The 44456-nt window shown below is 37.8% G+C and carries 48 protein-coding genes (1 of these 48 only partly in view); 16 read left to right on the top strand and 32 right to left on the bottom strand.

The features are described 5' to 3' along the window. Positions 1-471 precede the first annotated feature (471 nt). Both AC07YT_RS00795 and AC07YT_RS00790 read right to left on the bottom strand, forming a co-directional pair. Positions 472-723: a hypothetical protein gene (locus tag AC07YT_RS00795; protein WP_086546380.1), complete on the bottom strand. Its 252-nt coding sequence runs from the start codon at positions 721-723 to the stop codon at positions 472-474. A gap of 16 nt (positions 724-739) precedes the next feature. Continuing rightward, entirely contained in the window at positions 740-1429 is a 690-nt protein-coding gene (locus tag AC07YT_RS00790) for a DUF3291 domain-containing protein (protein ID WP_086546382.1), read from the bottom strand. 131 nt (positions 1430-1560) lie between these two features. On the opposite strand from AC07YT_RS00790, the gene AC07YT_RS00785 reads away from it, so the two are divergent. The 8 genes from AC07YT_RS00785 (at position 1561) to AC07YT_RS00750 (ending at position 7855) form a co-directional block, all read left to right on the top strand. After that, positions 1561-2040 carry a GAF domain-containing protein gene (locus AC07YT_RS00785; protein ID WP_086546383.1) on the top strand — a complete coding sequence of 160 codons (480 nt, stop codon included), beginning with the start codon at positions 1561-1563 and terminating at the stop codon, positions 2038-2040. Between the two features lie 13 nt (positions 2041-2053). After that, positions 2054-2659, top strand: coding sequence for a DNA-3-methyladenine glycosylase (locus AC07YT_RS00780; RefSeq protein WP_086546384.1), 606 nt, complete (start codon positions 2054-2056; stop codon positions 2657-2659). A 54-nt stretch (positions 2660-2713) separates the two neighbouring features. Further along, on the top strand, positions 2714-3202 hold the full coding sequence (locus AC07YT_RS00775) for a pyridoxamine 5'-phosphate oxidase family protein (protein WP_086546385.1): 489 nt from the start codon (positions 2714-2716) through the stop codon (positions 3200-3202). Between the two features lie 65 nt (positions 3203-3267). Then, a complete protein-coding gene (kynU, locus tag AC07YT_RS00770) occupies positions 3268-4557 on the top strand; it encodes a kynureninase (protein WP_086546386.1) in 1290 nt (429 codons plus the stop codon). A gap of 37 nt (positions 4558-4594) precedes the next feature. Then, positions 4595-5455: a bestrophin family protein gene (locus AC07YT_RS00765; RefSeq protein WP_086546387.1), complete on the top strand. Its 861-nt coding sequence runs from the start codon at positions 4595-4597 to the stop codon at positions 5453-5455. Further along, the gene (locus AC07YT_RS00760) at positions 5455-6357 is read left to right on the top strand and encodes a histone deacetylase family protein (RefSeq protein ID WP_086546389.1); all 903 of its coding nucleotides are present in this window, start codon (positions 5455-5457) and stop codon (positions 6355-6357) included. The genes AC07YT_RS00765 and AC07YT_RS00760 overlap by 1 nt, the downstream gene beginning before the upstream one ends. A gap of 41 nt (positions 6358-6398) precedes the next feature. Further along, complete coding sequence (locus AC07YT_RS00755; RefSeq protein WP_086546391.1) at positions 6399-7082, top strand: pseudouridine synthase; 684 nt, start codon at positions 6399-6401, stop codon at positions 7080-7082. A 38-nt stretch (positions 7083-7120) separates the two neighbouring features. Continuing rightward, positions 7121-7855 (top strand): hypothetical protein, encoded by a 735-nt coding sequence (locus tag AC07YT_RS00750; protein ID WP_086546393.1) that lies wholly within the window; start codon positions 7121-7123, stop codon positions 7853-7855. A gap of 232 nt (positions 7856-8087) precedes the next feature. On the opposite strand, the gene AC07YT_RS00745 is transcribed toward AC07YT_RS00750, so the two are convergent. The 3 genes from AC07YT_RS00745 to AC07YT_RS00735 form a co-directional block, all read right to left on the bottom strand. Continuing rightward, positions 8088-9449, bottom strand: a complete 1362-nt coding sequence (locus tag AC07YT_RS00745) for an MATE family efflux transporter (protein ID WP_086546397.1) — start codon at positions 9447-9449, stop codon at positions 8088-8090. A gap of 168 nt (positions 9450-9617) precedes the next feature. Further along, on the bottom strand, positions 9618-10247 hold the full coding sequence (locus AC07YT_RS00740) for an AlbA family DNA-binding domain-containing protein (protein WP_086546399.1): 630 nt from the start codon (positions 10245-10247) through the stop codon (positions 9618-9620). Between the two features lie 10 nt (positions 10248-10257). Continuing rightward, complete coding sequence (locus AC07YT_RS00735) at positions 10258-10743, bottom strand: DUF4442 domain-containing protein (protein ID WP_086546401.1); 486 nt, start codon at positions 10741-10743, stop codon at positions 10258-10260. Positions 10744-10823: 80 nt separating this feature from the next. Between AC07YT_RS00735 and AC07YT_RS00730 the strand changes: the two genes are divergently transcribed. The 5 genes from AC07YT_RS00730 (at position 10824) to hemF (ending at position 13830) form a co-directional block, all read left to right on the top strand. Then, complete coding sequence (locus AC07YT_RS00730; RefSeq protein WP_494945122.1) at positions 10824-10973, top strand: hypothetical protein; 150 nt, start codon at positions 10824-10826, stop codon at positions 10971-10973. A 12-nt stretch (positions 10974-10985) separates the two neighbouring features. Further along, positions 10986-11132, top strand: coding sequence for a hypothetical protein (locus AC07YT_RS00725; RefSeq protein WP_494945121.1), 147 nt, complete (start codon positions 10986-10988; stop codon positions 11130-11132). Positions 11133-11260: 128 nt separating this feature from the next. After that, complete coding sequence (locus AC07YT_RS00720; RefSeq protein ID WP_086546403.1) at positions 11261-11482, top strand: coproporphyrinogen III oxidase; 222 nt, start codon at positions 11261-11263, stop codon at positions 11480-11482. A 102-nt stretch (positions 11483-11584) separates the two neighbouring features. Continuing rightward, positions 11585-12817: an MFS transporter gene (locus tag AC07YT_RS00715; RefSeq protein ID WP_086546405.1), complete on the top strand. Its 1233-nt coding sequence runs from the start codon at positions 11585-11587 to the stop codon at positions 12815-12817. A 98-nt stretch (positions 12818-12915) separates the two neighbouring features. Further along, positions 12916-13830, top strand: a complete 915-nt coding sequence (gene hemF / locus AC07YT_RS00710) for an oxygen-dependent coproporphyrinogen oxidase (RefSeq protein ID WP_494945120.1) — start codon at positions 12916-12918, stop codon at positions 13828-13830. 107 nt (positions 13831-13937) lie between these two features. Here the strand turns inward: hemF and AC07YT_RS00705 are convergent, their stop codons facing one another. From AC07YT_RS00705 to gyrA, 19 genes are all read right to left on the bottom strand, one after another. Continuing rightward, positions 13938-14639 carry an endonuclease V gene (locus AC07YT_RS00705; protein ID WP_086546409.1) on the bottom strand — a complete coding sequence of 234 codons (702 nt, stop codon included), beginning with the start codon at positions 14637-14639 and terminating at the stop codon, positions 13938-13940. Between the two features lie 8 nt (positions 14640-14647). Next, positions 14648-15748 carry an alpha/beta hydrolase gene (locus AC07YT_RS00700; protein WP_494945119.1) on the bottom strand — a complete coding sequence of 367 codons (1101 nt, stop codon included), beginning with the start codon at positions 15746-15748 and terminating at the stop codon, positions 14648-14650. Positions 15749-16138: 390 nt separating this feature from the next. Further along, positions 16139-16522, bottom strand: coding sequence for a hypothetical protein (locus AC07YT_RS00695; RefSeq protein WP_086546413.1), 384 nt, complete (start codon positions 16520-16522; stop codon positions 16139-16141). A 174-nt stretch (positions 16523-16696) separates the two neighbouring features. Then, a complete protein-coding gene (locus tag AC07YT_RS00690) occupies positions 16697-18088 on the bottom strand; it encodes a phage/plasmid replication domain-containing protein (protein ID WP_086546415.1) in 1392 nt (463 codons plus the stop codon). Between the two features lie 378 nt (positions 18089-18466). Continuing rightward, positions 18467-19021 (bottom strand): transglycosylase SLT domain-containing protein, encoded by a 555-nt coding sequence (locus AC07YT_RS00685; protein WP_086546417.1) that lies wholly within the window; start codon positions 19019-19021, stop codon positions 18467-18469. Between the two features lie 2 nt (positions 19022-19023). Continuing rightward, positions 19024-20298 carry a PKD domain-containing protein gene (locus tag AC07YT_RS00680; protein ID WP_086546419.1) on the bottom strand — a complete coding sequence of 425 codons (1275 nt, stop codon included), beginning with the start codon at positions 20296-20298 and terminating at the stop codon, positions 19024-19026. A gap of 144 nt (positions 20299-20442) precedes the next feature. Beyond that, on the bottom strand, positions 20443-20892 hold the full coding sequence (locus AC07YT_RS00675; protein ID WP_086546421.1) for a hypothetical protein: 450 nt from the start codon (positions 20890-20892) through the stop codon (positions 20443-20445). Then, on the bottom strand, positions 20892-21422 hold the full coding sequence (locus AC07YT_RS00670) for a hypothetical protein (RefSeq protein WP_086546423.1): 531 nt from the start codon (positions 21420-21422) through the stop codon (positions 20892-20894). The genes AC07YT_RS00675 and AC07YT_RS00670 overlap by 1 nt, the downstream gene beginning before the upstream one ends. A gap of 57 nt (positions 21423-21479) precedes the next feature. Beyond that, complete coding sequence (locus AC07YT_RS00665; RefSeq protein ID WP_145954239.1) at positions 21480-22013, bottom strand: DNA repair protein RecN; 534 nt, start codon at positions 22011-22013, stop codon at positions 21480-21482. A 29-nt stretch (positions 22014-22042) separates the two neighbouring features. Continuing rightward, the gene (locus AC07YT_RS00660; RefSeq protein ID WP_145954240.1) at positions 22043-22489 is read right to left on the bottom strand and encodes a hypothetical protein; all 447 of its coding nucleotides are present in this window, start codon (positions 22487-22489) and stop codon (positions 22043-22045) included. Between the two features lie 36 nt (positions 22490-22525). After that, positions 22526-23485, bottom strand: a complete 960-nt coding sequence (locus AC07YT_RS00655; RefSeq protein WP_086546429.1) for a hypothetical protein — start codon at positions 23483-23485, stop codon at positions 22526-22528. Positions 23486-23499: 14 nt separating this feature from the next. Further along, the gene (locus AC07YT_RS00650; RefSeq protein WP_145954241.1) at positions 23500-23685 is read right to left on the bottom strand and encodes a hypothetical protein; all 186 of its coding nucleotides are present in this window, start codon (positions 23683-23685) and stop codon (positions 23500-23502) included. Positions 23686-24017: 332 nt separating this feature from the next. Next, positions 24018-24272, bottom strand: coding sequence for a hypothetical protein (locus AC07YT_RS00645; protein ID WP_086546430.1), 255 nt, complete (start codon positions 24270-24272; stop codon positions 24018-24020). Between the two features lies 1 nt (position 24273). Continuing rightward, positions 24274-24477 carry a hypothetical protein gene (locus tag AC07YT_RS00640; RefSeq protein WP_086546432.1) on the bottom strand — a complete coding sequence of 68 codons (204 nt, stop codon included), beginning with the start codon at positions 24475-24477 and terminating at the stop codon, positions 24274-24276. A 236-nt stretch (positions 24478-24713) separates the two neighbouring features. After that, complete coding sequence (locus AC07YT_RS00635) at positions 24714-24914, bottom strand: hypothetical protein (RefSeq protein ID WP_086546434.1); 201 nt, start codon at positions 24912-24914, stop codon at positions 24714-24716. A 4-nt stretch (positions 24915-24918) separates the two neighbouring features. Beyond that, positions 24919-25149, bottom strand: coding sequence for a hypothetical protein (locus AC07YT_RS00630; protein ID WP_086546436.1), 231 nt, complete (start codon positions 25147-25149; stop codon positions 24919-24921). Positions 25150-25369: 220 nt separating this feature from the next. Further along, positions 25370-26515 carry a tetratricopeptide repeat protein gene (locus AC07YT_RS00625; RefSeq protein ID WP_086546437.1) on the bottom strand — a complete coding sequence of 382 codons (1146 nt, stop codon included), beginning with the start codon at positions 26513-26515 and terminating at the stop codon, positions 25370-25372. A gap of 99 nt (positions 26516-26614) precedes the next feature. Further along, a complete protein-coding gene (locus AC07YT_RS00620) occupies positions 26615-27703 on the bottom strand; it encodes a tetratricopeptide repeat protein (RefSeq protein WP_086546438.1) in 1089 nt (362 codons plus the stop codon). A 26-nt stretch (positions 27704-27729) separates the two neighbouring features. Further along, complete coding sequence (gyrA, locus tag AC07YT_RS00615) at positions 27730-30321, bottom strand: DNA gyrase subunit A (RefSeq protein ID WP_086546439.1); 2592 nt, start codon at positions 30319-30321, stop codon at positions 27730-27732. Between the two features lie 574 nt (positions 30322-30895). Here gyrA and AC07YT_RS00610 point away from each other — a divergent pair. Next, positions 30896-32107, top strand: coding sequence for a TCR/Tet family MFS transporter (locus AC07YT_RS00610; RefSeq protein WP_086546440.1), 1212 nt, complete (start codon positions 30896-30898; stop codon positions 32105-32107). A gap of 272 nt (positions 32108-32379) precedes the next feature. Here AC07YT_RS00610 and AC07YT_RS00605 read toward each other — a convergent pair whose 3' ends face one another. Continuing rightward, entirely contained in the window at positions 32380-33732 is a 1353-nt protein-coding gene (locus tag AC07YT_RS00605; protein ID WP_086546441.1) for a PhoH family protein, read from the bottom strand. 753 nt (positions 33733-34485) lie between these two features. On the opposite strand from AC07YT_RS00605, the gene AC07YT_RS00600 reads away from it, so the two are divergent. Beyond that, positions 34486-36645: an FUSC family protein gene (locus tag AC07YT_RS00600; RefSeq protein ID WP_086546442.1), complete on the top strand. Its 2160-nt coding sequence runs from the start codon at positions 34486-34488 to the stop codon at positions 36643-36645. 22 nt (positions 36646-36667) lie between these two features. On the opposite strand, the gene AC07YT_RS00595 is transcribed toward AC07YT_RS00600, so the two are convergent. Continuing rightward, a complete protein-coding gene (locus tag AC07YT_RS00595) occupies positions 36668-37666 on the bottom strand; it encodes a PorP/SprF family type IX secretion system membrane protein (RefSeq protein WP_086546443.1) in 999 nt (332 codons plus the stop codon). Next, on the bottom strand, positions 37666-40083 hold the full coding sequence (locus AC07YT_RS00590) for a T9SS type B sorting domain-containing protein (RefSeq protein ID WP_145954242.1): 2418 nt from the start codon (positions 40081-40083) through the stop codon (positions 37666-37668). Before AC07YT_RS00590 ends, AC07YT_RS00595 begins: the two co-directional genes overlap by 1 nt. A gap of 402 nt (positions 40084-40485) precedes the next feature. Here AC07YT_RS00590 and AC07YT_RS00585 point away from each other — a divergent pair, with 402 nt between their 5' ends. Further along, positions 40486-40896: an organic hydroperoxide resistance protein gene (locus AC07YT_RS00585; RefSeq protein WP_086546445.1), complete on the top strand. Its 411-nt coding sequence runs from the start codon at positions 40486-40488 to the stop codon at positions 40894-40896. 139 nt (positions 40897-41035) lie between these two features. On the opposite strand, the gene bioB is transcribed toward AC07YT_RS00585, so the two are convergent. The 5 genes from bioB to corA form a co-directional block, all read right to left on the bottom strand. Further along, positions 41036-42037, bottom strand: a complete 1002-nt coding sequence (gene bioB, locus AC07YT_RS00580) for a biotin synthase BioB (protein ID WP_086546446.1) — start codon at positions 42035-42037, stop codon at positions 41036-41038. A 112-nt stretch (positions 42038-42149) separates the two neighbouring features. Beyond that, positions 42150-43499 (bottom strand): magnesium transporter, encoded by a 1350-nt coding sequence (gene mgtE, locus AC07YT_RS00575; protein ID WP_086546447.1) that lies wholly within the window; start codon positions 43497-43499, stop codon positions 42150-42152. 52 nt (positions 43500-43551) lie between these two features. Further along, complete coding sequence (locus AC07YT_RS00570) at positions 43552-43848, bottom strand: type II toxin-antitoxin system RelE/ParE family toxin (RefSeq protein ID WP_086546448.1); 297 nt, start codon at positions 43846-43848, stop codon at positions 43552-43554. Further along, complete coding sequence (locus AC07YT_RS00565) at positions 43848-44090, bottom strand: type II toxin-antitoxin system ParD family antitoxin (RefSeq protein WP_086546449.1); 243 nt, start codon at positions 44088-44090, stop codon at positions 43848-43850. The genes AC07YT_RS00570 and AC07YT_RS00565 overlap by 1 nt, the downstream gene beginning before the upstream one ends. A 51-nt stretch (positions 44091-44141) precedes the next feature. Then, positions 44142-44456, bottom strand: the 3' portion of a protein-coding gene (gene corA, locus AC07YT_RS00560; RefSeq protein ID WP_478356633.1) for a magnesium/cobalt transporter CorA. 807 nt of this gene lie beyond the right edge of the window; 315 of the gene's 1122 nt are visible here — the last part of the coding sequence; its start codon lies off the right edge, out of view — the gene reads right to left on this strand; the stop codon is at positions 44142-44144.

Genomic DNA, 44456 nt, shown 5'->3' with positions numbered 1-44456 from the left:
ATTTTGCAGCCCAGTCTTGCCAATTCAAGGCAGCAGTAGCAGACAAGCGAAACACTCTTCGATTAGTCATCCTGAACATGTTTCAGGATCTTTCAAGAAAGCTGATAAGCATGCGATAATTTTAAGCCAGACGTCGGAGATTCATATAAACTCAATAGCCTTATATTTTCTTAAATCTCTTATATGGTAAAGACGTTTAACATAAAACCTTGGCTAGATCTCCAAAGTAATTAAGATTAACTTTCCTGATAAAACCACCAAACTTCCCATTTATTTGGCAAAATAAGTACTAAGAATTATATTTTGTAAAGATATTTAAAAATCAATATATCAATTAGTTAAAACCACATACTTAAACAAAAAGTCATATTCAGCATCTCAATTTAATGCCAAAACGCCCTTAAATTCAGAATATAATTTCGAAACACAACAAAAAACACTAATAATCAATCAGTTACACCAACAACATAACTAATATTGATGCCTGTTATATGCAGTAGTAAAATCAGAACGCATGAGCTTAAACCGCGCGACAACGGTTTGAATAAATTCTTCATCGATAATTTCGAACACATCATTAACACCACCTCCACTCAGGTCAAGTTCTGCAAGTTTATAACTTTGCTCAAAGGTACCCTGCTCAAACTTTACGATGTATTTCTGGTTCATCGAAAAAATGGTAATCTTACATTCCGGATGTGGAAGTTCTGCTACTACTCTCATTTATTTATATTTTTATTTACAATTCAACAGCTACACCGTTAAGCGTACCCCAGCTATCTACAATTGAGAAGCGGGCAAACAGTTCTTCTTTATACCATTCGCGCTCCCTGGTGAGCTTAATCACATCAGCATGATCAACAGATTTGTACGCATAGTTTTTCATACTATCCGCATCCGTCCAGATCGAAAAGGTGGCCTGGTCGAAAAATGGATTTTCGCCAATGCCTGCTGACAAGATAAATCCCGGTGCAATACGCATGGCTTCAGCTGCCCTTTTAATATTCTGTCTAAATTCTTTTAACCTGTTTAATTTAATCGCCGCCCGGGTGATCACCGCAATTTTCCCAGCATGACTATTGTTTACTTTTTCAAATTTAAATGGCTGTACTGCTGACCATAAACCATGACTAGATAAAGGGCTTAGTAAGATCGTAAAACTTTCAATACCAAAGAAACTAAACCACCTCACTACAAAAGAATCACGATAAAAATGATCACAATCATTCCGGTTATCCCAAGTAGTCAGTACTGCCCAGTGCCTGTAATCAGGCGCTAAATCTACCTGAGCATTTTTTCCGCTGCCCATTAACTTCCAAAACCTACACCTTTTATTTAACCATAACGGCAACCTTAAAATCGCCATGCCCATAAAGGCAAAAGGTATAGTAAGGCCACGGAATCTGGTAATGGTTAAGGCTACGATCATAAACTCACGATTAATGATGCCAAAACTAAGGATTTTAAGAATAGGTTATCATTCAAATTTTCGTCATTAAAAACCACCTTTAGCCTACATCTCATAAATCATAATTAACTTTGATTATAGAAACACTCAAAATGGCAGAAGATTTAACCATCACCAGAAATACATCAAAAGAAGAACAATATCAATCCATCATCCCACAAATTGATGCGTTACTTCACGGAGAAACAGATTTCATTGCAAACCTTGCAAATGTTGCAGCAGCACTTAAAGAACAATTTAACTGGTTCTGGGTAGGTTTTTACCTGGTGAAAGACAACGAATTGGTGTTAGGTCCATTTCAAGGTCCGGTAGCCTGTACGCGGATAAAAAAAGGAAAAGGGGTGTGTGGCGCATCCTGGCAACAAGCAGAAACCATTATTGTTCCCGACGTGGAAGAATTCCCCGGCCACATTGCTTGTGCATCAGCATCCAGATCAGAAATTGTTTTACCCTTAATTGTTAAAGGTGAAGTGATAGGAGTTTTAGATGTAGACAGCGAGGTTTTAAATAAATTTGATGAAACAGATAAAACTTATTTAGAGCAAGTTATATCAATTTTATTAAACAGATAGTTAAGATAAAATATTGAAGTTAAAAGAAGAATACTACCAGAATGAAGATGTAGTTAGCTTAGCTAAAGACCTGTTAGGCAAGATACTGTACACTAAAATTGATAATGAAATCACTGCAGGCATCATCGTCGAAACCGAAGCTTATTTCGGCATAAAAGATAAAGCTTCGCATGCCTATGGCGGCCGCAGAACCAATCGAACAGAAACCATGTACGGTAGCGGAGGCATTGCTTACGTATACCTCTGTTACGGCATGCATAACCTCTTCAACATTGTCAGTTCGAAAGAAAACGATCCTCATGCGGTTTTAATTAGGGGTATCCAGCCTTTAGTAGGTATCGATATTATTGAACAAAGAAGAAATATGTCCCACTCTAAAGGCGCCATTTCAGCTGGTCCGGGCTCTGCAGCAAAAGCATTGGGGATAGACAAAACTTTTAATGCCAAAAACCTCACCGGAGATGAGATCTGGATTGAAGATCACTCCATTCAATATAAAGATGAAGATATCGCCGCTACACCGCGCGTAGGCATCGCATATGCCAAAGAACATGCGTTGTTACCCTGGCGGTTCTTCGTAAAAGGCAATAAATATGTCAGTAAACCAAATAAGGTTTAATTAACGTAAACCTTTTCGCGTACTTCCTGTTTTTCTTTATAAACAATTGAAAAGATGAAAAACGAGAAAAACATAGCCATCCTTAAAGAAATGGCAGAAAGCGTACGTACCTGTATGTTTACCACATTTTCGTCAGGAGACGAATTCGGAAGCAGACCGATGGGTACCGCAAAAATTGAAGATGACGGGAGTTTATGGTTTTACACCAATGAATATTCACCTAAATCAAAAGAAATTTCTAAAGAGAACAATGTCCTGTTAGCCTATAGTGACCCTTCTAAAAACACCTATCTTACTGTAAAAGGCAAAGCCGAACTGGTAGATGACAAAGTGCGTAAAGAAGCTTATTTTTCTCCATTCATTAAGGCATGGTTTCCGGATGGAATAGAAGACCCAAGATTAATCCTGATTAAAGTTACGCCAGAAGAAGCTGAATACTGGGATGCTTCAGCCTCTAAAATAGTCGTACTATTCAGCATATTAAAAGCAGTGGTAACCGGTGATACACCCGATTTAGGTAAACACGATACCATAAAATTTTAATTTCATTGCACAAATTGAAAAGCAGGTTTGGGAACAATACCTGCTTTTTTTGTAATATTGAGGCAATGAATTTTGAAAACAACTTATTATTCGCACAAACACAAGACGAAACTGATCAGCTTCGTGATTTCAGGTCGCAGTTCTTATTCCCAAACCACAATGGAAAAGATCTTATTTACCTGTGTGGCAATTCATTAGGACTTCAACCTAAAGTAGCTGGTGAAGTTTTAAAAAACCAGCTTAATAACTGGGCCAACTATGCTGTAGAGGGCTGGTTTGATGGAAATGAACCCTGGATATTCTACCATAAAGCACTTAAAAAGTTAATGGCCCCGATTGTAGGCGCACTACCATCAGAGGTGTGCCCAATGAATACCCTAACCGTAAACCTCCATTTGTTAATGGTGAGTTTCTATCAGCCCAAAGGCAAGCGCTTCAAAATCATTATGGAAGGTGGTGCGTTCCCATCTGACCAATACGCAATAGAAAGCCAGGTAAGATTTCATGGATTTGACCCAAAAGAAGCGATTATAGAGGTTTTCCCAAAAGAGGGAGAAGAAATACTACACACAGCAGATATTATAGCTCAGATCAAAGAAAACGCAGATGAAATTGCACTTGTATTATTTGGCGGAATCAATTATTACACCGGCCAATGGTACGATATGGAAACTATTACAAAGGCAGGGCACGAAATTGGGGCAATTGTGGGCTGGGATCTGGCACATGCTGCCGGTAATGTCCCGGTAAAACTTCACGATTGGGATGTAGATTTTGCCTGCTGGTGCTCATACAAATACCAAAACTCAGGTCCGGGAGGAATAAGCGGGATTTTTGTCCATGAAAAACATTTTAACAATACCGGATTAAATCGCTTTGCAGGATGGTGGGGCTACCAGGAGCACAAACGTTTTAAAATGGAAAAGGGCTTTATTCCAGAGACTGGCGCTGACGGCTGGCAGGTAAGTTGTACGCAGGTAATGCCTATGGCTTTATACCATGCATCGCTTCAGATTTTCGAACAGGCAGGCTTTATCGAACCATTAAGAAATAAAAGTATTACTTTAACTGCTTATCTGGAATATATTATAAATGAAATAAATAAAGAATTAGGCGTATTACAATATAAAATCATCACCCCTAAGGTGGCTAAAGATAGAGGGGCACAACTATCCATCATTGCGGAACGTAATGGCAAACAAATTTTCGACGGTTTAATGGCTAACCACGTACTTGGTGATTGGCGCGAACCTGATGTAATCCGCTTAAGCGCCGTCCCGCTTTACAATTCTTTCGAAGATGTTTATTTAGCCGGTCAGGCACTTTTAAAAGTAAGTAAAGAAGTTTTACGATAACAAAGAACAAAGGCTCATCAGATAAAAAATCAAGAAAATGATCAATTACAACCCTAAAGACTGGAGTACCTTCATTTTTCATATCCACAAAAGCGACACTTTCAGAAAGCTTTGGCCTTTAATGCTTGGCGTAGCTGTATTTTCTGGTCTGGTTGCATTTGCAGAGCTCAATTTTTTTCAACTTTCTAAAAGCAGCTACGTCACCAACATCGGCATGATGCATAGTCTGTTGGGCTTTGTATTATCAATGTTATTGGTTTTCAGAACCAACACTGCATACGACAGGTGGTGGGAAGGCAGAAAGTTACTGGGCTCGTTAACCAATGTGAGCCGCAACCTGGCGATGAAGATCAAAGCACTTAAATTGACAGAAGAAGACCTTCGCTTTTTCGAGTATGGCATTCCAAAATATGCTTTTGCCTTAAAAGAACATTTACGCGAAAGAATGTATTTTGGAAAAAACAGTGTTTTGATAGAGGTTGAAGAAGGTAAACACATTCCAAATCAGATCGCAGGAAGCTTAATTAACAGGCTATACGAATTACTCGAAAAGGGCGCGATCTCGCAGGAACAATTCATTGTACTTTCAGGTGATTTTAATCAATTCACCGATATCTGCGGTGCTTGCGAGCGCATCAAAAATACACCGATTCCATATTCGTACAGTGCTTTTATTAAGAAGTTTATCTTCATCTATGTGATTACTTTACCATTCGGATGGGTGTTCAGTCTGGGCTATTTTGTAATTCCGATTGTTCCCTTTATACTCTATGTATTAGCGAGTTTGGAGCTAATAGCTGAAGAAATAGAGAACCCATTTGGGGAAGATGCAAATGACCTTCCGGTAGATCAGATTTGCACAAACATCGAAAAACATGTGGAGGAGATATTAGGCTAATGATTAAAATTGCCTGGCACCCCCTGTACGCACACCCTTTACCTGAGGGGCACCGTTTTCCAATGCTTAAATATGAGTTGATACCTGAACAGCTTCTGCATGAAGGAACGATAGCGCAGCAGAACTTGTTTAGTCCGGGGCCGGTTTCAGAAGATATTATTCTCTTAACGCACGAAAAAACATATTGGGAACAGCTTAGGGATTTGACACTTTCAGCGAAAGACCAAAGACGGATAGGTTTTCCCTTAAACGCGCAACTTTTAGAACGGGAGTTGAGGATTACCCAAGGCACAATTGATGCTGCCCATTTTGCAATAAGTAACGGAATTGCCTTTAATGTTGCGGGAGGCACACACCATGCGGGTAGCAATTGGGGCGAAGGTTTCTGTTTATTAAACGATCAGGCTGTTTCCGCTAATTACCTGTTAAATAAAAACTTAGCTAAACGAATCTTAATTATCGATTTAGATGTACACCAGGGCAACGGAACGGCAGAAATCTTTCAACAGGAGCCCAGGGTGTTTACTTTTTCGATGCATGGTGATAAAAATTTTCCATTCAGAAAAGAAATTTCAAGTCTGGATGTTCCTTTAGATGACGGCGTTCAGGATGAAGAATACCTGTCAGCCCTAAACCTGAATTTAAAAAGGGCATTCGAAAGGGCTAAGCCTGATTTTGTATTTTATCTATCAGGAGTAGATGTGCTTTCTACTGATAAGCTGGGCAAACTGGCGTTAAGCAAGTCAGCGTGTAAAGAACGCGACAGCATAGTACTGCAGGCCTGTAAAGATAAAAACCTACCGGTGCAAGTGAGTATGGGTGGCGGCTATTCCACCGATATCAGAGATATTGTAGAGGCACACTGCAACACCTTCCGCCTCGCTTTTGATTTATTTGAATAAGCCCACGCACAAAAACATAATATCCTTATCTTCGCGGCAATATGTTGGAGATTATTTATCAGGACGAAAACCTAATTGCAATTAACAAACCCCATGGGTTATTGGTTCATCAATCTTCAATTGCAAGAGATGCAACTGAGTTCGCACTTCAATTACTAAGAGACCAGGTTGGCAAGCACGTGAACCCGGTACACAGGCTGGATCGGAAGACAAGCGGAATCTTACTATTCGCTTTTGATAAAACATCAGAAATTGCTATGCATCAGCAATTTATGAATACCGAAACCAACAAAAAATACCTGGCCATTCTTCGTGGTTTCACACCTGACACTATGGATATTGATTATCCCTTAGCTAAAGAAAACGGAACGATGCAGGATGCTTTCACTTCGTTTAGAACCCTTCAAAGGGCAGAAGTAGCCGTAGCTTTTGGTAAACATCCAACCTCACGTTATTCATTGGTAGAGGCTACACCTAAAACCGGGAGGATGCATCAGTTAAGAAGGCACTTTAGCCATATTTTACATCCCATTATTGGCGATAGGACACATGGCTGTAACAAACAGAACAAATTCTTTAAAGAACAATGGAATATGACCACCATGCTGCTTCACGCTTCTGAACTGGAATTTTCCCATCCCATCACAAAAGAAAGAATCCACTTAAAAGCGGACTTACACGATGAGTTTAAAAGAGTGATGGATTTCATGAAAATGGAACGCTAGCACAATTTTTGACCTTAAAATCTGTTTATATAGCATCTATGATTAAATACTTACGTTTTACACTCCCATTTTTAGCGCTTTTCGCAGCCAGTTGTTCTTCTGTTTATATGCCAAACGTTCCAAATACGCCCATGTTAAGTAAGCAGGGTGAATTTAGTGGTGGCGCGCACATTTCTTTAAAAGGCAATGCCAGTGTTAATGGCGCTTATGCCGTTTCTGATCATATTGGTGTACTTTTTAGCGGATCGAGAATGAATAGCGAAAGAAAAAGTAAAGATTTCGGACACAAGCTTATTGAAATTGGCGGAGGGTATTTTGATACCTTTGGTCCGGACAACAACCGGATTATTGAAGTTTATGCAGGCGTAGGAAAAGGCTGGAGTGATATCACTTTCCGCGATTATAAAAACGATATCCTTGTCAGCTCCGAATTGCAGGAGGTGGATTACCGGAAAACATTCTTACAGGTGAATTACAGTTCGAAAAAGAAAAACAACCTGCGTTTATTCGGAACCGATTTCCCAATTAACTATGGTACGGCATTAAGGATTAGCCATATTAAGATGGACAGGTTCTTTTTAAACGGTGTTGTTCAGCCTAAAGAAGACAACATTTTCTTTGAGCCTGTATTCTTTACACGTATGGCACTCAGTAAAACTTTTCAACTCCAATATACCACAAGCAGTAATATCGGCTTAAAGAGCCGCAAATACATGTCTGCAGGCAATTCTATCTTTACCATTGGTGTTGTGGTTAATGTTGGAGGTAAATAAGCAATCTCCGATTGCGAATACAATAGAGAAAAGGTAAGTATTGGTCTTTCAACAGGCCACCTGTTCACAAATTGCAAAGAACGGTCGTCTTTCCCCGCAGGCGGGAATCTTAAAGCTCATGGCATTACGATTATCTTCGATGAGCAATCTAAGATTCCCAATCCAGTTGAGAATGACGATCCCCCGAGGATTATCGTCTCTTAAAAATCCTTTGTCATTAGTATTAATCAACTTAAAGATCAACCTTCAGCGCCCTCGTTTTATTCTGAAACCTTAAAAACAATAGGATAGAGGCTGTTAACAATCCTAAGGTTAATCCATACCAGATTCCGTTAACCCCCAAGCCGAAGTGAAAACCCAACACATAACCAATGGGAATACCCACTACCCAATAGGCCAGAAAGGTAATAAATGTCGGAATATTTACGTCACCAATACCACGCAGCACACCTAAACCCACTACCTGAGTACCATCAAAGAGCTGAAAAAAGCCAGCGATGATCAACAATTGGGCGGCAATGGGAATAACAGCAGCATCTTCCGTATAAATAAAGGGCATCACGTTATTGGCCAACACAAAAATCACTGCGGTAACAGACATAAACAACAAAATTACATGATAGCTGGCTATGGCAGATTTACGTAAATCGTCGAAATTATTCTTGCCAAAGTTATTTCCTGTTTTAATGGTAGCTGCCGAAGCTACACCACTCGCAATCATATAGGTCATGGCGGCCAAACTAATCGCAATTTGATGCGCAGCTTGTTCTACCGCGCCAATGGTACCAATCAGTACGGCTGCACCGCTAAAAGCACTGATTTCGAAAGAATATTGCATCGCTACCGGCATTCCAATTTTAGCAATCTTAATGGCCCTTATTTTATCAAAAAAAGTTGCCTTAAAACTGATCAGGTATTTTTTAAAGTGCTGAGATCGCAATACATAAAAACACATCACTGTTGCCATTAAAATCCTGTCGATTAATGTACTTAAACCCACACCACTAACACCCATCGATTTAATGCCGAACATTCCTTTCACGAAAATGATTCCTAAAATAATATTAATGGCATTACCCCAAATGGAAACAAACATGGCCTGTTTGGTAAATCCTAAACCTTCAGCAAACTGTTTAAACGTCTGGAAAATCAGTAAGGGGATGATCGACACCGATAACAGGTTTAAATAAGGTTTTGCGTAACGTACTACCTCGGGCGTTTGCTCCAGGTGATCGATCACAAAAAATATCCCCAACTGAACCAGTACATATAAAAATATGCCGACACAGATATTAATAATCAAACTGTTTGATAAGAGCTTTCCGCATTCATCATAATGCTGGCGACCGTTTTCTTGTGCAATAAGTGGTGTTAAACCGTAAGAGATACCCAATCCAATAACCAGAATAAGCATAAATATGCTGTTCACTAACGAAACAGCAGCCAATTGAATGGTATCAGTAAAATGGCCCACAATAATACTATCGGCCATGTGTACCAAAGTATGACCAACCTGGGAACCAACAATTGGCAATGCCAAATGAAGATTTTCTTTGTAATAGGGTTTATATTTGGTATAAATTTTAGAAAACATAGGTTTACAAAGGTCGGATTTTTAAACCTCAAAAAATAATGATGTAGAAAAGTTAATGTTCGGTTTTACAAAGGTAACCGTCATGCTGACCTGTAATGAAGTAGAAGCTACATAGGTAAAATAGATCCTGAAACAAGTTCAGGATGACGAATGAGACAGGACAGTGTTTTATTTCACCGCCGTAAAGTACTCTTCTTTTTCAGAAGTGTGCGATTTGATAACATTGGTTAGAATTAAATTCACCAGTACTTTCTGTGCCTTGCGATATGAGCTTCGCAACAGTTTGCTAAACTCTTTCAAGGTAATCTTTTCATGTTGCTCCAGGTATTCGAGCAGTTTTTTCTCGTTCTCAGAGTAAGAAATCAGCACGCCATCATTTTTATATTCCTGTTTAAGTACTTCAAGAATAATCCGGCTCGCTAAAACGCTTTTATCATCAATGCGGATATAAGCCCACCATTTTTTTTGATCATCAAGCGCATAATGCGGCTTAGTATCGCTTTCAGGAATATTAACGACCAAAACCAATTTATCATCTACGTAAATTTCCTCAAAATAAGGTTCAATGGCAGGTTTGCAGCACTGATGGGCCGAAGTTAAAATCATATATTTTTCTTCTTCTTCCGATTTTACGCCTTTGATAGATCCATCATCGGCCACACCAATTAATAGCTTACCGCCTTTGTTATTGGCAAAAGCAACCAGGCTCTTGGCAATTTTCTCGGTACTGGTAATGGTTTTCTTAAAATCGAGCATTACGCCCTCACCCTGCAAAATTAAACTCTTAATACTCGGCATAATCTAAAAATTAATAAGCAACTCTAGGCGTTTCGCCCTGATGCAGGTTTCGGATATATACTTCATTCATTACTGTTGCACACAGTTCGCCATGTTTATTGGTAATTTCCATCGGGTAGGCTTTTACAAACTTGCCAACGGTTTTTAATGCATGTTCTGCTTCGCTCAACATCTCATCAGTAACGGTTATGGTAAAATATAATGTAGAACGACCGGGTTTTAAATATTGTATCGAGGCACTCTTTAACCACACCCTCACTTTAAAGCCGCGGCGCTGCATCAACTGATCAAACAACAAGGCATAAAATGGATCGGTTGCTGCATAAATAGTACCACCAAAAATAGAGCCGTTATAATTTTTATTCAGAAAACTCTTGCTCAGCTTAACCGTACAGCTTTTAAATTCATTTTCAAATCTCTGAACCCAAATGCGTTGAAAAAACAGGGGTGGATAAAAACGCATCACCCATTTAAGGGTATTTTGAGAAATAATCATACTCACTAATATCAGAAAGTTTTATCACCTTTTAAAGTTTTGCAGCGCTTGTTTTAGTAATATTTCCGTAATTTAGAACTATGCATGTTTATGATACCATTACCGCCGCTTTAAGTGATTTAGATAGCCGGGGCTATCATTTAGATTTCAATTTAACTGCCGATGGTTTAGCTAGTAAATCAGCCGATCTGTTTCTAATGCCTGAAGAATTTGAAATTGAAGAAATATAATGTTTTGAAGGCATGACCGATCTGGCCGATAGCTCGGTTGTTTACGCCATTTCATCAAATATTGGAAATTTAAAAGGTGTATTGGTAGATGGTTATGGCGTATATGCCGAAAATGTATCGCCGGATTTACTCAATAAATTAAAAATTCACCACGGATAAGCGTTTTATTTCTCATTTACAACCATTTAATAATCAGCACCATACACACAAAACAACAACTATAATGTAAAAAAAAATAAAACCAAATGATTATTAGGTTGTTAGGTTGATAGATAACAATAATAACTATGAAAAAAATAATCTTAAGTCTTGCTTTTGCGGGTTCTCTTATGATAGCCACTTCAGCATGCAATTCGTCCAAAAATATGGCTGGTTCTTCAGACAGTACTGCGACGGATTCTACAAAAGTACTGGATACGACTAAAACGGCACCAGATACGACATCGAAAAAAGTGCCTGACACTACTAAAATGCCACCTGATACGACGAAAAAAAATCCTCCAATGTAGGAAAGTAAAAGCCACTCTTGTTTTAGAGTGGCTTTTATTTTAAAATCTATTTTAAATATTTTGTGTTATTGCGTACTTTCAGCGTTTAAACCAAATAATTAAATGGATCTTCAAGCAAAAGCACACAACCGTAATGTAATTTTCTTAGTCATTGTAGCTGCCCTGGGCTATTTCGTCGACATTTACGATCTTGTTCTATTCTCTGTTGTTCGTGTTCAAAGTTTAACTGAAATCGGTGTTTCGCAGGCCGACATGCAGTCTGATGGTTTCCTGATCATCAATTCTCAAATGTTCGGTTTACTTTTAGGTGGAATTTTATGGGGCGTACTCGGCGATAAACTTGGAAGGATAAAAGTTCTTTTTGGTTCGATCCTTTTATATTCACTGGCCAATATTGCCAATGGTTTTGTTACCTCGGTTAACAGTTATGCCATCATCAGGTTTATTGCCGGTATAGGTTTAGCGGGAGAGCTTGGTGCAGGGATTACTTTGGTTGCAGAAACCATGGATAAAGAAAAGCGAGGTTATGGAACCATGATTGTTGGTGCTGTAGGCTTATTGGGTGCAGCGGTTGCCGCAACAGTAGCAGCCGAATTTACCTGGCAAACCTCTTACTTTGTTGGTGGTGGTATGGGCTTGGTTCTGCTTTTATTGCGTGTAGGCACATTCGAATCGGGCATGTTTAAACATGCGGCTAACCAAACCGAAGTATCAAAAGGAAATATTTTTATGCTGTTTAACAACTGGAAACGTTTTTCGAAATACCTCTATTGCATTTTAATCGGTATTCCATTATGGTTTGTGGTGGGGATCCTGGTTACCTTAGCACCCGAATTTGGGAAGGCTTTAGGCGCAACCGAACCCCTAAAAGCAGGTACCGGAATTATGTTTACTTATTTTGGAATTGCCATAGGCGATGTAGTTACCGGTTTACTCTCTCAGGTATTAAAATCGAGAAAAAAAACAGTTTTTATTTTTCACTTGCTTTCTGTGGCGAGTGTGGTGGTTTATTTAACCAGTTTCGGTTTAACCAGTAGCAATTTTATTTGGATCTGTTTGTTTATGGGCTTCTCTGTAGGTTACTGGGCTACCTTTGTTACCATAGCCTCAGAACAATTTGGCACCAACATCAGGGCTACCGTAACGACAACCGCACCTAATTTTGTTCGAGGCGCATTAATCCCGATTACATTCTTATTCGAATTTTTAACCCATAAATACGGATTAATTACAGCCGGTTATTTAGTAATGGGAATCTTAACCCTGATTGCCATGTTTGGTTTGAGCCAGTTAAAAGAAAGTTTTAACAAAGATTTGGATTATCTGGAAGATTAACAAACTCTTGACTTCAGACTCAGGACTAAAACCAATGTCAATAAAATGTACTATCTAAACATAAATCAATATAGCTACCTGAATAGCTTTAAATTTGTATGGAAATAGAAAATGTCATCATGTTTAAAGAAGAAGTAGCAGCACGGTATAAGCAAATACAGGATGAAATTTGCAGGGGATTGGAAATTGCCGATGGCAAAGGAAAATTTGAAGAGGAGCTTTGGGAACGAAACGGTGGGGGAGGCGGACGTACCCGGATTATGCAAAATGGTGCAATTATCGAAAAAGGTGGTGTAAATTTCTCTGCGGTGCACGGTAAATTGCCAGAAGCGGTAAAAAAAGCCTTTAATGTAAGTGAAGATGATTTTTTTGCCACCGGCGTTTCAATTGTGATTCACCCAAATCATCCTTTGGTTCCGATTATCCATATGAATATCCGCTACTTTGAACTAAACGAAGAAACACGTTGGTTTGGCGGTGGTATTGATTTAACGCCGCATTATGTATTCGAAAACGATGCCCGTTTTTTTCACCATAAGCTAAAACAGGCTTGTGATGATTTCAGCGCTGAATTTTATCCAAAATTCAAAACACATGCCGATGATTATTTCTTTATTAAACACCGTGAAGAAACCCGTGGTATTGGCGGTATTTTTTACGATCGGTTAAAGCCTGAAAACACCAATTTATCATGGGAACAAATTTTAGATTTCTCCATTAATATTGGCGAAACATTTTTGCCAATTTATACTGAATTGATCGACCGTAACCGCGATAAAGCCTTTACCGAAGCGCACAAACAATGGCAATACCAGCGCCGTAGCCGTTATGTAGAGTTTAATTTAGTTTACGATTCCGGAACAAAATTTGGCCTGGAAACCAATGGCCGTATCGAGTCTATTTTAATGAGTTTACCGCCACAGGCAAACTGGGGTTATAATGTACAGCCAGAAATTGATTCTGACGAGTATAAAACCGTACAGCAGCTTAAAAAAGGAATTAACTGGATTTAGTAATTTTCGTCATCTCGACTGGAACGCAGTGCCATGGAGAGATCTATATTGAGACAGATTTAGTTTCCTTGAGCACTTCGCTCGAAATGACGGTAATTTTTGAGGAGTTAAAACAAAGTTAACGGCGCCGATACTTTGTGAAAGCCGGCTTTTAGTTTACCCGTCCTGAAATCGTTTACAATATTGTGGGCTAGACGTGTAGGCTCAGGAATACGGTAATTTCCAATAGATTTTTTAATTATCTCCAGACTTTGGTCTTGCGTAATTAAATGTCCGGCCGAAACGTAAACAGATTCGCAGTTGATTTTTGTTCTCAGCGCGAAGCCAAGCATTTCACCAGAGTTATTTTTAATTTCTGCGGTGCTGTATCTGGTATTTTCTGGCTGATGATTTTTTCCATGCAAAAGACTTTTAGCACAGCCAATTGTGCTTTGATTGGCTAATATTCCAAAATGCGAAGCCACACCCATGCGGCGTGGATGTAAAATTCCATTACCATCAAGTACCACAACATCGGGTTTGTCGACAATCAATTCCCAAACTTTTAATAATGCCGGAACTTCTTTAAAGCCTAAGAACCCTGCTTTATATGGAAAACTGGTTTCGTAAGTTTCTAATGCGAATGATTTTAAAACCATTTCTGGATAAGTTAAAATTACAATTCCAGCGTACATGGTTGTGCTGTTTTTATTAAAAGAAATATCTGCACCGGCAATGGTTTCAATTTTAGTAAGTGGCTTAAATCTTAGTTGCCTGGCAAGCTCAATTTGATAAGCCGCTGCATCTTCAAAGCTATAATGGTCGTACATGGGATATCTTATTTCTGTAACTCGTTCAAGCGTAATTTAATTTCACTTGAAGTGGGATTCAATTGACTGGCCTTTTTGTACGCAGCAATGGCATTTTGTTTTTCTCCCTTCATCAAATATCCTGCACCTAGTGCCATGAATGCTTTTGAAGAAGATGGATAATTAACTGTATTCATTTCCAGTATCTTAATAGCATTGTTTAAGGTTGCCGGATTCTTGATCAGCCACTGCGCCCATCCGTTGAAAAATGATTCGTCGGGCAAGATCGGATAGCCAAAGCTTTGCGATAATTTTTTATAGTGGTTCATTATAACCTCTGAATTCATCTTTTCGTCGCTTACTGGCGGAAGTACCCATTGGCGATAAATAAACCTAAGTCCATCATAATACGATTTAACGGTAACTGTCATGTGGCTCTCTAGCGGATAGCTTCTGTATTCAAAATCTAAACCTTTCATATTGCGCTTTTTAAGCAGCGAATCAAACTTTAAAACATCGGCATGAAAAGGGGATTTAGGTTGAGGCCCTTCATTTCCATCACTAAAAAAGAATGTTTTCGATAAAGTTGAGCCTGTTTTTAGCTTTTTATCGGCGAGTTTCAATAAAAATTTCTGATCCCACCAAAAAGATGGACTTGCTGCAATATAGGCATTAAACATGTCCGGATGATTAATCAGACAATTAGTGGTTGTAAGCGCTCCAAACGAGTGTCCTGCAAGAATGCGATAAGGTTGGGTTTTATAATTAGAATTAACATAGGGCAGGAGCTCCTGCTGAATGAACTGAAAAAAACGTTCGTTTCCTCCGCTATTTTTGTATGGAGATTTGGCGCTGGTATCTGATTTTCCAAAATAATCCAAAGTGCTGTTAGATGGCGTGAGATCGCGGTTTCGGTCTGTATTTGTGATCCCCACAACAATTAATGGCGGAATAACATTCACATCTTGCCGGCTGAGATATTTTGAATATTCTACCATTTGACTGAAATGATTATCAGCATCCAAAACGTAAATTACAGGATATCTTTTCTCCGGAGATTCAGGATCATTTGGTGTGTATATTAATATCTTTCGGTCTTCATTTAAAACATCAGAATGCATCGTAACCATTTCACCCTGGTAAGATTTAATGGGTTCTGATTTTTGAGCTTTTGTTTCAACGGAAAAAAGTGAAATTATAAAAACACACACGAATTTAAAATAATTCCAATTTCTTAAGGAGTTCTCCTTTAGCATGAAGTTTTTCATAGCAGAAAGCATTATTTTAGAATAAACAACAATTAAATATACAAATAACCCTATAAACAAAGGAAAACGTTAATTATAATATGTCTTATAATTAATAGTAAGATAACTGGCAAATGTCTCTAGGACGAGACGAAGAATGATCAAAAGTACTCAATAATGAGACTTTTCCAAATTGTTTTATTTTTCATGACAAATAAATGACAATTAAATATTTGCCCAAAAAAAAACCTGCTCTGGGGCAGGTTTAAAGAGTCATAATGCTTTTAATATAAGTGGCTTTTGCCGTTCTCCATCAGTTTCAAATATTAGTTGAGGGTCTCCAACCTTATTATTTGTTCCGGTCTCTTGCTCAATGAATATTTTCAAACCCTTTACTTCAACATTAGATGGAAGTATCGCCGTATAAGCCATTGAAGTTATACCCATATTGTGATGAGAACCTAAATAATTCAATTTATAATCAATTTGGCGTTTCCCATCTCTAAAAGTAAGATAAAAAGAATCACCATAATTAACATAGATAACAGCAGGCTTATTATTAACCTGCTGAACGCTAACAAGGACGTGGTTAAAATCCTGTGCTTTTAAAATAAAGACCGCTAATATAAGCGAGAGAGTAAAAAAGATCTTTTTCATAATGTGTATTTTTTCTGTGAAAATAATAAAATTCCTGAAACATAGGGGTAGGGGCTAAAAATTTGAGTGTCAAATATTTGAACCCTCCCCCATCAATGAGCAAAAAAGCCCCCACACAAAAATGGCTTATCGGCTTCGCCCGATTTTAAAAAAAGCATTTAAGGTTTAAATTTCCTAATTAAAAGTTTGATGATACTTACCAAAATAAAAGAAATACATATCAAAATCCAACGGAGGTGGAACTACAGCAATATCAGGGCTGTGTCTAGGTATCCCAAGTTCTTTTAACTTCTTTTCGTAACGGTAATAGGTAGCTTTAGGTATAATGCCCTTTAAATCGCTTATATCTGTGTATTGGCTTAGTGTAGCCAAAAGCAACATTTGACCTATACGACTGTCCTTTTCTTTAACTTCAAAAAACTTCTTTTTAACCTTGTTATCCTCATGCTGTTGCATAATCTTATCGTGTATCTCTTTAATTCCCATTTTAACACCCAACTGATAGCGCTGAACACGTTTCCAAAAGAAAGCATGCAACTCAACAAAAAGTTCTCTGTTAAAACAAAGATTAAAGCACTCCAACAGATCAATAGGCTTAGAATAAAGGTTTTCCCAAGGGCTGTTTAAGTGAAAACTAAAAGACTTATTTTCAATTGTTTTATGAATAAACAATTCCGCTTTTTGTGTCGAATTAACATATACAGGATTCTTGGTTGCACCAACAAAAGTATTAGAACGCTTATTTTTGAGTTTGGAGATCAATCCAAAATGATGGTTAAATACCGTGTTTTCATCATCCTTTACCTTTTGTTTAAAAATATAATTTAACAAGCCTTTACGGCAGGTTATCTCATATCTTAATATTCGATCAGCTTTTTCAGCTAAATCATGAACATCGATATCCTTAGGATTGTTCTTAAGAAGCTTATTCATATCGTTTTTCCTAAACTCAGTTCCCTTGTGATAAATCTTAAACATGTAATTATCCGTAAGATATTGAACAGTAGTTGTTCCATAGGACTGAAAACGATTAGTATCTGTTCTTGCATGTTGAACATTCAAGGTTCGCTGTTCGTCCAGGTAACGCAAAGCATCAGCTTTAGATAAGAAAAATTGATTATAACATAAATCTATACGGTTTACCTCTACATCCAACCAATCAGGAGGATAAGCAAAGTAATAATTAAAAAAACGATCTAAAGTTGCAGTCATCTTATCAAAGCAATGAGATGGTGTCAAATTGTTCTGATCAACAAATTGTAAAACATTTGTGGAATGCTCAAACTTGGGAATACTAAAATTTATCTCGATAAAATCTCTTGACGGATTCGGTGTAATGAGTATAGAATAGTGAGAGGAGGGAACGTTAATATTAGCGCGCAACTGAACATCGAGAACGCGACCAGTATCACCAAACAATACACTAGTCTTACTAGTATTCTCAAGGCCTTCGTGAATAAATTTTTTAACATAATTATCATGATCCATTAAATTATTTTGAACATCTTTTACAATGTGTTTGTATTTTTCGTATCCATGGATACGAAGTATAATCGTATCAATCATACATTAGAGAGTTGGTTAAAAGTATCATAAATGAGACTTTTAAGGTAAATCAAATAGCCCTAGTATCGGACATTATTACTGCAGTAAATTTGTCCGATACTTAACCGAACAGATAACAGTCTTATTTATAGGATATAAATTATAGTGCGCTGATGACTTATTTATACAAGCCCATTGCGATTTCCCTGTATGGCAATGATCTTTTACTATTTCCATGTGCTGTTTATTCCTTTTACGTCCACACACAACACAAGTGTGACGTGATTCTTTTTGTGACATATCGGACATTTTTAATATGATCGTAAAAAAAAGGGGAGAAGATCCCCCCCCTTTAAGAATTGTATTTAAATAAAAAATAACCGGCTAATAGTAATCCTACTATTGGAACGGCGGCTTTTTTATGGTTTCAATTGCACCCCCTGGCAATTGCTTATTAGCCCAAGTGCGAAACTCACCTTTAGTGAGAAACCCATCCTTATTTAAATCGATGTACCTATTACCCTCATAACCTCCACCCTTATAAGCAGTTGAATTACCTTTAAGAGGTGTAGATTCGGCCTTTCCAACCCAAAACGGGTGAAATACAAGTAAGTAAGTCTCAAACCAATCTTTAGGCTTTCCAGCTGAAAGAATTTGATTTCTAAAATACTTCTCAACATAAACCAATTGTTGAATATTGGTCATTGACCTTAAAGCGGTCGTTGTAGTGCCTACACCGATCGCACTAGATGGAACAAATTGGATTAAACCAGTTGCACCATAAGCAGAATTAACAGCCTTATGGTTGAATTGGCACTCTATCCACATAACATTAGCTATCCAAAGAACTGGAATACCCAAACGCTTTGCCATAGCATCTAAAGCGTTAAAAAAAGCAGTAGGATTGCCACCGTGCTTTTGCACGGCAGCAATATATTTAGAATTAATTTCCATAATTATATTAATGTAGTTGTAAGCAAATAACCACGATGCCTATAAGGAAGTGTAAAATCAAAACTCCCATCTCCCAAAGCTGTGGTAAAAACTATATTACCATCAACGTCCGTAAACCTCATAGTTTCAGCAGGAGATAACAAAGCACTACCAATTACATGAAAATCCGATCGAGGAGTAAGGCCTGTCCAATTAGCAAAGGAACCTTCAGCAATATCCGCCTCAAATGGAGGGTTAGTGAAAAGCATATGCCTATCAGGTAAACCGTTAACGGTCAACTCCCACAAAGGAATTTGAGAAAAAGTTATCTGTGCCGAGGCCGGAAAAGTAATAACGCCTTTTTCATTAGGTTCTAACAAATAATCAACTGACCCAGGTTGACCAGTTTCATTAACCAACATAATGATTGGAGTAGAAGATTTATTTTTAATGTATTGCGTCTTAACATCATCAATATTGATAATATTAAGACCATTAGCAATATCTACTTGATCAGCACCATCAACATAAGCGCTGACAGTTTCGCCGTTAGTTACGGATAATTCCCTACGGAAAACCTTTACATCCGTATCAACTGGTAAAGACACATTACCATCACCATCTGTAACAACTAAACGTATAACATAGTTACCATTACCATCAGGAACAAAAACAACATTAGGATTAGTAGGATTCACAAAAGTACCTGAGCCAGTTGTAACACTCCAAACATAAGTATAACCTAAATTTGTAAGGTCAGAAACAGATAAATGTACTTTACCATCATTATCAACGTTCATATTAACGTTAGGAGTTGGAGGTGTAAAATCAGCCTGATTAGTAACTTTATAGCCAATAAAAGACACCTGTACACCATGTTGCGGTTGATCATCTTCCTCCAACTTGTGAACATGTAATGATGTTGCCGATCCAAGGTGTTTACCTATAGCAGTTTTCCAAACTAAAATGTCATCACCATGAATTAAAATCATTGTTCTAACGACAACCTTATCACCAAACTTTAGAAAGGACTGAGAACGCTTACGGCTATTATCAGTATCGCCAACATCCTGAGAATTATGATTGACGACCCACTTTCCAAAATAGAGACCGCCTAAAGCCAGGTCATTTTGTGGATTCTCATTTATACCGATCTCCCAAGATTCCTGAAACGGAATTAACACAGCAGTAGGATAATGCTCTCTAGCAAGTTTATATAAATCGCTTCTTTTCGCCCAATCGAGCGTTTGGCCGTCAACGGTTCCCTCACCTTGACGCCTTTGATGACTAATACTCATGTTTTACCAATTGTTGTTGATGTGAAAAAGGAATCGATCTGTTTTTTTCGAACCAATTATCATCAGTGTGAGAAAATTTTTGCAATCCTAAAAGACCGAACATCATACCGATGCGGTTCTTTGGTTTTTTGGTTTTCGCTGCCATTAGTTAACGTCAATTTTAAAACCTATAAAAGTCAAATAGGTATCGTAAAGGGTAGAGGTAGAAGTAATTTCCAACCTATCGAATAACTCAATCCTTTCAGTCTGTTCATTCAGATAATTCTGAATCTCTATGATTCTGTTTAGATGACGTGTATAAGGAGTAGGGTTTAATAAAGAATTGATAAGCATTGTAATGTTATCAGCAGCGAACGCATTACCGTTGGGATTAACATCCAACTGTAAACGCCCGAAAAAGATAGAATTTTCAATCTCTAAAACTGATTCCAAACCCTCTCCATGATTATTACTACCAATCGTATAACTGGCAGGGGTAACAGCTTTAACCTGATAAACAGGCATATTAACCTGTATATAATTAAGAACCCAATCTAATGATAAAATATCTTTGCTCGCTTGAGCATTGATATCTTTTAATGCGGTTATAGCCATTATTTAATCCAATTAAGAAGTGTACGGATAGAATACTTTACGTCAGGCGTACCAAGATTCTTATTAAACTGGCTATCTGTCAAACGCCAACGAAGCATAGCCGATAGATTACCAGTAAAATTATAAAAAGGAACTATGGTAACAGTACGTTGACCATAAGCCAGGTAAATAGCTTTCATTTGATTTGGGCCGCTAATGTTTTTAAAAGCATTATAGAGCGCTTTATCATCAATACCGAAGCCATTAACGGCATTATAAATGTTATCAGCAATTTGGCGAGTACCCAAGGTCATTTGGGTCTGTACAGCAACATCCTTTTCAAGAACCTTTTTTATTTCATCCTGATTGATCTGTACATCCTCATCACCACCAAGCCCAAGCATTGATTTTATTTTTCTCCAAGCATTGGAAAAAATGTTGCCAACCTTGATTACAAGCAAGACAACTACAGCCAAAACAGCGTAAAGAACAACGTTAGGAACGCTGAAACCGAAAACACTTGTTTTTGCTTTTGGATTTGTGATATTCATAAATTTTTGTTTAAAAAAAAGGGTAGTCAAAATTTGCTACCCTTTTTAGATTAATAATTATTTCCGTGACTGAGGGGGAAACCCATAGCCATTTTGTTGTTGTGGAGGATAACCGTAACCCTGTCCAAACGGTTGCCAGTTTGGAGGCTGTTGGTAATACTGCTGTTGAAAATTAGGCTGTTCAGCCATTTCCTCATCTAAAGATTTATCCTCTTTTTTTTCAGTAATCTTTTTAGCTATCCAACGGCTAGCAACGATAAAAAGAACCATAATAACCAAACGTGTCATTGGTTTTTCAAGGAAACTAACAACTTTTTCCATAACAGTTTTGCTTTCAAGTTCGTCATGTAATTTCTCAAACTCAATAACCTTTTTTTCATATTCGGGGCTGTGAACATCTAGTTCATCCAACTCTTTACTGATTTTTTCGGCTTTCTGCTCGATAGTTCTGTTTTTGTTTTCTTTTGTTTCCATTTCACTTAAGATTTTTTGGTAATTACTGCCCAGTGCTAATTTTAGTTCTCCCATTGAATCGGATGCAACTGGGGCATACCGTTGGAATAAGTTAATTGCAAATTCTGTGATTCTCACTTGTTTGGTTTATTAGAATTTTTAACGATTTACTTTTTTTGTGTTGCCAACATAACGACCACAACAGCGGCAATACCACCACCGATAAGCCACATCATTTTATCGTCAACACCAACTTTTGTTTGTTCAGTAGCACGGCCACCTAGATAAGAAATCTTATCACCAATCATTTTTAACAGGCCGCTATCTTCAATAGACTTTTTTTCTGCTGAAATCTTGATTTCATCAAGTTGCTTCTGCATAGTGTAAGTCTGAGAATTAGGATCGTAAGTAGCGGGATCACCTGCGAAAGTGGTTTTATATTCTGTGAAAGCCTTGCTTTCAGTTTTCGCAAGCGGATTAATTGCCGCTAAATTACCTGCCTCTAATGCTTGGGTACGCTTTCCGCCTAAGATGCCGCCAGTTGCTGAACTGGCAACTTTTGCAAGGAGGTTACCAAAAAAGGTACCGCCTTTCTTTTTAGAAAATAATCCCATGTTTGTAAAATTAAGGGGCGATAAACGCCCCATTGATTAAGACGTTTTTAAATTCAAAGGCACTTTTGCGTCATCCTTGATCGCATGTTTCTCTTTCAGATTTCTTGCCTTAGCTAAAATCCTATCGGAAGTAACATAAGTGGTGTAACACACATAGTTCTTAGTATTAAGAACATTTGCAGGCTGCATTGTGAATTTAACCTTTGCCTTATCAATCTCGTCACGATCATGGATCATACGAGAATGAGGGTAGTAAAGCGGATTAGCTGTAATAGCTAAAGAATCCAAATATTTCTCAGACGCATTGTAAGCGAAATTATCGAAATGCTTTAACATTAATTCCTGTTCGTTTTTAGTCCAATCTAAACGATCAGAAGAAAGCGAACAACTTGTAAAAATCGTTTTAACCGGATTTGTCTCAAACGACATTAACGCCAAACGCAAACAGTTATCACCGATCTGAACAGTATCCTCACCTGATGAAGCTTGAATTGAAAACTGTCTGAACTGCGGAACACCAACCTCAATGCCAATACTCTGATTGGTTTCCAACTGGATCATTGAATCACTAACATCAACCTGAGCGCCAAAAGTTGTTTTAGTTGGAGTAATGGTAATCAACAATTCATCATTACCAGCCACATTAATATGGCCACCAAACCAAATAAACACAGAACGTGCGCACTCATGTTTAACGTCAGCGGCAGGCTGAACACTTGTAATACCTCTGCGCCATAAAGCGCCATTCTTTACTAAAGTGTTATAAGCAGCAAGCAAACCAAGGTTTGTGTTTAAGATGTTTACATCACCCTCGTCACGTTTAAGTTCAACTGAAATGTTAATGGCAGATGGATCAAAATCAGCATCGTCGCCATAACCAGTATCGTCAATAGTGATATTAGGATCAGCAGCCTTTAAAAAGGCAACAATGTTAATACCGTTAATAGTCTCGTTCTGCACCTTGTGCGTACGAGTTTCTCTAAGTTTAATAATCATTTAAATGATAAAGGTTATTTCTTTGCTAATAAGGCACTTATCTTATCTTTAAATAAGAATCCTGCTACAGCGAGGGCACCAACGATTAAAAGGGTTTTGTTTTTCTTCGAACGTGGTCTAAAAGACCTCGCTCTACGGTACACTACACGTGCACGGTTACGATAGCCACTAAAGCGGCTTCTCATGCTTCTACGAGCCATAAAGAACGAATTTTAAAGGGTTGAAAAATAAATAGTTAAGATTGTTTAGTTATAGTTTAAAAGCACATATAACAAGGTGCAGGAGGGGAGTAACGCCAGTCTCATTAATGAGACTAATTGCGGTATGTTATAGGCTTACCGCAAGGATTAAAAAAAATGAATGCCAAAATAAATACACGACCAAAAAATACAGCCTAGCAAGAAGAATAACAATAAATAAAATTTGTGTTTTAAAAAGCGAAGTTCCTCCTTGACATGGTCAAGCCTTTGTTTGAGAATAAAGTTTTCATCACAAACTTTACGATACTGATCAAAATTATTAAAGCCCATAACTAAAAAATTTTAAGCTTCTTATCAAACAACAAACAGTCATCGTCAGGACTTAAATAAAATCTCGGCGAATCCTTAGAACTTACACTAAAAACCAAGAAAGATTCTTCATCAGCTAATTGATAAACATCCCTTGAATAAGAGAGCATAAAAAGATCAGTAGACTTTAAATCACCAACTTTTATGCTTGTAAAATGCTGATTTACCTTACGGACAACAATAGACCTTAAAAGGCTTCCAAAATAAGTTTCTTTCATATTACACAAGTTTTAAGTTTTTGTAATTAAGCTTTTTTGGTATTGGGTGTACCTGACGGTACTGTTGAAGCAACTTCAAACCTTTATCGGCGTTATCAAAAGCACTATAAAGCTGCCAATAGATTTTTGACAAAGTTGGATTGAAAGTTTCGCCGTTAAATTTCTCCAAATAATAATCGGCTTTTTGTCGACTTGTATAGGCCATAACTACGATTTATGAAGAATGGTTAACAAGTCGTTAAATTTTCCCTGTAATCTTAAATTTCTCTGTAATTGAGAAATAGACCGACAACGGTCGGCTCCGTGCGTTAAGCAAAGCAATCGCATGCTATAACGGTTAATTAAAACTGCTTTCATGTTTAAGATTTTTTGAAATAATTATAAATTTCTAATGATGAACCGATAAAGCCGATGACTGCAAGGGCTAAACGGAGTTGTTTACTATCCATCAATGTAAAAGGCTGTTTGCTTCCCAGAACGAGCAAAGCCGACTTTCTTTTTAAGTTCACCAACACGATGCTCTAAAGCATCCATCTGATAATAATTTAAAGTTTGAAATTCGTCTATAATCCGTTTTCGGGTTGTAGCTAATAAATCCTGATAATGCTGAATGTAAACTTCTTGAGTTACAAACTGTCCCATAACTCTAAGCTTGGGGCGCTAGTGGTGCGCTTGGTGTTTGTGGTTTGTCGTTCTTTGCTGAAATCCATTTAAAGAATTTCGAAACGCCGTAAATTAAAGTTTGAACGAGAACGGCAGATGCGAGAGCAATAAACTCGCCTTTTGATTTCGGAAGTTCTGGAACCTGATCAGAGACAACCTGCGCGGTTGTTACAAAACCAAGCCCAACACTAGCGATGTGTTGAGGTAAATTCATAAAAGTAATTTGGTAAACAATACTGAATAGTTAAATCGTTTCAACTTTCACGAAACGACAACAAAGTGATCTAATGGTTTACACCCAAAAGAAAAATGGCCAGAATTCAAAGAACAATTACTTATTCTTCGTTTCTGGCCTAGTTTACCTGTCCTATAATTAATATTATGTTAAGTTGTATTTTCTAACACCTACCTATCGACTCAAATGGCCAAATAATTTACAATTCCTGAAGTTTACGGTTAAGTTCCTGTACTTTATTGGTTGCGCCCTTTTTGGTATAGATATCAATCAGCAGCTGCACAGTTTTTTTGTCGTTTGGATTAATTTCGTTAGCACGTTGTAAAGCGAATTGTGCACGGTTAATTAATCCTTTATATTTTTCTGTTTTGTCTGCATCGCTTTTACGCAAAGTTTCGTTGGCCGTATTGATATAAGCTAAACTCAGTTGATACAAGGCATCGAAATAATTCTGATCAGTTGATAAAGCTTTATCGTAAGCAAGTATGGCTGTAGCATTATTTCCACCAACTTGCTGCAGATAACCATAAAGAAAATAAAGCAATTTACTTCCTTTCTCTACTTTTAAGTTATTTTCGATTAATCCCTGCGCCTTGCTGTAATTCTCGGTATCGAGTAAAAGATTGATATAATCGTTTGTTAAAAAACGGTTAAATGGATTAAGTGCAAGTCCGTCTTCTAAGGTTTTAATGGCGGTTTCATTTTCTGATTTAACCACATACATTTGCGCCATTTTCTGAAAAACAGAAGGATTTTTAATTCCATTTTCTTTTGCGCGTTTAAAATAAGTCAAAGACTCATCATAAGCCTGGATATTTAAGGCGCATATAGCTGTATTTAAGGCTAAAGTGGTATCTGCAGGAAAATTGTCACCCACTTCTTTCAAATCAGCAAATGCTTCCTTGAAATCATTATTAAAAAAAGCTTCGTTGCCTTTTTCTTGTTTTTTGATCAGGATATTGTGGTTGGAAGCCTTAATTAAACCCGAATTGTCATCATACCGATCAAGTGATTTTGCTTTGGCAACAGCCTCAATGGCATTATCGTAAAATTTGTTGGCATTGTTAGGATCGGTATCAATTAATGCAGCAAATGAAGTCAGGTAAGATTTTATTGACCAGGTTTCGGCCCAGTTTTTTGTTTTATTATCTTTTTCTGCTGATTCAATTGACTTTAAACCTTCATTTATAATAGCAAGCTGCTTTTTCTCATCTTCTTTATTGGCAATAGATGCCTGCAGTTTACCCACCGCATTTCTGGCAATAAGGATTTGAGTTTTTTGTGCCACAGCATTAAAAGAGACGAAAATTAAAGCGATTAATGATATTTTAAAGCAATTCTGCATAAGATAAATAATGTGGTAAAATCGTAATAAACCATAAAAATAAACATAAAAAAAAGAGCCCCGAAATTTCAGCGCTCTTTTTTTAAATCGGTATCAGAATTATTGTTTAGGCAATGCGTCTAAACGTTTTTTGATCTCGTCGTAATTTTTAGTGTCATTTCTAAAAGCATAGATCGTTTTCAAGGTCTCTAATGCTCCTGCATTTTTATCGTCCACCTCTAGTGCTTTTTTGTAAAAAGGAAGAGATTTATCTAACAAAGCATTCATTTTGCCTGTTACTTCGTTAAATTCTTTCACTTTTTTAGGATCGATTTTATTTCTGTCGGCCTGTAATTTTAAAGCCTGTGTAAAATAAATATTCCCCAATAACACCTGATAGTTCGCATTGTTAGGCTCTTTTGTAGCTAATGCGATAAGCATCTGCTCAGATTTTGCGGCATCACCCCTATCAATATAAATCTGCGTTTCTGTCTTGATCCATTCTGTATTATCAGGGAATTTAGCAGATGCTTCTTTGATAGTCGCCAAAGCCGCTGTTGTATCTTTTTGTTTGCTTAAAATAGTCGTAAGAATCTCGTTATATAAATCTTTAGACTGAGGAGAATTCAAAGCAATTGCCTTTTTGAATTGGGTAATCATACCTGGATAATCTTCCACATTTCTGGCCGCAATACCTGCATTTAGATACATGGCGGTATCGTTTGGATTGATTACTGTAGCGGCCACGAATTTTGCGTAAGCTGTTTTGTAATCTTTCTTATTGTAAGCAATTACACCACCATTTCTAACGGCGTTACTGATATTGGTTTCAGCTAAACTGATATTATCTTTTTCACTTCCTTTTGTATCTAACTTTTTAGCTTCAACAATTGCATCCTGAGCGATTTTCAAATTTGCATCTGCATTTGCTGTGCTTACTGAATCCAAAATAGCCGCAGAAGAAGCAAATAAAGCACGATAAGACCATGCTTCAGGCATCACTTTAGATTTTTCATCTGCAATAGCTTTATCTGTATGAGCCAATCCTTTCGCTAAAGATTCTAGCTTCTTCGCTAATGGAGTTGATGCACTTGAAGAAGTTAACTGGAATAAACCCCAATCATTTTTTGCGGCGTTAACTTCACTTTTCTGAGCAAATGCAGAGCTTACCGCACCTGCTAGAACTATACTTAGAAATACTCTTTTCATAATTTTTATTCTAATCTTATTTTTAGTTAATTTTCTTCTTCCGTTTCGTTATCTGAATCTGCCTCTTCTTCAGTATCATCTGTTTCGGGAGTAGTATCTGCTTCTACTTCTTCGCCGTCTGTAACTACAACATCTGTTAAATCTACTGTTTCTTCTTCGTCCTCTTCGTGATCAATTTTAGTTACCGATGCAATCTCGTCATCACCTTTTAATGAGATCAAACGAACCCCTTGCGTGGCACGGCCCATTACCCTCAATGCTGATACCGGAATTCTGATTACAATACCCGAACGGTTAATGATCATTAGATCTTCGCTATCTGTAACGTCTTTAATCGAAACTAATTGTCCGGTTTTTTCAGTAACATTAATTGTTTTTACCCCTTTACCACCACGGTTAGTTACACGGTAATCTTCAATATCGGTACGTTTTCCATAACCTTTTTCTGATACTACTAACACGGTAACTTCAGGATTGTTTACAGCAATCATGCCAACAACTTCATCCTGATCGTGTGCAAGCCTAACACCGCGTACACCAGTAGCTGTTCTACCCATCGGACGAACTGTGCTTTCGTTGAAACGAATGGCTCTACCTGAACGCAATGCCATCACAATTTCGCTTTCACCATTGGTTAAACAAGCTTCCAATAATACATCACCATCATTAATATTGATGGCATTGATACCATTTACACGCGGACGTGAATAGGCTTCAAGAGAAGTTTTCTTAATGGTACCTTTTTTAGTACACATGATAATGAAATTGTTCTCTAAATATTCCTGATCCTTTAGGTTTTTAACCTTAATATAGGCCTTGATTTTTTCTTCTTTCGGAATATTGATAATGTTCTGGATCGCTCTTCCTTTACTGGTTCGCGAACCTTCAGGAATTTCGTAAACCCTCAGCCAGAAACACCTTCCGGCTTCGGTAAAGAACAACATATAATTGTGAGCAGTAGCCACCAGCATATGCTCAATAAAATCTTCATTTCTTGAGGTACTGCCTTTTGAACCTTTACCACCTCTACCCTGTGCCTTAAATTCGGTTGCCGGCGTACGTTTTACGTAACCTTCATGTGAGATGGTGATCACCACTTCTTCATCGTCGATGAAATCTTCCATGCTCATATCTTCGGCTGAGTGAACAATAGTTGTTCTGCGCTCATCACCAAATTTCTGACGTATTTCTGCTAACTCATCTTTAATGATCTGCATACGCAAACCTTCATCTGCAAGGATAGATTTTAAATGTTCGATGGTTTTCATCAACTCTGCATACTCTTCTTTAATCTTATCACGCTCTAGTCCTGTTAAACGACGAAGCGTCATATCCAAAATCGCACGTGCCTGAATATCGCTCAGTCCGAATTTTTCCATCAAGCCTAAACGGGCATCTTCAGGGGTTTCTGACGCACGGATTAATTTAATTACTTCATCTAAATGATCTAAAGCAATTAAATAACCTTCTAAAATGTGTGCACGTTTTTCGGCTTCTGCCAGCTCGTAGCGGGTACGGCGAACAATTACATCATGGCGGTGATCTACAAAATGCACAATTAAATCTTTAAGATTTAGCATTTGCGGACGGCCTTTTACCAATGCAATGTTATTTACACTGAAAGAAGTTTGTAAAGCGGTATACTTATATAGGTTGTTTAAAACGATAGAGGCATTTGCATCACGTTTAATTTCGTAAACGATACGGATACCATCTTTGTTCGATTCGTCTTTGATGTTCGATATACCTTCCAGTTTTTTCTCGCCAACCAATTCAGCAGTACGCTCAATCATTTGTGCTTTGTTCACCTGGTAAGGAATTTCGGTTACAATGATTACCTCACGGTCTTTAATGCTTTCAATTTCGGCTTTTGCACGCATTACAATACGTCCACGACCGGTTTCGAAAGCTTCTTTTACACCTGTATAACCATAAATAATACCACCGGTAGGGAAATCGGGCGCTTTTACAAACTTCATCAATTCCTCAATGGTAATATCCCTGTTGTCGATATAGTTTACCACACCATCAATTACCTCGGTTAAATTATGAGGTGCCATGTTAGTGGCCATACCTACTGCAATACCAGAAGATCCGTTAACCAATAAGTTAGGGATTTTTGCAGGTAAAACCGTTGGTTCCTGTAAGGTATCATCAAAGTTTAACTGGAAATCTACCGTATCTTTATTGATATCGGCAAGCATTTCTTCAGCAATTTTCGAAAAACGTGCCTCCGTATAACGCATTGCTGCCGGCGAGTCACCATCAATGTGACCAAAGTTTCCTTGTCCATCAACCATTGGGTAACGTAAGCTCCAATCCTGAGCCATACGAACCATGGTGAAATATACTGATGCATCACCATGTGGGTGATACTTACCTAATACCTCCCCTACAATACGGGCAGATTTTTTATGTGGTTTATTACTGGTTACACCAAGATCGAGCATACCATATAAAACACGGCGGTGTACCGGTTTCAATCCATCACGTACATCAGGCAAAGCCCTGGATACGATTACCGACATTGAGTAATCAATGTAGGCCGATTTCATCTGCTCCTCTATATTAATTTGAATGATTTTGTCGTTCTGCTGATTTTCTAAATCTTCTGCCATAAATTATTATTCTCGCTACTTAAAACGATATTAAAAAAGGGTATTACTATAACCTTGCGAATTTAACAAAATTTAGCCGAATTAAGGCATTGTGGAAAAGTTTTGACCCTGGATATAGGTTTTTTATTCCTGACGAAATTTTAATTTACTGAAGGCCAGTTTAAGGCGTTTCATGCTGTAATAAATAAACTGGGCTGGTAAGGTTTTTTAGAAATGTAAGGTTTGTGTTAGTGGCGGCCTGCAGTCCTGCTACCGCTGCAAGTCCTCGCTCGTACCTCGCTGTGGGCTTTCCGCTATATCAGGTTTATTGAAAACAAATAGTCGCACTGTGGCGGCCGCCTAAACCCTACCATAGCGGGATGCCGATTGAAGCCATATTTTTACTGTTTCGTATTGGTTTATCGGCAGAAGCGAGGGCGGGATTACATTTACCTATAAAATGCAGCAACTGCTTTCCAAAACCCTATCCATAACAATTGTAATGGAATGTTTTTTAAAGCCTGACAGGTTTGTAGAGAACTAAAATTTACAATATTAAGTAATTCTGATACTTTTGCGTTTCAAATTACATATAATGGCAAACGGAAAGAAATCTGCAATGAGTTTTATTATGGTTACCCTCCTGATCGATTTTACAGGATTTGGGCTAATCATTCCGGTTTTACCTAAACTTATACAGGATTTTACCGGAGGCGGCTTCGGTTTAGCCGCAGAATATGGTGGCTGGCTCACACTAGCCTATGCATCGGTACAATTTATTTTTTCGCCAATTATAGGTGCAATGAGTGATCGGTATGGCCGCAGACCCGTATTGTTAAGCTCTTTATTTGGCCTTGGTATTGATTATATCTTTTTAGCCTTCGCTCCTTCCATTGTTTGGTTATTTGTAGGGCGGATTATTGCCGGTATTACAGGTGCTAGTTTTACAACTGCACAAGCCTACATTGCAGATGTTTCCCCTCCAGAGAAAAGAGCACAGAATTTTGGTTTGGTTGGCGCAGCTTTTGGTGTCGGATTTATTTTAGGACCAGTTTTAGGTGGTGCTTTTAGCCATTTTGGTACCCGGGTTCCATTTATGATTGCAGCAGGTTTATCATTAGTTAACTGGCTATATGGTTATTTTATATTACCAGAATCGTTACCTGTTGAAAAACGCAGGGCTTTTGACTGGAAAAGAGCAAATCCAATTGGTTCGTTAGTCAGCATTGGAAAATACCCTGCATTGTTAGGGCTAATGGCTACCCTTTTCTTGTTATACTTTGCCAGTCACTCTGTTCAATCCAACTGGACATTTTACACCATGGAAAAATTTAAATGGGATGCCGCGTGGGTAGGTTATTCATTAGGTTTTGTAGGCCTGGTAGTGGGCCTCGTGCAAGGTGGTTTAATCAGGGTAATCCTGCCCAAAATTGGAGAAAAGAAAGCCGTTTATTTTGGTCTCATTTTATACATCATCGGTTTCATTGCTTTCGCTTTTGCCACCAAAGGCTGGATGATGTTTGCCTTTATGCTGCCTTATGGTTTAGCCGGAATCTGCGGACCAGCCATGCAGGGCTTGATTTCGAACCAGGTACCTTCGAATGCGCAAGGCGAAATGCAAGGTGTTTTAACGGGATTACAAAGTTTAGCAGCCATATTTGCGCCCTGGGTAATGACCCATATTTTTGCCTATTTTATTGAAGGAAAAGCGCCGGTTTATTTCCCAGGTGCACCATTTATATTGAGTGCAGTTTTAACTTTAATTGGTTTGTTTATCTGTTTAAGGAGTTTGAAAAAATATCACTAGTGATAAGTTAATTGTATAATGGCTATTAATTTCCCGCTGATCACACAGATTACCGCAGATTAAAATTACAAATCAGCGCTTTCGGCGAAATTTGCGGGAGAATTATATCCGCCCTCGTTGCTGAACATTACGCTAGGTTTTCCCGCAGATCTAAAAAGATAAAAAACGCAGATCGGACAGATATTGAAATGTAAATGTGTTAATCGAAAAGCTATCAAATCCGTTTAAATCTGCGGCCCTTTTTTGCTAAATCTGCAGGAAACGTACAGCATTTACAATAACTCGTTAGCCAAATTAGCCAACTCGCTCCTTTCGCCTTTATGCAAAGTAATGTGTGCGTAAAGCGGATGATTCTTTGCGTTTTCAATCAAATACGATAAACCATTACTTTCCGAATCAAGATAAGGCGTATCAATCTGGTAAATATCGCCGGTAAAAACAATTTTCGTATGCTCACCTGCCCTCGAAATAATCGTTTTCACCTCATGCGGCGTTAAATTCTGTGCCTCATCAATAATAAAGAAAATCTTGGTGAGGGTTCTTCCTCTGATGAAAGCCAAAGGTGCAATCGCTATCTTTTCGGTTACTATCAGTTCATCAATTTTTTCCGACATTTTATCGTCGCCGATAAACTGCTCTTTAATAAAACGCAGATTGTCCCAAATGGGTGCCATAAAAGGATCAGTTTTCGATTTTGCATCGCCTGGCAAAAAACCGATGTCTTTATTACTTAACGAAACAATTGGGCGGGTAACATAAATCTGTCTAAAGTTTTTACGTTGTTCTAAAGCACTCGCCAAAGCCAATAATGTTTTTCCTGTACCGGCATTCCCTTGGATACTTACCAATTTAATTTCGGGATCTAAAAGTGCGTGGATGGCAAATGCCTGTTCGATATTTTTAGGTTTGATTTTAAATATCGGATCTGTAGATACTGCAGAAATGGTTTTTAAACTATTGTTATAAAATACGTTGGCAATTTTTCTCTTGTTTTTTAAAATGTAAAAGTGATTGGCATTTTTAGGTGGCAATTCTACTTCACTCGCATTTATAAAAGGTTGTTTTTTGACTTCCTCAATAATGTCAACCGGAAAATCTATAAGTTCTGTTTTACCGGCGTAAAGCTCATCTACATTTTTAATTTTGCCTGTTTCGTAATCTTCTGCATTTAAATCTAAGGCTTTCGCTTTTAACCTCAGGCAGATATCCTTCGATACCAGCACCACTCTCTTATCAGGATATTCTTCTTTTAAACTTAAAGCGGCGTTTAAAATTTTGTGATCTGTTTTACCTTTGCCGTAAACTTCTTCCGCATTGATGGTTAAAGGCTTTTCATTTAAAACGACCTTGAATTTTCCTGAGCCGGGACTTTTTAGCGAAATCCAATCGCTGATCAGTTTTTGTTTTGAAGTTTCATCAATGAGGCGGATAAAACTTCTGGCCTCAAAGTTACGGGTATCGTTACCGCTTTTAAAATTATCGAGCTCTTCTAAAACCTGAATGGGAATGGCTACATCGTGCTCATGAAAGTTATTTATCGCATCATGATCGTATAAAATAACCGAGGTATCTAAAACGAATATCTTTTTTGATGGATTGGAGATTGATTTACCTTTTTTGGCCATTTGGTAAATTTAATATTTTAGGGATAATATGCGGAAGGATTCGCTATTCTTTTTTAATCGAAAACCTAAATTTTAGGCAAAATAAAAACGGGGTCCTTCTTCTTTCGATTCAGTTCCCCGTTTTAACTCTAAAAACAACCGTAGTCGTATTTTAAAGCATCTAATTCTTGTTACTTTGATTTTTCCGGTATCGTTAGGTTTTGCAACTTTTGCGACTCGTGAAAATTTATTTCCAACTCGCCCGTCCGTAAACTTCGTAGTTTTCCATAATCTCTGTTTGGGCCTGTGCGATTTTCTTATCGTCCAATCTTTCGATGGTTATATATATCCTTACTTGGTTTAACCCTTTCAGAAATTAATCGTTTTCCCTGTAAACGCTCCGAAACAATTTCCCTTTCGGTTCCTTATCTCTTTTGGCTCGTTTTATCAGAATTCAAAGTACTTCGTATTTGATATAAACTAATTTAGGGCGAAAACATCAATTTGTCAAGAGAAAAAGCAACGTTTTTATAAACAAAGTTATCCACCTAAAAACACTGGTTACCAACAAATTAAATCCATAAAATCATTGTTTTCATGCAGCATTACAGGTTTACTTCAGCTTTATTAACATTTTAAAAAATACACTTACAAACAATTTATAATATTTTGTTAATCAACACCTTACCTGTTTTCTGCTTAAAAGTTAAAAAAAAGCAAAAAACTTAATTTTAATCGCAACAAAAAACTTCGCTATTATGTTATTTTTGTAACATGCAGATTAGGCAACCCATTAGAAATATACAAGACTTTTTATTGAGTACGTATTTTGCCGACGGTCTCCGCATTACCATTGGTGTACTGCTCCCCTCTTTAATTTTCGCCCAGTTTGGCATGTTAAAGTATGGCATGACGCTATCTTTAGGTGCTTTATGTGTTAGTGTGGTAGATAGTCCGGGGCCTATGGTACACCGAAGAAATGCGATGCTAATTACCACCGCGCTTATCTTTACCTTTTCCATCATAACAGGTTTAACCAACAAGAACCATTATTTTATTGGCTTTTTACTGGCGGTATCGAGTTTTGTATTTTCGATGTTTTACATCTACGGTCTCAGGGCAGCATCAGTTGGTACCGCAGTTTTACTAATCATGGTATTGAGTATTGATGATGTTCGCCCATGGCAAGAAGTATTGTTACATGCTGTCCTGATCCTGGCGGGTAGCCTTTGGTACACCGGTTTAAGCTATTTTGTGTACCGCTTACGTCCCTTCCGTTTGGTACAGCAATCGTTAAGCGATTCTATTTTAGAGGTTGCCGAGTTTCTACGCGAGAAGGCCAAGTTTTACCATCAAAATAACAATTACGATAAAACCTATTCTGATCTGTTACAGCTTCAGGTTGCTGTCCACGAAAAACAGGATGCAGTAAGGGAATTACTGTTTAGAACCCGCGAAATTGTGAGAGATTCTACCCCCGAGGGTAGATTCCTTTTACTCGTATTTGTAGATATGGTCGATCTGTTCGAGCAGGTCATGTCTACTTATTATAATTACCAGCAGCTGCATGATCAGTTTGATAAAGCAGGGATATTATCAGATTATGAGATGGCCATTAAACGGATTTCTTACGCCCTTGACGATATTGCTTTTGCTTTAAAAAGTGGAGGAACTCCCGTTGTTTCGAAACGTTTGCTGATTGAGATCGAGAGGTTAAAGATCAAAATCAACGATCTGGAAAAGAATAATCAAAATCAGGAGTACAATACCCTGGGCATTATTGCTTTGAAAAACATCGAAGTGAATATCGAAAACATACTGGCCAGGGTTAAAACCATTTTCAGCTATTTTAAAATCAGAAACAGCAAAGACATCAGGCAGGCTGAGGTAGATACAGAGAAATTTATCACCAGGCAAAAATTCGATTTTAAACTGTTTACCGAGAATTTAACCTACACCTCTTCTACCTTCAGGCATTCGTTACGGGTTACCGTGGTGATGTTACTGGGTTTTATAGTTGCTCAAATCCTCAATTTTTCACATAGTTACTGGATTCTACTCACCATCCTGGTGATTTCGAAACCTGGATTTAGTTTAACCAAAGAACGTAATTATCAACGTTTAATCGGCACCACGGCTGGGGCGTTTATTGGTATGGGTGTGATTACTTACATCCACGATCGGAATACTTTATTTATAATCCTATTGATTTGCATGATAGGTTGTTATAGTTTTCAAAGGAAAAATTACGTCGTGAGTGTGTTATTTATGACGCCCTATATCTTAATTCTATTCGATTTTCTGGGCATGGGATCGATAGCACTTGCCCGTGAAAGGATTTACGATACTTTTATAGGCTCTGGCATTGCGTTATTGGCAAGTTATTCCTTATTTCCGACATGGGAGCACGAAAAGCTCAAAGAGGCGATGGTTGACATTCTAAAAGCAAACAAGGCTTATTATGACCAGGTCATTAAACTGTATTTTGAAAAAAACTACAATAGAACGGAATATAAACTGGCCCGTAAAGAAGTGTATGTAAGTACGGCAAATTTGGCTTCGCTGTTTCAAAGAATGTTTTCTGAACCAAAAAGCAAACAGTTGTTTATTAAAGAAGTGCATCAGTTTACAGCACTTAGCCATTTATTGTCTTCTTATGTTGCAACCCTTTCGCTCTACAATAAAGAGCATCAATTTATCTTCGAAAGCTTCGAGTCCTTAAAACCTATTGCCAATAACACCAATTATTTATTGGATACTTCTATTGATAACCTGGAAAAGGGAACCAGTACCATTGATAATGTGCCATTAATCAGGCTAAATGATACGGGTTTAACCATAAAAAAAGGTGAAGACCTGGTTCCGGAGCAATTCGACCTTATCCAGAAAGTAGCTTACGATATTTACAAACTATCGGTAAAAATTAAGCTTTAGTTAACGAGAAAGCATTTCAGAATTAAAACTTAGGACAAGGCACTTTAAAGCCTTTAAAATTGTTATGCCTATAGATAAAAGACAGCTCGTAGGTACGCGGTGTAGCACTCATTAATTTACTTCCATAAACCGTGTAATTAATACCAGCACTGATATTACCCATGGCTACGCCAACATAAGGATAAAATGAAGCTTCGTTAAATTTAAACCACATGCCAAAATTCAGTTTCATTTTAGTTTCATCGCCGGGCTTTAAACCTAAAACAGTACCAAAAATAACATCCTTGTTATTTTTCTGTGCATTATAAACACCTGTAAAATTTAAATCGACATTATTGTTAAGCAGGTAAAGCAAACCTAAATTAACGGTTTTACGAGCCGAAACCACATCGCTGCTGTTGCTTAACATGGCCTCCTGAGGTTTTGTTAAATGATATTGTGCATAACCTACAGCCACACTCCAATAATCGAAATTAGCCGCGAAATTAGCGCCAATATTTAAATCGAAATAGGAGGTTTTATCGTTCTTTAAATCGAGGTAGTTTGGCATCGAACTATCAAAACCACCCCCGCCATTATATTGAGAGGCAAAGGTAAGTTTATTGTAATCTAAATACTTCGAAACATAAGAAAGCTGTGGGGCTAAACCAAATTTAAAACGATGCTCTTCATCCATGTATTGATAGTATGAAACACTGGCACTGATGTATTGTGATTTTAAGGCTTTATTTAAAGATTCGTCAAACAAACCACTTAAGCCTAAACTGAAATAGCTGTTGATGAAATTTTCGTCGTCCACCAGCTTTACATCGCCAGATACACTGTAGGTATTATAAGGATCGCCTAAGTTGCCCCACTGTTGCCTTGTATTGGCTGCAATTCTATAATCGCCATCAAAAAAACCTGTAAATGCAGGATTTAGACTTAAAGGTGCAGCGAAGTATTGCGAAAACTTCGGGTCTTGTGCCCAACAACATATTGTAGTGAGGCTTAAACATAAAATGAGAAGCGATCTGTACATTATAATATGAGTATAGTTTTTCCTTTTGATTGAATTTTACCACCGAAGATATCAATGCCTTCTGCAAACCAGGAAAATGTTTCCAGCGGCTGCATTTTACTTTTAAACTGTCCATCCCAGCCTCCATTGGCCAAATCGGCACTCTGATAAACTAAAATTCCCCATTTGTTGTATACCTTAAAACTGATTAACTTCTGAATACCCACTAAAAAGGGATACAAACGGTTATTGGTTTCTTTCTGTGGTGTAAACGCCGTTGGAACAACGATTTTCGGCTGTGGCAAAATCTCCACTTCGATTGAAGCAGACGCTGTACAGCCTTTTTCGTTCTGTACAGAGATGTAATAAATCCCAGCCCTGTTCACTTTTGTAGGATCAGGTAAAGGTCTTTTTAAATTGGCATCTTCGAAATACCCAGCCTTTACAAACTCGCTACTTCCTTTGGTAATTTCTTTTGCCGTTAAATCGACAAATCCATTATCAAAAACAGCCTTGGGCTTATTGAGTACAATGGTTGGTGCGGTATTGAAGCTTACCTCTATTTTACCAGAAGTAAAGCAGCCACCATCATTCGAAGCTTTAACATAATAAGTTCCTGCCTTTGCAATGGCTTTAGGAGAATTGATCTGATTAGTTAGTGCTTCGTCGTAGAAATACGAATAACTCAAATGATCTCCTGATCCAACGTAAAGCGCTGGATTAGAAATGTCTATTTTGTCTGGATAACATGCTGTTTCAGGATTTTTGATATGGAGCACCGGCATGTCACTAATCGTGATTTCAATCTGATCACTCACCGTACATCCGTCCGCATTGGTTGCTTTTACATAATATGTACCAGATTTATCAACCTGCCTAGGATCTGTTAAGAGATGAGTTAATTCTTTATCTGTATAAAAGCTGTATTTAAAGGTAACATCACTCCCTGAGAAATAATTTGCTGCAGTAATATCCACTTTCGCGCTAATGCATACAGGTTTCGGATTACTTATTTTTAAAACAGGTTTATCTTTAATGGTAACATCAATTGAAACAATTTTGCTGCAACCAAATTCATTGGAAAGTTTAACAAAGTACCGGCCAGATACAGCAATATGCTGTGGATCGGCAATCGAATTTGTGGCGGCCTCATCGCTAAAATAAGACTTCGTAATCCCACTTAATTCACCAAGGTATAATTCGGGTTTTGTAATATCTACGCTTTCTGTGTAACAAACCGCACCAGGATTTTTAACGGTAATATTCGCTGCATTAAATACCGAAATATGAATGGGAACTACACTTTCACAACCTTTATTATTGGCAGCCTTGATGTAGAAAGTTTTATCCGTTAGTATTTTTATCGGTCCACTGATCTGTTTGGTTAAATCTTTGTCCTCGTAAACCTGATAGGTAAAATCATCGGATTTATTTAAGATGTATTTGGCGCTTAAAAGATCAATTTCAGCATTTTGGCAAACTACATCCTTTGCTAAAACTTTAAGTTCGTAATCTATACCATGAATTAAGGTGCTAATGGTGCTTGGGCAGCCAAAACCTGTATAAGGCACCAAATCCAGCACTACCTTGGAACCATTAACAGGTTTGGGTTTTATACTAATAGATTGACCTGAACCGTATTTAACCGATCGGTCTTCGTTATACCAGTTGTAAGTCTGAAAACCGCTTGGCCCTGAAAGATCAAGTGCATTGGCACTCGCACAGTAAGTATTTCCTGTGATCGGATCTCCGCAAACATTATTGATATCAACATAAGCATAACCAAAATGCGCTCCCCGCGAACAATCGGTACTCACAAATTCTATTAACAGCTGTTTGCCCTGATAGCCAGATAAATTTATGGTTACCGGCGACCAATCTTTGTAAATTACGCCTTCATAATCGGCGGATTTTTTAAAACCAGGCAGCGATGAGGTAGAAACATATTCGAAAGATGCGCAAGGGATATATTCATTTTTCGCTACATCTTTTATTCTTGCGATAAAACGGGGTTGCTCAAAGGGTTCATGTATAGGATCTTCCAGTACCACCGCATATTGATAGGTTAAGGTAAATTCTGGTCGGTCTGTCGGGACTGTCATCAGGTATGAAATTCCATCAATCTGACCGCCCGTTACGTTATTCCCTAATTTAACGGAGAAGTTTCCTCCTGAAGGTGGAATTAAAGGAAAACCACCATACGGATCCGTTAAATTTTTGTTGTTGATAATAGTATGCCTTCCGGAAACTGGTTTGGCCACCTCATTCATGGTTACCACATTCTGATTATTCTCGATTGCAATTGAACCCGCATAAATCTTCCAGTTCTGAAAATTTCCATTCTCAAATCCAATATTCTCCGGACAGGATTGTGCACATAATTTGGCTGACCAGGTAAAACTTACTACGATCAGCATCAAAAGCAATCTACTAATCAAAGTTGGGACGATTTAAATAGTTACGAAGTAAAAATATTGTTTTAGTGTATCCACAGTTATAGTGTCAGCTTAAAGTCATGGTTTTTTACACGAAACGGTTGCGTTATAAAAAAGTGTTTACAAATACTATACTTTATCGATCAAAGAAACAAAGAACGCAACAGGCTGATAATAAGAAACATACAATCATCCTGTAACTATTTATAAATTACAAAACAATACTTTTACTAAACTTTGATGCAGGCATAAAATCAGATGAAATACTTATTTTTTACATGAAATGGGCATTAAATGTTTACACTAAGTCCATTTACGCCTTTAATGGTATGTTTAGGCAGTCTTTTAGCTGACTAAAAACAAAGACAGGTGTAGTTTGTTAGAGTAATCAAATAAGAAAAAATTATGGAAAAGCTATATACAGCTGAAGTTACAGCTACTGGAGGAAGAGACGGGCACATTAAATCGAGCGATGGAATTTTAGATTTTGATTTAAGAAAACCAAAAGAACTGGGCGGACAAGGTGGCGCAACCAACCCTGAAGAACTATTTGCTGCAGCATGGGGGCCTTGTTATTTAGGTGCACTAGGCTCGGTTGCAGAACGTGAGGGTGTTGACATTAGTGAGGCCAATGTGAAAGTATTAGTTTCGTTTAATAAAGATGGAAACTCCTTTGTGCTATCAGCAGACCTGGATGTTCACATTCCTGGAATTTCGCATGAGGAAGCACAGGCTTTGGCTGATAAAGCACATAGGGCTTGTCCTTATTCTAAAGCGACAAAGGGAAATATTGAGGTAAGAGTTACTGCGGTATAGTGTAAGTCGGGTGTTAACCTCTGAATGACTAAATGCTAAAATTTCAAATTGTATGAGATAGAAATATCTGACCTTAGGAATAACCAGAAACAAAAAAGTCCCGATCAAAATCGGGACTTTTTTATTACTTTATATTTAATTAAACAGCTTCCTGTTCGATCCTTGTATTTGCTGGTCTGCCATTTTTAAAGGCATCGCGGGTTTTCAGGCCCAGCAATTCAAACATTGCCATATCATCTATAAATGCCGGATTTGGCGTCGTTAATAATTTATCGCCTGCGAAAATAGAACTTGCACCAGCCATAAAGCAAAAAGCTTGTTCCAGCGTACTCATTTCATTTCTACCCGCCGATAAACGTACCACCGAATTTGGCATGACGATACGTGCGGTAGCAATCATCCTTACCATATCCCAGATTGGAACACGTGGCTGATTTTCTAAAGGAGTACCTTTTACGGGTACCAAAGCATTAACCGGAACTGATTCAGGGTGCTTTTCCATGTTTGATAAAGTCTGTAACATCGAAACACGGTCTTCTACCGTTTCACCTAAACCGATAATACCACCACTACATACGGTTAATTTAGCTTTACGCACATTTTTAATGGTATTTAAGCGATCATCGTAAGTTCTGGTCGAAATAATACGTTTGTAATCATCTTCAGAAGTATCGATGTTATGGTTATATGCATATAAACCAGCATCAGCCAAACGTTGTGCCTGATTTTCGGTTAGCATGCCTAAAGTACAGCAAACTTCCATATCCATATCATTCACAGCTTTAACCATTTCAATCACTCGGTCAAAATCACGGTTATCGCGTACTTCGCGCCATGCAGCTCCCATACATAAACGTGATGCTCCACCCTCTTTTGCTTTAACGGCAGCACTAACAACCTGGCCAACCTGCATGAGCGGTTGCACTTCTAAATCGGTATGGTAACGGGCTGCCTGGGGGCAATAGCTACAATCTTCAGCACAGCCACCGGTTTTAATCGAAATTAATGAACTTACCTGAACTTCATTATAATCTTTATTTTCTCTGTGAATGGTTGCGGCTTCATAAACCAGATCTAAAAATGGTCTATTATAAATTTCGTGTATTTCTTCTTTTGTCCAATCGTGTCTTGTTTTTTGCATCGGGATCAGATTTTACAGATTTTAATTTATGTAGTCTTAGTTAAATTAACAGGTGCTCAATTTAGTTTTGCAAGCATTCAATCTTGAAATCCTAAAATCAAGTAAATCCTGATTATAGTAAAAGTTTACTGGCCAATCCTAAAATTAATAGGAAACCAAAAACATCGGTAAAAGTAGTAATAATTATAGATGATGCAATGGCAGGATCGATACCTACCCGTTTTAAAATAAGCGGAATACCTGCCCCTGTGATGCCCGCGATTACCAAATTACCCGTCATAGCCAGGAAGATAACCAAACCGAGCATCGGATTTCCGTCAAAAAAGAAAGCAAAAATAAATACAATCAATCCGTTAGCTGCACCGTTAATTAAGCCCACGGTAAACTCTTTCAAAACGGTTCTGTAAGCTTGCTTATCTGTTAAATCGTATAGCGAAATACGCCTCACGGTTACCGCAAGTGCCTGGGTAGCAGCATTTCCACCCATCCCGGCAATAATGGTCATATAAGCGGCTAAAGAAGGGATGAGTTTAATAGTAGGATCGAAATAACGTACCACCGATGATGCTAAAAAAGCCGTACCCAGGTTGATGATTAACCATGGTAAACGCGATTTTACCGCTTCAACCCAGTTACCGCTCAATTCCTCATCTTCCGATACCCCCGAAATTTTCAAGATATCTTCTGTACTTTCGGCCTCCATTACATCGATCACATCATCGAAAGTTACCCTACCCAGCAATTTCTGGTGATCATCTATTACCGGAATACTGGTTAAGTTATATTGCGAAATCAGGTTGGCCACTTCTTCCTGATCGGTATCAGGGTGCACATAAACGGCATCTATTTTAACCAACTCTGTTATCTTGGCATTGTGTTTGGCTTTAATGATATCTTTTAACGAAACTATACCTTTAAAAATTTCCTCGTCATCAACTACGTAAATGGTATAAAACTCCTCCATTTCTTCGCTTTGGCGGATAATCTCATCAATCGCATCCTTTTTAGTGAGGTTAATGTTTACACAGATCAATTCTGTGTTCATCAAACCACCCGCGGTTTTTTCGTCGTAAGTTAAAAGGTTTCGGATTTCTGAAGCGTGATCTTCGGTCAGGTCTTCTAAAATCTCGTTCTGTTCGTGGTCTTCTAACTGGGAGATAATGTCGGTCGCATCATCATAATCCAGTTCCTCAACAATCTCGGTACGTTTATCGGGGTGTAGCTGAAAAAGTAAATCTTCAGGATGGGATTCTTCATCCATCTCAGAAATAATCTCGGAAGCTATTTCTGCGGGAAGCAGGTTGATAATATGCTGTTGTTCGGATTTATCCAAACGCTCAAACAAAATCGCGATTTCTGAGGCATGATATTCCTCTAAAACTACTTTTAAAGTTTCATCACCAGCTAAAATTGCATTTTTAACCTTGAGTACGTCGCTTTTATCTATTTCGAATGACTGCATCTATAACCTAACCAAAAACGCCCTAAAGCTACAAATATTAAAAATTGATTTTTTACAATAAGTGACTTTTAATATTAGTCATTTGATGCAAAACCCTAATTATTTCTACTGTACCATCCTCACCCAGTTTGTAGAATATTAAGTGTGATTTAACCAATGAACATCTATATCCCTTTAATATATGATCCATTATCTTTCCATGTTCAAAATGGTTTGATAGATATTCACACTCATCGAGCAATAAACTGTAATATCGATCTGCCTGATCTTTAGACCAGTTTTTAAACGTATATAACCAAATATCTTCTAAATCTACCTGCGCAGCTTCACTAATACGGTAATTAACCATTATAAATGTTTGCGGTGTAACTTTTCCAAGTGCTTTACAGGATCGAAATCTTTAACGAACCCACTTTCCTCGCCTATTTTTAAAGCCGCGCGCAACAGTTCAATTTGCTTCTCCTCTTCCTCTAACAGCCTTAAACTTGTTCTAATTACCTCACTGGCAGAATTAAATTTCCCAGACGCTATTTTTTCACTGATAAAATTATCGAAATGATCGCCTAATAATATTGATGTATTTCGCCCCATGATTACTTATTTATTTCTAAATATACCAATAATTGGTACAAACACAAAACCTTATTTAAACCAGCCTTTACGCCAAAAATAAATTACCTGCAAAACCGCAATGACAGCCATTACAATCCAGGTATACAAGTAACCATGTTCCGCGTATAATTCGGGCATATTATCTTTCAGTATTTTTCCGGTTGTAGGATCTTCCCTGCTAAAATTCATTCCATAAATCCCTGCAATAAAGGTTAAAGGAATAAAAATGGATGAAATGATGGTTAGAACCTTCATAATTTCGTTCATCCGGTTGCTGATAATCGATAAATTCATATCGATATTGGCAGAAGCAATCTCTTTGAGTGATTCTATAAAATCAATAAT

Source organism: Pedobacter sp. GW460-11-11-14-TSB4 (assembly GCF_059423705.1).
The sequence above is the reverse complement of the archived record's forward strand: the minus strand, read 5'-3'. Positions and strand labels throughout refer to the sequence as shown.

Bases quoted from the DNA above. Each gene is read 5' to 3' on its own strand.
- mgtE (WP_086546447.1), bottom strand. From the start codon at position 43,499: ATGCAGTCATTCGAAATAGATAAAAGCGACGTACTCAAGGTTAAAAAT.
- AC07YT_RS00695 (WP_086546413.1), bottom strand. From the start codon at position 16,522: ATGAAAAAGATCTTTTTTACTCTCTCGCTTATATTAGCGGTCTTTATT.
- AC07YT_RS00745 (WP_086546397.1), bottom strand. From the start codon at position 9,449: ATGTTTTCTAAAATTTATACCAAATATAAACCCTATTACAAAGAAAAT.
- AC07YT_RS00720 (WP_086546403.1), top strand. From the start codon at position 11,261: ATGAAAAAAATAATCTTAAGTCTTGCTTTTGCGGGTTCTCTTATGATA.
- kynU (WP_086546386.1), top strand. From the start codon at position 3,268: ATGAATTTTGAAAACAACTTATTATTCGCACAAACACAAGACGAAACT.
- gyrA (WP_086546439.1), bottom strand. From the start codon at position 30,321: ATGGCAGAAGATTTAGAAAATCAGCAGAACGACAAAATCATTCAAATT.
- AC07YT_RS00760 (WP_086546389.1), top strand. From the start codon at position 5,455: ATGATTAAAATTGCCTGGCACCCCCTGTACGCACACCCTTTACCTGAG.
- AC07YT_RS00645 (WP_086546430.1), bottom strand. From the start codon at position 24,272: ATGAAAGAAACTTATTTTGGAAGCCTTTTAAGGTCTATTGTTGTCCGT.
- AC07YT_RS00680 (WP_086546419.1), bottom strand. From the start codon at position 20,298: ATGAGTATTAGTCATCAAAGGCGTCAAGGTGAGGGAACCGTTGACGGC.
- AC07YT_RS00570 (WP_086546448.1), bottom strand. From the start codon at position 43,848: ATGGTTAATTACCGTATTAGTGAAGCTGCGCAGGTAGATTTAGAAGAT.
- AC07YT_RS00735 (WP_086546401.1), bottom strand. From the start codon at position 10,743: ATGATTATTTCTCAAAATACCCTTAAATGGGTGATGCGTTTTTATCCA.
- AC07YT_RS00565 (WP_086546449.1), bottom strand. From the start codon at position 44,090: ATGGGGCGAAATACATCAATATTATTAGGCGATCATTTCGATAATTTT.
- AC07YT_RS00775 (WP_086546385.1), top strand. From the start codon at position 2,714: ATGAAAAACGAGAAAAACATAGCCATCCTTAAAGAAATGGCAGAAAGC.
- AC07YT_RS00725 (WP_494945121.1), top strand. From the start codon at position 10,986: ATGACCGATCTGGCCGATAGCTCGGTTGTTTACGCCATTTCATCAAAT.
- AC07YT_RS00755 (WP_086546391.1), top strand. From the start codon at position 6,399: ATGTTGGAGATTATTTATCAGGACGAAAACCTAATTGCAATTAACAAA.
- AC07YT_RS00585 (WP_086546445.1), top strand. From the start codon at position 40,486: ATGGAAAAGCTATATACAGCTGAAGTTACAGCTACTGGAGGAAGAGAC.
- AC07YT_RS00785 (WP_086546383.1), top strand. From the start codon at position 1,561: ATGGCAGAAGATTTAACCATCACCAGAAATACATCAAAAGAAGAACAA.
- AC07YT_RS00625 (WP_086546437.1), bottom strand. From the start codon at position 26,515: ATGCAGAATTGCTTTAAAATATCATTAATCGCTTTAATTTTCGTCTCT.
- AC07YT_RS00640 (WP_086546432.1), bottom strand. From the start codon at position 24,477: ATGGCCTATACAAGTCGACAAAAAGCCGATTATTATTTGGAGAAATTT.
- AC07YT_RS00795 (WP_086546380.1), bottom strand. From the start codon at position 723: ATGAGAGTAGTAGCAGAACTTCCACATCCGGAATGTAAGATTACCATT.
- hemF (WP_494945120.1), top strand. From the start codon at position 12,916: ATGGAAATAGAAAATGTCATCATGTTTAAAGAAGAAGTAGCAGCACGG.
- AC07YT_RS00605 (WP_086546441.1), bottom strand. From the start codon at position 33,732: ATGGCCAAAAAAGGTAAATCAATCTCCAATCCATCAAAAAAGATATTC.
- AC07YT_RS00650 (WP_145954241.1), bottom strand. From the start codon at position 23,685: ATGGCTCGTAGAAGCATGAGAAGCCGCTTTAGTGGCTATCGTAACCGT.
- AC07YT_RS00700 (WP_494945119.1), bottom strand. From the start codon at position 15,748: ATGGTTACGATGCATTCTGATGTTTTAAATGAAGACCGAAAGATATTA.
- AC07YT_RS00705 (WP_086546409.1), bottom strand. From the start codon at position 14,639: ATGTACGACCATTATAGCTTTGAAGATGCAGCGGCTTATCAAATTGAG.
- AC07YT_RS00740 (WP_086546399.1), bottom strand. From the start codon at position 10,247: ATGCCGAGTATTAAGAGTTTAATTTTGCAGGGTGAGGGCGTAATGCTC.
- AC07YT_RS00730 (WP_494945122.1), top strand. From the start codon at position 10,824: ATGCATGTTTATGATACCATTACCGCCGCTTTAAGTGATTTAGATAGC.
- AC07YT_RS00660 (WP_145954240.1), bottom strand. From the start codon at position 22,489: ATGGGATTATTTTCTAAAAAGAAAGGCGGTACCTTTTTTGGTAACCTC.
- AC07YT_RS00675 (WP_086546421.1), bottom strand. From the start codon at position 20,892: ATGGCTATAACCGCATTAAAAGATATCAATGCTCAAGCGAGCAAAGAT.
- AC07YT_RS00750 (WP_086546393.1), top strand. From the start codon at position 7,121: ATGATTAAATACTTACGTTTTACACTCCCATTTTTAGCGCTTTTCGCA.
- AC07YT_RS00635 (WP_086546434.1), bottom strand. From the start codon at position 24,914: ATGGGACAGTTTGTAACTCAAGAAGTTTACATTCAGCATTATCAGGAT.
- bioB (WP_086546446.1), bottom strand. From the start codon at position 42,037: ATGCAAAAAACAAGACACGATTGGACAAAAGAAGAAATACACGAAATT.
- AC07YT_RS00655 (WP_086546429.1), bottom strand. From the start codon at position 23,485: ATGATTATTAAACTTAGAGAAACTCGTACGCACAAGGTGCAGAACGAG.
- AC07YT_RS00715 (WP_086546405.1), top strand. From the start codon at position 11,585: ATGGATCTTCAAGCAAAAGCACACAACCGTAATGTAATTTTCTTAGTC.
- AC07YT_RS00690 (WP_086546415.1), bottom strand. From the start codon at position 18,088: ATGATTGATACGATTATACTTCGTATCCATGGATACGAAAAATACAAA.
- AC07YT_RS00610 (WP_086546440.1), top strand. From the start codon at position 30,896: ATGGCAAACGGAAAGAAATCTGCAATGAGTTTTATTATGGTTACCCTC.
- AC07YT_RS00620 (WP_086546438.1), bottom strand. From the start codon at position 27,703: ATGAAAAGAGTATTTCTAAGTATAGTTCTAGCAGGTGCGGTAAGCTCT.
- AC07YT_RS00600 (WP_086546442.1), top strand. From the start codon at position 34,486: ATGCAGATTAGGCAACCCATTAGAAATATACAAGACTTTTTATTGAGT.
- AC07YT_RS00685 (WP_086546417.1), bottom strand. From the start codon at position 19,021: ATGGAAATTAATTCTAAATATATTGCTGCCGTGCAAAAGCACGGTGGC.
- AC07YT_RS00630 (WP_086546436.1), bottom strand. From the start codon at position 25,149: ATGAATTTACCTCAACACATCGCTAGTGTTGGGCTTGGTTTTGTAACA.
- AC07YT_RS00670 (WP_086546423.1), bottom strand. From the start codon at position 21,422: ATGAATATCACAAATCCAAAAGCAAAAACAAGTGTTTTCGGTTTCAGC.
- AC07YT_RS00790 (WP_086546382.1), bottom strand. From the start codon at position 1,429: ATGATCGTAGCCTTAACCATTACCAGATTCCGTGGCCTTACTATACCT.
- AC07YT_RS00765 (WP_086546387.1), top strand. From the start codon at position 4,595: ATGATCAATTACAACCCTAAAGACTGGAGTACCTTCATTTTTCATATC.
- AC07YT_RS00595 (WP_086546443.1), bottom strand. From the start codon at position 37,666: ATGTACAGATCGCTTCTCATTTTATGTTTAAGCCTCACTACAATATGT.